The organism is Sphingopyxis sp. H053, from assembly GCF_001468225.1.
Classification (GTDB): domain Bacteria; phylum Pseudomonadota; class Alphaproteobacteria; order Sphingomonadales; family Sphingomonadaceae; genus Sphingopyxis.
The window spans coordinates 1-57,671 of sequence record NZ_LNRU01000013.1; the positions used below are offsets into that span (position 1 = coordinate 1).

The following is a 57,671-nucleotide window of genomic DNA, read 5'->3' on the forward strand; positions in this document are numbered from 1 at the left end:
CAAGCCGTTCGAGCACATCTACCGCCACCACCGCCGATACCGCATCACCGAAGGCGCCGAGGAAATCCAGATGCGAAAGGTCGCCGCCTATCTGTTCGGATATATGGGGCCGCGGCGCGAGACGATCGGGAAACTGTGAACCGGCCCCGCACGCTTTACGACAAGATATGGGATGCGCACGCCGTCGCCGAGGATGACGGCGAGACTTTGCTCTATATCGACCTGCACCTGCTCCACGAGGTGACCTCGCCGCAAGCCTTCGCCGGGCTGGCGGCGGCGGGGCGCGCGGTGCGGCGTCCCGAGCGCGCGCTCGCCTTGTCCGATCATAATGTGCCGACGGCGGGGCAGGCGGCGGGGCCCGGCGGGGTCGCCGATGCCGAAGCGCGCGCGCAGCTCGAAGCGCTGGTCAGCAACACGCGTGATTTCGGGATCGAGAATTTCCCGATGGGCGATCCGCGCGGCGGGATCGTCCATGTCGTCGGGCCCGAACAGGGACGATCGCAGCCGGGGATGACGATCGTCTGCGGCGACAGCCACACGTCGACGCATGGCGCATTCGGGGCGCTGGCGTTCGGGATCGGCACGTCGGAGGTCGAGCATGTGCTGGCGACGCAGACGATCCGCCAGCGCCGGTCGCGCAACATGCGCGTGACGGTCGATGGCGTGCTCGCGCCGCATGTCCATGCCAAGGATCTCGCGCTCCACCTGCTCGGCGTAATCGGCGTCGACGGCGCGGGGGGGCATGTCGTCGAATATGCCGGCGAAGCCGTCCGGGCGCTGTCGATGGAGGCGCGGATGACGCTGTGCAATCTCAGCATCGAAATGGGCGCGCGCGCGGGACTGGTCGCGCCCGATGCGACGACCTTCGCCTATCTGGCGGGTCGGCCCGCGGCGCCGACGGGGAAGGCGTGGGATGCCGCGCGCGCGCGCTGGGCGGCTCTCGCAAGCGATGATGCGGCGTTATTCGACCGCGAAATGCGGGTCGATGCGCGCGATGTCCGGCCGATGGTGAGCTGGGGCACAAACCCGTCGCAGGTTGCCCCGATCGACGGACGCGTTCCCGATCCGGCCGCGCTGACGAACGCCGAAGCGCGCGGCGCAGCGACACGCGCGCTTGCCTATATGGACCTGACGCCGGGCGTGCCGATCGCCGGATTGCGGCTCGACCGCGTGTTTATCGGCAGTTGCACCAACAGCCGGATCGAGGATCTGCGCATCGTGGCGGAAGTCGTGCGCGGCCGCCGCGTCGCGCCGCATGTTCGCGCGATGGTCGTGCCGGGGTCGGGGCTGGTCAAAAGGCAGGCCGAGGAAGAGGGGATCGACCGCGTCCTGCGCGACGCGGGGTTCGACTGGCGCGAGCCCGGCTGCTCGATGTGCGTCGGCATGAACGCCGACCGGCTGCAGCCCGGCGAGCGCTGCGCCGCGACGTCGAACCGCAATTTCGAGAACCGGCAGGGGCGCGGCGGGCGCACCCATTTGATGAGCCCGGCGCTCGCGGCGGCGAGCGCGATTGCGGGCTGCATCGCGGCGCCCGAAGTGCCGCGCTAGGGTGAGACTCTAGAGCGCCGCTTCGAACCGCGCGATCGCATCGGCGTGGCGCAGCGTGCGGGCGATGTCGTCGAGCCCCTCCATCAGGATCCGGCGATCATCGGGATCGATCGCGAAATCGATCGCCTCGCCCGACGCGAGCCGTATCTGCTGTGCATCCAGATCGACCTCGACCGGCGCATATTGGGCGAGCGCGATTTCGTCGCGCAGCCGCGCGCATGTTGCGTCGGGCAGGCGGATCAGCAGCAGGCCATTCTTGCGGGCGTTCCCGGCAAAGATATCGCCGAAGCTTGGCGCAATGACGCAGCGAATGCCGAAATCGGTGAGCGCCCATACCGCATGTTCGCGCGACGATCCGCAGCCGAAATTGCGGTCGGCGACAAGAATCCCGGCTTCGCGGCAGGCGGGCCGGTTGAGGATGAAGTCGCCGCGTTCGCTGCCATCGTCCACGAAGCGCAGCTCGCGGAACAGATGTTTGCCAAGGCCCGTGCGGGTCAGCGACTTCATATATTGCGCAGGGATGATCATGTCGGTGTCGACATTGGCGAGCGGCAGCGGGGCCGCGACCGCTTTCATCCGGGTAAATTTTTGCACATCGCCTCCATTAACTTAGTATTCTAAGTAAATGGGTCGGCCGATCTTGTCCAACATTATCGCGGGGTTGGAAGGGCGATACGGCGCAGGATGGCGATGAAGACAGTTGCCGCGCGAATCTTCGTGTCCTAAGGTTCGCAATCGCGCGGGTCAGCGCCCGGCGCCGGGGACCGCGACAGGGGAGCAGGATTTTGGCAAAGAAACCACAGGATTACCGACATCCCGCCGAATATTATACCGATCCCGAGAACAGCATCGGTTATCTGGCGCGCGTCGTCTTCCGCTCCTTTTCGCGGCTGCTCGAACGCCGCACGCTGACGCACGACGTCTCGGCAGGACAGTGGCGGTTTCTGCGCCAGCTGTGGCGCGAGGACGGCATCACCCAGCGCGAACTCAGCGAACGCGTCGGGATGCGCGAACCGACAACGGTCGTCGCGCTCAAGGGGCTGGAAAAGGCCGGGCTGATCACGCGCAGGAAGACCGCCGACGACCGCCGCAAGACTTTCATCCACCTGACGCCGCATGCGAAAAAGCTCGAACTGATCCTCGCGCCGATGAACGCCGAGATTCACGAGATCGCGACCAAGGGGATGACCGACGAAGAGGTCGAGGTGCTGCAGGGGCTGATGCGCCGCGTCATCGACAATCTTGGCGATGAAACGCGCAAGCTCGCGGTGCTTTCCGACATCAAGGCCTGATCGCTTGCATTTGCCGCGCACCCGGACAATAAGTTAGCATTCTAACTATATTGTCCGGGAGGGAAAATGACCAGCATCGCCGTCATCGTCGGCAGCACCCGCGAGGGATCGTTCAACCGCGCATTGGGCGAGGTCGCCGCGGCCAGTCTCGAAGCGCAGGGCGCAAGCGTGACGCGGGTCGATCTCGCAGCGTTCGACCTGCCGCTCTATTCGGCGGCGCGCGAGGCGAACGATTTTCCGTCCGACGCGCTGAAGCTTAAGGCGCTCTTCACCGCGCAGGACGGCCTGCTCTTCGTCTCCCCCGAATATAATGGCTCGCTCACACCGTTGCTCAAAAACGCAATCGACTGGGCATCGCGCCCGACCGGCGACGAGAGCATGGTCGCGCTGACCGCCTATCGCGGCAAGGTGGCGGCGATCATGTCGGCGTCGATCAGCCCGTTCGGCGGTCTCCGTGGGCTGATGCATTTACGCCAGATATTGTCGACGATCCAGATGCTGGTGATCCCCGAACAGGTGCTGGTGCCGAACGCGCACGCCGCCTTCGCCGAGGATGGCAGCTTGAAGGAGCCGCTGCCGGCGTCGCTGGTCGAAATGACCGCCGGACGGCTGATCGCGGTCGCGAAGGCGCTGTCGGCCTAGGTCCTGACCCTAACGGCGCGGGGCGGCGACAGGGCGGTCGATATTGTCGCCCCAGTCGGCTTCGAGCGCCGCGAGCAGGGCGTCGAACTTGTCCTGTCCCAGCTTGGCCGCGATTTGCGCGGTGAGATCGTCCATCGAGCGCTGCGCGTCCTTGCGCATGCGCGCGCCGAGGTCGGTCAGCGACACGACCATGTGGCGGCGATCGGCGGGATCGACGTCCATTTGCACGATGCCGAGCTTCACCATCTGGTTGATCGTGCTGTGGATCGCCTGCCGCGATATGCCCAGGTTGCGCGCAATGTCCGACGGACGCACGATACCGCTGACGATATTCGTCATCACCATCGACTGCGGGCGGTTGACGTCGGGCCAGCCATGGTCGTGGAGCCGTGCCTGAAGCCCTTCGTCGAGCCAGCAGAAGCGCTGGAAAAGCGCGATGATAAGCTGGTTGGTGCGCATGGACGCTATGATATGCCCCTGTTGCCGGCGGGGTGCCGACGTCAGCAAGCTAGAAGAGCAGGGCGAGCGAAGCAAGGCAGAGCGGCGTTGCAAAGGCAAAATACTTAGCATACTATCTATTGCAACGAGAATGGAGAGAGAGTCGCATGGACGGGTTGATGCAGAATGTGCCGCTGACGGTCGACCGGATCATCGATCATGCGGCGAATTGGCACGGGGCGCGCGAGATCGTGTCGCGCGATGCCGAGGGGCGCGTCACCCGTTCGAGCTGGGCCGACGTTCATGCCGACGCGAAGCGCGTCTCGAACGCGCTGGCGGCCGAAGGGATCAAGCCCGGCGACCGCGTTGCGACGATGGCGTGGAACGGCGCGCGGCACCTTGCCGCCTGGTACGGCGCGGCGGGGATGGGGGCGGTGCTCCACACGCTCAACCCGCGGCTGTTTCCCGAACAGATCGCCTATATCGCGAACCATGCGGGCGACCGGCTGCTGATCGCCGATCCGGCGACCGCGGAGCTGGTCGAGCAATTGCTGCCGCAGGTGCCGTCGATCGAAAAGGTGATCTTTTTCTGCGACCGCGCTTCGTTGCCGCAAACCAGCTTTGCCGCGACCGCCTTCGACGACTGGATCGCCGGGCAGCCTGCCGAATATGTCTGGGGCGGGTTCGACGAAAATGCCGCGTGCGGGCTTTGCTACACCAGCGGCACGACCGGGAATCCCAAGGGCGTGCTCTATTCGCACCGATCGAACTATATCCATGCGCTGATGACCCTGCAGCGCGACGCGCTCGGCTTGTCGGCGCGCGACACGGTGCTGCTCGTCGTGCCGATGTATCACGCCAATGCGTGGGGCGTCGTCTATTCGGCGCCCGCGGTCGGGGCGAAGCTCGTCCTGCCGGGGCAGCGGATGGACGGCGAATCGATCTATAATCTGATCGAGCAGGAGGGCGTCACCTACTCAGCCGCCGTGCCAACAGTGTGGCAGATGTTGCTGCAATATATGCAGGAAAATGGAAAGCGTTTCACGACGCTCGAGCGCGTGACGATCGGCGGCTCGGCGTGCCCCGAATCGATCATCCGCACCTTCCGCGACGATTATGGCGTCGACGTCATCCAGGGCTGGGGCATGACCGAAACCTCGCCGCTCGGCACGGTGTCGGTGCCCAATGCCGCGGTCGCGGCGAAATCCGACGCCGAACAGATGGCGTATAAGCTCAAGCAAGGCCGGTTGCTTTGCGGGCTCGACATGAAGCTCGTCGACGACGCGGGTAACCGTCTGCCGCATGACGGCAAGACGCCGGGGCGGCTGATGGTCAAGGGGCCGACAATTGCGGGCGCCTATTATGGCGGCGAGGGCGGCAACGTGCTCGATGATGAGGGCTTTTTCGACACCGGCGACGTCAGCACGATCGATGGCGAAGGCTATATGCAGATCACCGACCGCGCGAAGGATGTGGTGAAGTCGGGCGGCGAGTGGATCAGTTCGATCGAGATCGAGAATATCGCGATGGGGCATGATGCCGTCGCCAACGCCGCGGTCGTCGGGGTCGCGCATCCGAAATGGGACGAGCGGCCGATCCTGCTGTGCCAGTTGAAGCCGGGCGCCGACGCCTCCGCCGATGATCTCAAATCCTTCCTCGACGGCAAGATCGCCAAATGGTGGATGCCCGACGACGTGCTGTTCGTCGCGGCAATCCCGCTGGGGCCGACGGGCAAGATCGACAAGAAAGCGATCCGCGCGGGACTTGAGGGATACGAGCTGCCTTTTGAAGTCACCCGCTGACCATAACCATAAACAGGAGAGACTATGATGGACCCGAATGGGATCGAAGGACTGGACGCGCAATTTGTCGGGCTGGTGTCGCCAACGGCGCCGCGCATTCAGGCGGGCGGGCACCCGTGTCAGGGCATCTATTGGACCGAGGCGGGCAAGCGGCCGAAGGTCGCGATCATCGCGACCCACTATAATGTCGACTTCGCCGAACATTATATCGCCCCTTATTTCGCGCGGCAGGGTTTCGGCTTCCTCGGCTGGAACACGCGTTATCGCGGGGTCGAGGATCAGTTCCTGCTCGAACATGCGGTGCTCGACATCGGCGTTGGGATGAAGTGGCTGAAAGAAGAGGCCGGGGTCGAGCAGATCGTCATCCTCGGCAATTCGGGCGGCGGATCGCTGATGGGCGCCTATCAGGCCGAAGCGATCGCGCCGACCTTGACCGACCGCTTGCCCTCGGTCGGACAGGATGCGCTGGCGTCGCTGATCAAGGGCGACCTGTATATCAGCTTCAATGCGCATCAGGGGCGCCCTGAAGTGCTCACCGACTGGATGGACGCGTCGGTGATCGACGAAAATGACCCGACGCTGACCGACCCCGAACTCGACCCGTTCAACCCCGACAATGGCCCGCCTTATTCGGACGCTTTCATCGCGAAATATCGCGCCGCGCAGCGCGCGCGCAACCAGCGCATCACCGACTGGGCAAAGGCCGAGCTGAAGCGGCTGAACGATGCCGGTATTCCCGACCGCATTTTCCCGATGTTCCGGTGCTGGGGCGATATCCGCTGCGTCGATCCCGCGATCGACCCGTCGGACCGCAAGCCCAACTGGTGCTATCGCGGCGACCCCGCGATCGCGAACCGCACGCCGAGCATCGGGCGCGCGAACACGATCAAGACGTGGCTCAACATGTGGAGCCTCGAAACCTCGCCGTGTCAGGGGCAGCCGCACCTTGCCAAGCACGACACGCCCGCGCTCGTCGTACAGGGCACCGCCGACACCGGCGTATTCCCGAGCGACGCGCGCAAGATCTTCGATTTCCTCGGCTCGACCGACAAGAAGCTCGAATTGATCCCCGGCGCGCATTACTTCGAGGACTCGATCGAAGAACGGCAGAACGCCGCCGACCTCGTCGGCGCGTGGATCCGGGAGAAGCTGTGACGTGACGGCCGACGCCGACATCATCGACGGATTGCGCAACGCCGGGCTGGTGGGCGAGGGCGATGTCGTCCTCGAACCGCTGACCGGCGGCGTGTCGTGCGACGTATGGAAGGTCGAGACGCCGTCGGGCCCGATCGTCGTCAAACGTCCGCTCGAACAGCTTCGCGTCGCCGCCGAATGGCACGCGCCGATCGAACGCGGCCAGAGCGAAGTGCGCTGGCTGCGGCGCGCACGCGGGGTCGATGCGCATATGGCACCTGAGGTGCTCGCCGAACTGCCCGGCTATGGCTTCGCGATGCGTTTCCTCCCCGATTGCCCGGTGTGGAAGGACGAGCTGATGGCCGGGCGGGTCGATGTTGATTTCGCCGCCGCTGTGGGCCGGGGGGTTGCGGCTGTCCACGCCGCGACAGCGAACAATTCGGCCGACCGCGATGCCTTTCCGAACGACGCGATGTTCCGCGCGCTGCGCGTCGATCCCTTCCTGATCTACGTCGCCGAGCATGACGCCGAGTTGGCGCCGGTCTTGCGCGCGCTTGCCGACGACCTATCGTCGCGCAAGATCGCGCTCGTCCACGGTGACGTCAGCCCCAAGAATATCCTCGTCAGCAGCGACGGTCCGGTGTTTCTCGATGCCGAATGCGCCGTTTATGGCGACCCGGCGTTCGACGTCGCCTTCTGCACAACGCATCTGCTGCTGAAGGCGGTGTGGTCGGGCGATGCCCGGCTGAACGAAGCCGCTGCGGCGCTCGTTGCGGCGTATCGCTCGGCGGTCGATTGGGAGGATGTCGACGGCCTTCTGCTCCGCGCGGGCAAGCTCACCGCGGCGCTGCTTCTCGCGCGCGTCGAGGGCAAGTCGCCCGCACCATATCTCACCGACCCCGAACACAAGCGCGTCGTGCGCGATCAGGCACGGACACTCATTGTCGCGCCGTCGCCGATCGACGTGCTCGTCGCCAACTGGAAAAGGAACCTTGTATGACTTCGCGTATCGCCTCTGTCACCGGCCGCCAGATCTGGGATTCGCGCGGTCGGCCCACCGTTGAGGCCGAAGTCGTGCTGGAATCGGGTGCGGTCGGCAGGGCGATCGCCCCCGCGGGTGCCTCGCGCGGCGCGCATGAAGCGATCGACCTGCGCGACGGCGGTGCAGCGTTCGGCGGCTTTGGCGTCAATCGGGCGGTAGCGGGAATCGGATCGGAGATTGCGGGCGCGATCACGGGCATGGATGCGCGCGATCAGGCCGCCATCGATACGGCGCTCTGCGCGCTCGACAATACGCCCAACAAGGCGCGGCTTGGCGCGAATGCTGTCGTCGCGGTGTCAATGGCGGTGCTCCACGCCGCCGCGGCGGATGCGCGCGAACCGCTGTGGCGCTATCTCGCGGGCGGGCAAAAGGTGCGCGTGCCGCTCCCCGAAATCCAGATTTTCGGCGGCGGCGCGCATGCGGGGCGGCGCACCGACGTGCAGGACTTCATGGTGATGTGCCCGAAGGCGGGTAGCTTCCGCCGCGCGCTCGAAATCACCGACGATGTCTATCGCGCCGCGGGCAAGTTGATGGAGGCCAAGGGTCCGCTCTCGGGGGTTGCCGACGAGGGCGGCTGGTGGCCGAATTTCGCGTCGAACGAGGATGCGCTGGGCACGCTGACCAAGGCGATCGAGGCGAGCGGGCACCGCGCGGGCGAGGATGTGTTCATCTCGCTCGACATCGCGGCGAATGAATTGGGCGATGCCGACGGCTATAATCTCGCGCTCGACGACGGACGCTTGTCGGGCGAGGCGATGGCGGCGCGCATTATCGACTGGGCGAAACGCTATCCGATCCTGTCGATCGAGGATCCGGCGGGGCAGGACGACTGGACGACGATGGCGGCGGTCACCGCGGCGATCGGCGAACGGGTCCAGATCATCGGCGACGATGTGCTCGTCACCAACGCCGCGCGCGTCGAACGCGCGGGCGATGCGGCGGTGTGCAACGCCGCGCTGATCAAGGTCAATCAGGTCGGCACGGTCACCGAGGCGAAGGCGGCGCTCGACGCCGCGACCCGGCGCGGTTGGGGCGCGATCGTCTCGGCGCGCTCGGGCGAGAGCGAGGACGTCACCATCGCGCATCTCGCGACCGGCTGGGACGCCGGGCAATTGAAGGTCGGCAGCTTCACGCGCTCCGAGCGCATGGCGAAGTGGAACGAAATGCTGCGGATCGAGGAAGCGATGGGCGGCGACGCCGAGTTCGCGGGCTTCTCTGCCTTCGCCGGATCGATCGGCCGGGTGGCGGCATGATCGTCCTGCACGCCCGGCCGAGCCCGGGATTCCGTGAGGCCGTCGATGCGATCTTCGGCCCCGGCGTCGTCGTGCATGTCGATGAGGCGGCGCCGCTCGACGAGGTGGCGCCGGAAATCACCGCGCTGCTCCACGTCCTGACGCCCGTAACCCCGGAATTCATCGCCTCGGCGCCGAACCTGAAACTGATCCAGAAACTTGGCGTTGGGGTCAACACGATCGCGCTCGACGCGGCGCGCAGTCATGGCGTCGCGGTGTGCAACATGCCCGGCACCAACAGTCAGGCGGTCGCCGAAATGGCGCTGTCGTTGATGATGGCGGTGCTGCGTCGCACCTGCTTTTTCGATGCGCGCACGCGCGCGGGCGAGGGGTGGACGGCCGACCCGTCCGAACTCGACAGCGTGGGGGAGGTTGCGGGCCGGACAGTCGGGCTGGTGGGTTTCGGCCATTCGGCGCAGCTGCTCGCGCCGGTCTTGGCGGCGCTCGGGGCGAAGGTCGTCTACACCGCGCGCAATCGCCGTGACTGCCCATATGAATATCGTTCTTTCAATGACTTGATCGCCGAAGCCGATATCGTTTCGCTGCATATGCCGCTCACCGACGAGACCCGCGCGAGCGTCGATCCGTTCGCGATGAAGAAGGGCGCGGTGCTTGTGAACACCGCGCGCGGCGAGCTGGTCGATCAGGCGCGGCTGGTCGAGGCGCTGACCTCGGGCCATCTGCGCGGCGCGGGCCTCGATGTTTTCGCCGAAGAACCCCTGCCGCGCGGCAATCCGCTGCTCGGTTTGCCGGGCGTCGTGCTCGCGCCGCATATCGCATGGCTGACGCCCGAAACGCTTGTGCGCAGCCTGACGGTCGCGCACGAAAATTGCCGCCGTCTCGCGGCGGGCGAAACCCTTCTTCATCAGGTGGTCTAATGTCTCTCCCTATTGCTTTGATAACCGGTCAGCTTTTGACCGACGCCGTGTGGCAGCCGTTGCTCGATGCCTGGGGCGATCGCGAGGTGACCGTCGCCGACAACCGCAGCGACGACACGATCGAGGGCTTCGCGCAGCGCCTGCTCGACAATGCGCCGCCGCGGTTCGCGCTGATCGCGCACGCGATGGGCGGCTTCGTCGCTTTTGAGGTGATGCGGCGTGCGCCCGAACGCGTGGCGAAGCTTGCGCTGATCTCGACACTGGCGTCGGCCGACGGCCCGGCGCAGACCGCGCGGCGGCAGGGCTATATCGATCTCGTCGAAAGCGGCCAGTTCGACCAGGTGGTCGAGGAGCGCATCCCGATCCTGTTCCCGGAAGAAAAGCGCAGCGACGCGCGCTTGCTTGGTATCGCGCGGCAGATGGCGGCCGATACCGGCGCCGACACCTTCCTCGCGCAGCAGCGCGCGATCATGGCACGCATCGACAGCCGCCCGCGGCTCGGCGAGATCGCGGTGCCGACCTTGCTGATCTGGGGCGAGAAGGACGGCATCACCAGCCGCGCGCATCATGACGAGATTCTGGGGGCCATCCCGGGGGCGCGGCTCGAAGTTGTGGCAGGGGCAGGGCATTTGCCGACGGTCGAGGCGCCGGAGGTTGTGGTGCCGTTGTTGACCGCGTTCGTGGATCAATAACCTCGTCATTCCCGCGAAAGCGGGAACCCAGTTGCTACGGCAGATCGCTGGGTTCCCGCTTTCGCGGGAATGACGAATGAGTTTTACTTCAACTCCGCCCGCACCAGCGCGGTCCCGTCGACCATCGCCTTGAGCTTCGCTTGGCTATGCTCGCGGCTATGGTATTTCATCCCGCAATCGGGCGCGATCCACAGCCGCTCGGCGTCGACATAGCGCAGCGCCTCGCGGATGCGGCCCGCGACGACCTCGGGCGTTTCGACCTCGGGGATCGACAGGTCGAGCACGCCGTACATGATCGTCTTGGTCGGGAGTTCGGCAAGGATCGCGGGATCGAGCCCGGGCTGCGCCGCCTCGACCGAAATCACGTCGATCGCCGACGCCTCAAGTTCGGCGAGGAAGTCATAGGCCTTGGGCTTCGGCCCCGTCGCGCCCGCGCCATGATGCACCATCGCATAGCCGAAGCAGATGTGGAGCGCGGTCGTGCCGCCGACGCCGTCGAGCGCGCGGTTGATCGCCTCGATCGCATAGCTGTTCGCCTCGGCAGCGCGTGCCTGCAGATAGGGTTCGTCGAGCTGGACGACGTCGACGCCCGCTGCGAACAGATCCTTCACCTCGGCATTGACCGCATCGGCATAGTCCATCGCGAGCGCGCGCGCGTCGGGATAATAGCCATTCTCGGCCTGCTGCGTCATCGTGAACGGGCCGGGCAGGGTGAGCTTCACCGGCTTGGTTGAATGGCGGCGGAGGAAGGCCGCATCCTGCGCCTCGATCGGCGCGACGCGGCGGATCGGGCCCGAAACGAGCGGCACCGGGTTCGCGTTGCCGGTGCGGTCGACCGCGGTGCCATGCTTTTCGCGGTCGATCCCCGAGAGCGCGGTCGCGAGGCGGTTCGAATAGCTTTCGCGGCGCATTTCGCCGTCGCCGACGATGTCGATGCCGAGCTCTTCCTGATCGCGGATCGCCATCAAGGTGGCGGCTTCCTGCGCGTCGGCGAGCCAGGGTTCGGGGACGCGCCACAACGTCTCGGCGCGCACGCGCGGGGGCAGGCTGGCCTTCAGCCGCTCGCGGTCGATCAGCCAGTCAGGCTGGGGGTAGCTTCCGACGATCGTTGTCGGCAGGATGGGGTGGTCGAACAAAGCCATTCCTCTCATTTTTGGGCTGGCCAAACATTTGCTTAGTATTCTATCTAATTCAAGTCGAAACGACGGTTGGGAGAGCAAAATGATCGATCTGGAGGCCATCCGGACGCTGGCGGATATTCCCGCGGCGCAGGCGCGGGCGCGGGGGCAGGCGACTGCAGTGAAATTCGGGGAGCGCGAGACGAGCTTTGCCGCGCTCGACGCGCGCTCGAACCGCGTCGGACATGCGTTGATCGCGTCGGGTATCGCGCCGGGCGACCGCATCTCGGCGCTGACCAAGAACCATGACAGCTGGTATCCGCTCTTCTTTGGCACCGCGCGTGCGCGCGCCTGTTTCGCGCCGATCAACTGCCGCCTCGCGCCGGCCGAGATCGGCTTCATCCTCGGCGACGCCGCACCGAAACTGCTGTTCGTCGGCGAGGATTTCTTCGACTGCGCGCTCGCTGCGGTTGCCGATCTGGCGTCGCCGCCCAAACTGATCGCGCTTTATGGCGAACACCCCGCGTTCGAGCCGTTTGATGCATGGCTCGGCGATGCATCCGACGCCCCGCTCGCCGATCCGCCTGAGCTCACCGACGATGTGCTCCAGCTCTATACGAGTGGGACGACCGGCCTGCCGAAGGGTGTCGTGCTCACCAACGCCAACTACCGCACCTTCCTCGAGGCCGCGACCGAGGTCGACGGCTTTGCTTATGGCGAGGACGAGACGGTGATGATCGTCATGCCGCTGTTCCACGTCGCGGGCACGAACGTCAGCTTTTCGGGGCTCGCGCAGGGCGGGCGGCTTGTGCTCGTCAAGGATTTCACCGCGGCCGACGCGGTGCGCATGATGCGCGAGGAGAAGGTCGCGCACGCCTTCCTCGCGCCCGCGATGATCCAGATGATGCTGCTCCAGCCCGACGCGAACAGTGGCGCCTATCCCGCGCTCAAGTCGATCGCCTATGGTGCGTCGCCGATCGCCGAGGATGTGTTGCGCCGCGCGCGCGGGACCTTCGGCTGCGACTTCGTGCAATTTTACGGCATGACCGAGTCGGCCGGCGGCGGCTCCTATCTTTCGCCGAGCGCGCACGACCTGCCCGGCAAGCTCACCTCGTGCGGCAAGCCCTGGCCCGGCGCCGCGATGGCGATCCTGGGCGGCGATGGCCGCGAGCTCGGCGAGGGCGAGATCGGCGAGATTGCGATCCGTGGCGGCATCGTGATGAAGGAATATTGGAACCGCGTCGCGGCGACCGAAGAGACGCTCGCGGGCGGCTGGCTCCACACCGGCGACGTCGGCTATCGCGACGCCGACGGATTTTACTACGTCCATGACCGGATCAAGGACATGATCGTGTCCGGCGGCGAGAATGTCTATCCGGCTGAGGTCGAGAGCGCGATCATGGGCTGTCCGGGGGTCGCCGACGTCGCGGTGATCGGCGTGCCGGACGACAAATGGGGCGAGAGCGTCAAGGCGCTGATCGTACCAGCCGCGGGCGCGACGCTCGACCCTGCCGATGTCGTTGCCTGGGCGCGTGAACGGATCGCCGCGTATAAAATTCCCAAGAGCGTCGAGTTCATCGAGACCTTGCCGCGCAACCCGTCGGGCAAGGTGCTCCGCCGCGAATTGCGCGCGCCTTATTGGGAAGGGCGCGATCGCGCCGTGGGGTAGCCGGGATGTCGGCTCAGGGTGGTAAACTGCCGCCCCCTTCTTTCGTCATCCCGGACTTGATCCGGGATCCCGCTTTTTGAGGCATCGGCTGGCTTCGACTTCTAGCGGGACCCCGGATCAAGTCCGGGGTGACGATGAAAGAGAGCTCGGCTATGGGTCGCCAACCCGCCAGCCTCCACGCAAAAAAGAACCCGGCCAAAAGGCCGGGTCCAGGAGGAGTTCCCAGTGTACTTTTGGGAATGTCTATTCGGCGGGCACCGGGCTGCGGCCGGTGATGAAGCCTTCGCGCTTCGTGCCGTCGGCCTGCACCGGATCGTGCGCGACGTCGCTTTCGTCGAATTCCTTGGTCCACGCCGCGAACTCGAGGCACACGCCGTCGGGGTCGAAGAAATAGACCGAGCGCACAAAGACGCCGGGGTGAAGCTCGGCCGACGCCTGCATCGGTGAATCGTCGTGGTTGAGCACTGGGGTCACTTCGATGCCCTTGGCGATCAGCCGCTGGTAATAATCGTCGAACTTGTCGGCACGGACGTTGATTGCGATGTGGTTCATCGACCCGTGCGCCGACACGAAGCTGCCCCGCGTTGGCAGTGCCGCGGGGGCGGAGATGCCCGGAACGGCTTCGGGCGCATCGGGGAACCAGAAGAAGGCGAGGCTGTCGCCATTGCCGATATCGAAGAAGAAATGCTGGCCGCGGCCGCCGGGCAGGTCGATCGTCTTGGTCAGCGGCATGCCGAGCGTGTCGCGGTAGAATTCGACCGTCCTTGCCATATCCTTGCACACGAGCGCGAGGTGATTGACCCCGCAGAATTCGAATTCGCTATTTGCTGCAGCCATGATCCGTCTCCTTGTGGTTCAGTTTGCGTTGACGCTGGGGCGGCTTTTGATCCGCTCGTACCAGCGCCCGACATTGGTGAAGGCGGGATCGATCGGTTGGCCGACCGTCGCGCCGAAATCGAGAAAGGCGAAGAGCATGATGTCGGCGAGGCTGAGCGCGTCACCCGCGATGAATTCGCGCCCGGCGATCTGCCCGTCGAGCCATTCGATCCCGTCCTGTGCGGTTGCTTTCAGCCCCGGCGCGGCCTCGGGCAGGCAGCGCAACCGCGACTCGAACAAGGTCAGGCCCTCGGCAAAGCGGAAGCCGTTGGTCAGCGGCTCGCAAATCTTGAGGTCGACGCGGCGCGTCCACATGCGCGTCGTGGCGCGCTCTTCGGGCGTCGATCCGATCAGCGTCGGCTCGGGAAAACGCTCGTCGAGATATTCGCAGATCGCGGTGACTTCGCAGACGAAACTGCCGTCGTCGAGTTCGAGCGCGGGGGTCTGTCCGGCGGGGTTCACATCGACATTATATGGCGCACGCCGGTTCTCGCCGCCGCGCAGGTCGACGCTGACCTCGGCGATCTCGATACCCTTTTCAGCCATGAAAAGCTTCACGACGCGCGGGTTGGGGCCAACGCTGTTATAGAATTTCATCTTACCCTCTCCCCGTCTCTTTATCATCTTGCGGGTTAACCGTCAACTTAGTTGACGATTAACCCGGGGCGCGGCCAACGTACACGATATAGCGTCCCCGTCGTCGACGCCGTAATATAAGCATCGCGCCGATCGGCACCGCCGAACGCGATATTGGTGATCCCGACATCGGGCAGCGGCACGAACTCCGAACCGTCCCCAACGGGGTCGAAAATCGTGATCCCGCCCTCGACCATCGTGCCGACGCAGATACGCCCGCTCTCCTCGATCGCCATGCTGTCGAGCAGACGAAAGGCCGGCGGGGTGCCGACGAACCGGCCAGGCGCCCACGGTGGTGGCGGCGCGAGTTCGCCGGGCGCCGCGATGTCCATCGCCCAGACGCGCGCGGTCATCGTCTCGCTGACGTAGAGCGTCTTGCCGTCGGGGGAGAGGCCGATGCCGTTCGGCCCCATCATGTCGGCGCGCTGGCGGCTGATCTTCGATCCGTCGGCGGCGGCGTAGTAGATCGCGCCATGGTCGCGGCCGGTGTCGCGCACCTGGCCATGATCGGTGAACCAGAAACCCCCCTCCTCGTCGAAGACGATATCGTTCGGCCCCTTGAGCCGCTCGCCCTCGAAGCCGTCGTAAAGCGTCGTCACTGCGCCGGTGGTCAGGTCGACGCGCTGGATCGACCCGCACGCCTCGGCATGCGCGGCGTGACCGGGGAACAGCAGGCCGCCCGCCTCGATCCATTCGAAGCCGCCATTGTTGCACACATAGGCCGCGCCGTCGGGCCCGATCGCGAGGCCGTTCGGACCGCCGTCAAGTTCGGCAACAACCGACAGGCTGCCATCGGGCAGGACGCGCGTCAGCGTGCCGCGCGCGATCTCGACGAGCAGCACCGAGCCGTCGGCGATCGGCACCGGGCCTTCGGGAAAGCGCAGCCCGGTCGCGACGACTTGAGGCGGGCCGTAACCACTCATCCGTTGGCTGGGCGCGGGGCGCTGAGAAAGTCGGCGGCGTTGAAGCCTTCGGGCGCCGCGACCTCGACGATCGGGTCCTCGCGCGCGTCATATTCCATGCGCAGCGCGCGGGTGATCACCGCATGCATGTCATAGAGGCAGGTGATGTAGGTGAACTCGAAAATCTGCTCGTCGTTCCAGAAGGTCTTGAGCTTGTCGAAGACTTCTAGCGGCACCCGTCCACTCGCCTGTGCAAGGCAGTCGGCATAGGCGAGCACGGCGCGCTCCTGCTCGTCATAGCAATCGGCAACCTGCCAGTGCGCGATGGCGGCAATCTTCTCCTCGCTGACGCCAAGACCGCGGAGCGACTTGCAATGCTGCGAAAAGACGAACTGGCTGCCCTTCACCCAGCCCGCGCGCGTCTGCCCGAGCTCGCGCAGCACCGGATCGATCGTGCGCGCCGGGTTGCGATAGACGGCGAAACCCTTGACCGCATGTTCGAAGATATCGGGCGACAGCGCGAAGACCGTCCACCAGTCGCCGGGCGTGCCGGTCGCGGTGCCGGGCTCGGCAACAGGGTCGCGCTCGCCGAACAGGCGGTTGTAATAGGCGAGGACGGTCTCGTCGGTGACTTCCGACCGGGGAACCTGACGCAGGACGGGCATTGGGAGTCTCCTCAGGCGTTCGCGAATTTGCGGAATTCGACAACATGCGCGCTGTCGAAATATTCGTCGAGGCGCGTGATCTTGCCACCCTCGACCTGGCAGATGATCGCGCAGGGCAGGCGGACCGCGCCATCGTCGTGGACGCGCTTGCCTTTCAGCACATGCTGCTGGACGAAGCCGCCGGGGAAGGTGGTCAGCCGGCGCTCGGCATATTCGCGGTCCTTGATCCGTGCGACCATGCCGGTCAGTGTCTGCGCGGTCTGCGCCGGGGTGACGATCAGCTCGTCGGTGTTGTGCCAGATTTCGGCGTCAGGCGTGAAGCTGTTCTGCATCGTCTCGATGTCGCCCGCCTCGATCGCGTCGAAAAAGCGCTGCGCCATTGCGCGAATATCGTTCTCTTCGGCCATGTCTCTCTCCTTATGCTTTGGCGCCGAACATGCGGCCGCCGTTGGCGGCGATCAGCCCGTCGATATCGTCACCCCGGTACGCCGGATCGGCCGAGGGGCCGAAGGACGCCAGCATATCCTGCGTCACCAGCTCGGCCATCGCCTTCCATTCGGGGTGGGTGAAGATCCAATAGTCGCCGGCTTCGATCGCCTCGACGACGCGCGCGCCGATCTTTTCGGGCGACATGCCGCCCGCGAGCACGCCCTGCATCGCCTGGCTCGTCGCCGCAGCCTTGCCGACCTCGACCTCGACGGGGCGCAGGTCGCGCGTCGTCTCGACAATCCGCGTCGCCGACATGCCGGGCATCAACACAGAGATATCGACGCAGGTTTCGGCGAGTTCGTTGCGCAGCGCCATCGCGATGCCGAGCGTGGCATATTTGGAGCTGATGTACGCAACCGAGATCGGCGGCGGCACGATCGCGACCATCGATGCGGTGAGGATGAGATGGTTCGGCTCACCCGACGCCTTCATGTCGCCGAGGAAGGTGCGACAGGCATAAAGATGCGCGTGCGCGTTGACCGCATAGTTCCAGCGCCAGACGTCGGTGTCATATTGCTCGAACGGCCCCGATCCGCCGCCGACCCCGGCGTTGCTGAACAGGATGCGCACCGGGCCGAATTCACGCGCCTGTTCGCCCGCGGCCGCCCAGCTGTCCTCGCTGGTGACGTCGAGCTGGAGGCCGAGGGCGTTCGCGCCTTCGGCGCGCAGGGTTTCGGCCGCACCATCGGCGCCCGCGCCGTCGATATCGGCGAGGATGACAGATGCGCCTTTGGCCGCCAGCGCCCTGGCGGTGGCAAGCCCAATTCCGCTCGCGCCGCCGGTGATGAAGGCGGTCTTCCCCGCGACATCGGTCATTCGGCGAAATCCTTCTCGAGATAACGCGTCATACGGAACTGCGCGATCCCCGCCGCGGCGGCGAAGGGCATCAGCGCCATCAACGCCCATCTGAGGCTGCCGTCGCCAAAATCGGGTTTCAGGCTATCGCTGACGATCCCGGCGAACAGCGGACCGAGCCCGAGGCCGATGATGTTGAACATCAGCATCAGCACCGCGGCGGCGGTCGCGCGGCTGCGCGGCGGCGTGAGATTCTGCACCAGCGCGAGCGCGGGCGCGACATAGGCGGTGCACGCCGCCATCGGGATCAGCATCAGCGCGAGTGAGAGCTGCCAGCTGTCGACGAGCAGCGCGGCAATGAAGGTCGGGATCAACACGGCGGTCGCGAGCGCCGGAATGGTGCCATAGGCGCGCGCGGACACCTTCGCGCGGTGACTGACCAGCCAGCCGCCACCGAGGATGCCGATGCCGAAGGTGATGCCCGCCGCCGGGCCGAAATAGGTCGCCATGGCATCGAGCGGCATTTTCTGCGTCCGCATCAGGAAGGCCGGAATCCAGTTGAGCATGCCATAGCTGGTAAAGGCGGCGAGGCCGCTCCCGATCATCACCATACGGAGCGACGGGCGGCGCCAGAACATCGCAAGGCTCTGCGAAAAAGGCAGGGCTTCGTCGGCCGCCTTTTGCACGTCCATCTGTCCGCGCGCGGGTTCGCGGACAAGCCAGATCAGGATCGGCGCGACAATGACGCCGACGATGCCGATCAGGATGAAGGCGTTGCGCCATCCGATGTTCGCGGCGGCCCAGGCACCGAAGGTCGCGCCCACAAAGACGCCGAACGGGCCGTTGAGCGTGAAGATACCGATCGCGAGCGGGCGCTGCGCCGGCGGATAATAGTCGGCGATGACCGACAGCGACGGCGCGGTGCCGCCGGCTTCGCCCGCACCGACGCCGAAGCGCATCAGTGCGAGCTGCCAGAAATTCGATGCAAAGCCGCACGCGGCGGTAAACCCGCTCCACACGACGCACGCAATGCCGATCAGCTTCACGCGGTTCCAGCGGTCGGCGATCATCGCGACGGGGACGCCCATCGCGGCGTAGAAAAGCGCGAAGGCAAGGCCGGTGAGCAGCCCGAACTGCGTATCGCTGAAATCCATTTCGGCGCGGATCGGTTCGACGAGCACCGACAGAAGCTGGCGGTCGACGAAGTTGATCGTGCCGACCACGAACAGCATGGTTAGCGCGACGTTGCGGCGCACGGCAAGGCCGCGGTCGGGCGCTATGGCGCCTCCATCGAGGGCAGTCGCCTCTGTCATCACACTCTCCAAAAACGCACGAGTCTTCTCGTTCCAAAAATACTTAGGTATTTAAGTTTATCTGTCAATGTGCTTTACGGTAACGACAAAGTCGACGGGAGAGAAGAGATGGATATCAACGGCAAAACCGCCATTGTGACGGGCTCGGCGGGCGGAATCGGCCGCGCGACCGCGGTGATGCTGGCCAGCCGCGGCGCGGCGGAGATCGCGCTGGTCGATGTCAACGAAGCGGGGCTCGCCGAGACCGCGCGGCTGGTCGAGGCGGCGGGGGCGCGGGCGAGCACCCACGCACTCGACCTGTCGGACATTCCCGCGACCGAAGCCTGGTTCCGTGCGCATGGCGACGTCGACATTCTGCACAACAATGCCGGGGTGGTATCGGGCCTGCCGCAATTTCCCGACGTCGATGCCGCGCGCATCCGCTGGATCATCGACGTCAACATCACCTCGCTCGTCGCGGCGACGCAGATTGCGGTGCAGGCGATGCGCCAGCGCGGCGGCGGGGTGATCGTCAACACCGTGTCGACGGTGGCGCTTGGCACCGGATTCTATGACGCGATGTATGCGACAACCAAAGCGGCGGTGATGATGTTCACGCGCTGCTGCGCGCCGTTGAAGGACGAATGCAATGTCCGCGTCGCGGGCATGTTGCCGGGGCTGGTCGATACGCCGATCCTCGACACTACGGGGGCGGGCGGCAAGTCCGAATGGATGAAGACGGTGCTCGCGAATAACGAGGCATGCCGGCCCGAGGATATTGCGGGCGGCGTCATGGCGCTGATCGAGGACGACAGCCTCGCGGGCGGTGATTGGGTTGCGGTGCGTCGGCTCGGCGGCAAGGTCGAATATCAATGGGGGCATGCCGACACCGTATAACCACCCTTCGTCATTCCCGCGAAAGCGGGAACCCAGCGAGCAGCCGTTGCTACTGGGTTCCCGCTTTCGCGGGAATGACGAGATAAGACGTGCTCACCGCGTCGGCGCTTCCAGCATATTCTTGCCGAACAGGTTCGACCATTGCTCCTCGGTCAGCACCGGGCGCGCGCTCGACAGGTTCGCGGCATTCTTGACGTCGGTCCCCGCCATCACCGCGGGCCGCTCGCCGATGCGGGCGAACCAGTCGGCGACCGCGGGATAATCGTCGAGCGTCAGCCCGATCGCCCGGATCGCGCGCGTCCACGGCCAGGCGGCAATGTCGGCGATCGAATATTCCTCGGCGAGATAGTCGGCCTCGCTCAGCCGGCCGTTGAGGACGTGGAGCAGGCGCAGCGTTTCGTTGCGATAGCGTTCGACCGGATAGGTCTGCCCTTCGGGCGCATAGCGGATGAAATGATGCGCCTGTCCCTGCATCGGGCCGAAGCTTGCCATTTGCCACATCAACCATTGCTGCGCCTGCGATCGGCGGCGCGGGCTTTCGGGAAGCAATTGCCCGCTCTTTTCGGCGAGATACAGCAGGATCGCGCCGCTCTCGAACACCGGCAAAGGCGCCCCACCGCCGATGGGCTCGTGGTCGACGATCGCGGGCAGGCGGCCGTTGGGATTGATGCGCCGATATTCGGGGGTAAGATGATCACCCTCGAGCATGTTCATCGCGAGCAGTTGGTGCGGCAGCCCGACCTCTTCGAGCATGATCGACACTTTGTGGCCGTTCGGCGTGGGCGTGAAATAGACGTCGATCATCGCGCGGTTCACCCCTTCACACAGGTCACGACCGCGATCGCCGCTTCCCTGTCGAGGAAAGCTTCGATCGCGGCCGATCCCTGGGACATCATATTCGAACCTAGAACTTGATCCCGGCCTCGACCGAAATGTTGCGCGTGGGTTCGAGATAGAGGATCGCGCGCGGCGCCGCGGTGATCGGTGACGGCAGGTTGAATGCGCTGCCGACCGTCTTTTCGTTGGTCAGATTCTTGCCGACGAGCGCGACGTGCCAGCGGTCGTCCTGATCGGCGAGCTGGACGCGAAGGTCGAGCTTCACATAGCCGTTCTGGACGCCGAAGATCGGGCTCTGGTTGTCCGAGTTGAAATATTTCGACCGCGCCGACGCGACGCCGGTGATGTCGAACTTCAGATCGCTCGACAGGTCGAAGCGCGCGTGCGCTGTTACGCTTCCCGTATATTTCGACGAATAGGCAACAGGGTAACCGGCCAGGTTATTGTTCGCGACGTGGTTCGGTTGCGTCCGATCGGTCTGTGCGGGATTGCAAACCGACAACGGCTGGCTGGCGAGGCAGGCCGCGCCGGGATAGTTGTCATATTTGATATCGGAATAGGCGGCCGACGCGCTGATGTCGAAATTGGGGGTCGGAAAGATGCTGAGCGATCCTTCGAGGCCCTTCGACGTTGCCGCGGCGGCATTGCCGGTCAGGTAGCTCGAGATTGCGGGCTGATACACCGAAACCTGCAGGTCCTTGAACTTGGTGTGATAGGCCGAGAGGTTCGCGACGACCTTGCCGTCAAACAGCGTCGATTTGATGCCCGCCTCGAAATTCTCCGACTGTTCGGGTTCGAAGGTGAAGGTCGCGCTGGTCGTGCCGAGCGTGTTCGACACGAAGCCACCCGATTTCGAGCCGCGGCCCCACGTCGCATAGACCATGATGCGCGGCGCAATGTCATATTGCAGCGTCACCGACGGGTCGACATTGCCTTCGCTGATCGAACCCGTGGCGCTCGAGATCGGGCGCAGCGCGAAGGGGCCATAGACGAGCCGCGAGGCGAAATCGCCGTCCTTCTTGGTGTGGCTGTAACGCAGGCTGCCGATCGCGCGGAACGCATCGCTGATGTTAAATGTCGCCTGGCCAAAGACCGACCAGGATTCGGCTTTCTGCCGGAAGAGGCTGTCGATGCGGCCGAAATAGTTGAGCGCCGCGATGTTGAAGCCCTGAAATTGCTCCAGCGTGTAATCGGACTTGTCGTAATAGGCGCCCGCGATGAATTCGAAGGTCTTGCCCGTCGGCGACAGGATGCGGATTTCCTGCGAAATCTGGTCGAAGCGTTCGGGGAAGGCATTGTACACCGAATTGGGAACAACGGCGCCGCCGCTGTTCGGGATCGTCTGGTCGAAGCCGTTGACGATCTTCGACTTGAACCAGCTGTAGCCGGTGACCGAAGTCAGCGTGAAGTCGCCGAGCGCGAGGTTGCCGACGCCCGAGATCATCACCGACTTGTTGTTGTTCCCCTCGTCGCCGAGTGCCGAGCGATCGAGGTAACGCGTGGTCTGCGGATCCTGGCCGCTGGTCAGGGGGCTCGACACGGTGATGCCGCCGATGACTTCGCGGTTTCCATACTCGACCTTCGCGGTGTAATCGAAATTGTTCGACGGTTCCCACTTCACGGTCAGGCGCAGCAGCTGCGACTTGATTTCGGGATCGTCGTGATCGGTCGCGCGGTTATAGATATAGCCGTCCTGGTTGACGATCTTGTACGCGAAGCGCGCGCCGAGCGTGTCGCTGATCGGCCCCGACAGATAGCCCGAGAAATCGGTGCCCTTGTGGTCGAAGTTGTAAAGGCCGGTGATTGCGCCTTCGAAATCCTTCGTCGGACCCGCCGACACGACGCTGACCGCACCCGCGGCGGTGTTCTTGCCGAACAGCGCGCCCTGCGGCCCGCGCAGCACCTCGACGCGCGCGAGGTCGAAGAAGGGAGCCTGCGCCTGGCGGTTGCGGCCGGCATAGATGCCGTCGACATAGAGCGAGACCGACTGGTCGAAAGCGAAGTTCGCCGGCGGCGAACCGAAGCCGCGGATATAGATGACGTCGTTGCCCGCGGTCGACTGAACGAAGACGTTCGGCGTGTAGTTCATCACCGCCTTGATATCGCTGGTGTTGAACTCGGCGAGCTTGGCGCCGCTCACGACTTCCATCGAAATCGGCACGTTTTGCAGATTCTGTTCGCGCTTTTGGGCGGTGACGATGATTTCGTTTGCGTTGCTGTCGTCGACGTCCGCCGTGTCGGCGGGGGCTGCCTGCGCCATCGCCGGTGCGGCATTGGCTAGCATCGCGATCGCCGCCACGCCGGACAGCAGGAACTGGTTATGCGCCTTCATCTTCACCCTCCCATAGAGCTTATCGTCGCGGTCCCGGAAAGCCTTCCGATCCGTCAATCTGATTGACCCTTAGTATACTAATGGTTTTATGCTTGTCCATAGGCAGGAAGAGGATTCGCATTATGAACGAAGAAAATACGCAGACCGCCCCGATCGCACTCGCTACGCGCCATCTGTGCACCGTCGAGTTCGAGGTGGGGGGCGGAATCATCGGCATTGGCGTGTCGCCGTTCGGCGACCAACGGCTCGGCTATATCAGCGGCGGCCGATTTTTCGGTCTGCGAATCAATGGTATAGTTTTACCCGGCGGCGGGAACTGGTCGCGCAGCGGGCGGCTTGGCGACGATGCTTCGGTCGGTACCTTCGATGCCCGCGCGGTGTGGCAGACCGATGACGGTGAGCTCATTTACCTCAGCTACACCGGGCGCAACATCATTCCCGACGATGTGCGCGCGACCTTCATCGATCCCGCTGTCCCCGACGCCGACCCGTCGCGATACTATCTGCGAATCGCGCCGGTGTTCGAAACCGCGAGCGCCAAATATGGCTGGCTGAACGGCGTGCTCGCGGTCGGCGTCGGCGAACGCACCGATTTCGGGGTACGCCATGTGATCCACGAGATACTCTGAAATGATCGACCTCCATTATTCGGCGACCCCGAACGGGCAGAAGATCGCGATCATGCTCGAGGAAATCGGCGAACCCTACCGCGTCATTCCCTATGACATTTTCGACGGCGACCAGCTGACCGCCGAGTTCGGGCGCATCAACCCGAACCACAAATTGCCCGCGATCGTCGATCAGGATCCGGCAGGCGGAGGCGACCCGATCACCGTGTTCGAGTCGGGCGCGATCCTGCAATATCTCGCCGAGAAAAGCGGGCGCTTCCTGCCCGCGTCGGGCGCGGCGCGCGCGGCAACCCTGTCATGGCTGACCTGGCAGGTCGCGGGCCTCGGACCGATGGGCGGGCAGGCGAGTCATTTCCTGCGCTATGCGTCCGCGGGGGAGGACTATGCGGTCGAACGCTACACGAAGGAAGTGAAGCGCCTCCTCACCGTGCTCGAAAAGCGGCTGGAGAAGAGCGCCTATGTCGCGGGCGACGATTATACGATCGCCGACATGGCGATCTGGCCGGGTCGCGCTTCCGCATTCGTGATGGGCATGGACCTCGACGAATGGCCCGCGATGCATGGCTGGTTCGAACGGATCCGCGGACGCCCGGCGGTGGCGCGTGCGATGGCGCGCGAGGATCTGAAAGCACCGGCCAAATATGTCGGCCGCCACCAAAAGCTCGACGACAAGGAATGGTCGAACATGTTCGGCGACGCGAACCATTCGGCGGTGAAGGGGGATTGAAGTCGAGGGATCTGTCGAGCGTCTGCTTTCGACCGCTAGTTGCCGCTCCACCTCTTACTTCGTCATTCCCGCTTTCCCGGGGACACCGATGTTATAACTCGCTGGAAATAGCTATCTGAACCTTTAGGGCCTCCCGGAATTGGCAGCTTTGCGGCCAAGATCGGTCCACCCATTATCCGGCCCTCAGCGCGGCTTCTAATGGCCTCAGCCACCGCAGATAGGCATGCGATCGGTCTTGCTCGTGATGAATGGGCGCCCGAACCTGCTGGGCACTCGGCGTGTAAATGGCACGCGAATTTTCTTCGGGTCTGAGGCAGGAGGACGCAAAAGGAAGTCGCAGAAAGCCAAGCAGGGCGCGTATCTCCCGCTCTGTGTTCGATACAAGCCGCGCATGATCGAGGCGGTACAAGCTGCCGGGTGCCAGACCCTGCATCATTTCCATCATCCCAAGATAATGGCGATAATATCGGCCGAGATCTTCCAGCGTGTTCGGAAAGTCGGTGTGGCGGTTGAAATAGGTCGTGTAGGCCGAAAAGCAGCAGGCCAGCGGGGCGCGCCGCACGTCGATAATTCGCGCGCCCGGCAGGATCCGGCGAATGAGTGCGACAAGGCGCCAGTTGGCCGGCATTTTGTCGGTGAAATAGGACCGATCGGTGCGGCGATAGCACCCCGCTCTCGTCAGATAATCCGTGCCGAGCTGCGCTGCTTCGGCGTGCGTCAATGTCTGCAGGCGGCGGACAAAGGCATCGGGCGAATCGAAGGCACCGATCGAGGCGGCGACTTCGGGCAATGCGAACAATTCGCCGGCGCCCTCGACTTCGGGATGGCTGGCGAGGATTTGTTCGACGAGCGTGGATCCCGAGCGCGGCATGCCCACGATGAAAATTGCGCTATCCGCTTGTGGGGAATGATGGGTCGCTGCCGCGAACAAGGACGGTCGCAATCTGCGGTGGGCCTCGACGAACGCCGCGAGCCCAGCTCTGTCATAGGGAACGAGGGTGTCGCGGAGAGCGTTGGCTTCGGTGAATTTCTCGAACGACCTTTCGAACGCACCGTGCGCGCCGTGGGCACGGCCAAGCGCGAACAGAAGCTGGATCTTGTGATGGGGGTCGCGCACGAGGACGAGGGCCTTCTCCATCGCTGCGACATCGGTGTCGCCAAGCATGGCGGGCAAAGTGGCAAGCCCCAGCCACGCGGGGCCGAAATCGGGCGCGAGCTCGACCGTCTGGCGAAAGACGGCCGCAGCCTCGCTCACGTCGCCAACGGCGGCGAGGTCGCTGCCGAAATTCGCCCACAGGAGCGGCACGCCCGGAGCGGCAGCGACCAGCGCCCGGTGGACGTCGAGCGCGTCCGCCGCACGGCGCTCGCCCGATAATATGCCGGCCTTTATCGATAGCGGCCAGATCTTCGACGGCTGACGGTCTATCTCGCGGTCGAGATGGGCCAGCGCTTCGTCGGCACGACCGGCGCCGCAGAGGAAGGAGGCGAGCGCGGCGTGCGCCTGGGCCGCGTCGGGTTGCGCGGCGACCGCCATGCGCAGGGCCCGTTCGTCGGGCGGGGGGGCGGATTCTGCGTTCATCGACGGAATGTGGGTCAACATCGTGCCGCGTGTCTAGAGACGGGCTTGCGGTCTGTGCAAGTTTCTCGGGCCGGGCGAAGGTTCCGAAAAGGAGCGGCACGATGTTACCCCGGCCGTAGTTTCCCGTATCGACACCGTGACTTGCCCGCATTTACTCGTGCCTGGTAACCATTTGATAATAATTCGCTCTGTAGTCGATCACTCGTGTCATCTTCCGGCCGTGCCGGGAGGCTGGCCTGGCCTTCCGCAGGGATATGTTCCCGCGCGCGGGAGGTCGGTGGCGGCATAGGGCGGGAGTTTGCATTGCAGGCGCCAGACACACCGTAAAGGAACGCGAGGCCCGTTTTTTGCGAGCAGCGCAGCAACTGCCGAGGGAACATATGATCAGGGACGGAGCATTTCTTTCCATACTCTCCGCGCCCGACCTCGCGATCTTTGCATCCCGCCCCGAATGGCCATCGGCCTTCACCAACAGACAATCCATCTTCCGTGACCCGCTCACGACCCCCGAACCGTGCCCGAAGGAAATATCATGACTATCGACAGCGTGTCTGCCGCCCATACCCGCAAGACGCAGCCGCTGTCGCGCCGCCTGTTGTGCGGAGCCTCGCTGGCGGCGGTGCTCGCGTGCGCGCCGCTGTCCGCGCGCGCCGAGGACCGGTACTGGGATGCCAACGGCACCGCGGTCGGTTCGGGCGGCACCGGCACCTGGAACCTTGCCAACCTCAACTGGAGCCCCAATGGCGACGGGGTCAGCGGCCCCTTTGTCGAACCGTGGAACAATGACGATATCGACAATGCGATCTTCGGTGGCACCACGGGCACGGTGACCGTCGGCGTGCCGGTGACGGTCGGCAACATCACCTTCAGTTCGGCGGGCTATGTGTTGAGCGGCAGCACGATTACGCTCGGCGGTGCCAATTCGACGATCACGACAGCGACCGGGAACGCCACGATCAACTCGGTCGTGGCGGGATCGAACGGATTGATCAAGGCTGGCAACGGCGGCTTGATTCTCGGCGGCGTGAACAGCTTTACCGGCGATATCAATATCAATGCTGGCAGCCTTTATGCGCTGACCGACAGCGCACTGGGCGCGGCGGGCAACAATATCTTTACCGCAGGCGGGATCACCACGCGCCTGTCCATCAGCGGCGCAAGCACCGCGCGCACGGTCACCATTGGCAATGGCGGCAATGTGATCCTCGAAGGCACGGCCGCAGGCGCGGCGCGGATCAGGGGCAACGGGTCGGTGCAACTCGCCGCGAGCGGCGTCACGATGAGCAACGACCTCAGCGACTATACCGGCCGCACCCTGTTCCAGGGCTGCAACGGCACCTGCTCGGCGCGTTTCACCTCGATCGGCAATCTTGGCGAAGCAAGCTCGCTCGGCGCGCCGGTGACGGTCGCTGACGGCACGATCATTTTCAACCAGTCCAGCCAGTATAGCGACAGCATCATCTACCTTGGCGATGGCGACAGTTCGAACCGCAACTGGGACATAAACGGCAATGGTGCGCTGATTCGAAATCAGGGAACCGGGACGCTCGAGATCACGGGCGACGTTGATATTTCGGCCAACGGGACCTTTTTCGCGGACACGGCCGACGTGCGCCTGGTCGGCGTGCTCAGCGGCGGAAGCTTCGGATTCAACGCTTCCGCCGGACGCAATATTACGCTTGGCAACGCAAATATCTTTACCGGTCAGGCAACGCTTGTCGGCGATATCAGCGTTGGTAAGCTGGCCGATATCGGCAGCGCCAGCTCGCTCGGCGCGGGCACGACGATCGGCCTTGCCAACGGGACGCTGATCTATGGCGGCACCGGCGACACGAGCAACCGCGAATGGTTGATCAGCGGTGCGGCCAACGCGATCCGCAACGACGGCACCGGCGCGCTCAACCTGTCGGGTGCGCTCGTCTTCAATCCATCGAACCCCAATCCCGATGCGCTGACATTCGGCGGCAGCTTTGCGGGGACCAATTTCTTCTCGGGGGCGATGTCGGGCAACGGCAACATCGTCGCCGACAGCGCCGGAACGTGGGTGCTCGGCGGCGCGAATGTCCAGCGCGGCACGGTGACGGTGACCAATGGCACGCTGCGCGCGGGTGCCGCCGGGGCGTTTGGCAACGCGACGGGGTTCATCGTCAACGGCGGTACGCTCGACCTCGGCGGTTTCGACCTCGTCGCGCCGTCGCTGACCGGCGGCGGCGGAACGGTCGCGCTCGGGGGCTCGACGCTGACGGTCAATGCCGCGACGGCGCAGAGCTTCGGCGGCGTTATCGCGGGCAGCGGCGGGCTGATCAAGGCCGGTGCCGGGACGCTGACGCTGACCGGCGCGAACAGCTACGCCGGTGCGACGACCGTCGCCGGCGGCAGGCTCGCGCTCGACTTCGCAGGGGCGGGCACGCCCGTGTCGAATATCCTGTCGTCGGTATCGCATCTGGTGCTGTCGGGCGGGGCGCTCGATGTGCTGGGCGCGGCGGGCGTGCTCAATAGTCAGACGTTCAACGGCCTGACGGTGAGCGCGGGCAGCAACACGGTGCGCGGTATCGACGGCGTCGCGGGCATGGTGACCGTCAATCTCGGCGCGATCAATCGCACCGGCGGGCTCGTCAATTTCGTGCTGCCCGGCGCGGGTGCGATCATGACGACCAATCTCGACGGCGTGCTCGGCGGCTGGGCGACGGTCAATGGATCGGATTATGCCAAGGTCGCGGGCGGCAACATTGTCGCCTTTGACGCCACCGACTATACCGACGAGGATAATGCCGGAAATTGGGCGACCGGCCAGATCATCAGCGACAGCGCCGGAGCGGCCAACTCGCCTTATTTCGGAACGGTCGGCGGCGACGTCTATCTCGCGGGCCTGCGTTATTCGGCCGCGGCGGGATCGACCGTCACGATCGGCGCGGGCAACATATTGGGCGTTGACGGCACGATCATCATCGCGCCCGCTGTCGGCACGGCGAACCAGACGATCTCCGGCGGTCAGCTGACCAGCGGCGTCGCGGGCGGGGCGCTTGGCATCCAGCATAATGGCGGCGGTATCTTTACCGTCGCATCGGTAATCGTCGACGGCGGCGGCATAACCTCTTTCGCGAAGGGGGGAGCCGGACGCGTCGTGCTGTCGGGGACGAACAGCTACACCGGCGCGACGACGCTGACCGGCGGCGTCCTGCAGGTTTCGAGCATCGCGAACGGCGGCGTGGCCTCCAGCATCGGCGCGTCCTCGGCGGCTTCGTCCAACCTCGTGATCGAGGGCGGAACGCTGGAATATACCGGCGGCACCACCAGCAGCGATCGCGGCTTCACATTGGTCAATGGCGGCATCTCGCGGACGGTCGACGTGACGCAGGCAGGCGCCAACCTGACCTTCTCGGGCCTTGTGACAAGTTCCGACGACGCGGGCTTGACGAAAGCGGGTGCGGGCACGCTGACGCTTGCCAATGCGGCGAACGATTATGTCGGGGTCACGACGGTCGCGGGCGGTACGCTCGCGGTGGACACGCTGACGAACGGCGGCGTCGCGAGCGGCATCGGCGCGGCGAGCAATGCCTCGGCGAACATCGTCCTCAATACCGACGGCCGGCTGCGCTATACCGGCGGCACCGTCACGACCGATCGCGGCTTCACGCTCGCGCTCGGCAACGGACGCATCGACGTCGAGCAGGCGGCGACGACGCTGACGATCAGCGGCGTTGCGACGGGATCGGGCAATAATTTCATCAAGGACGGCGCGGGTACGCTCGTGCTTGGCGGCACCAACACCTACACCGGCGATACGATCGTGACCGCGGGGACGCTGCGCGCGGGTTCGGCGCGCGCCTTCGGTCCCGGCGGGCATTATATGACCGTCAACGCGGGCGCGACGCTCGACCTCGGCGGCTATGACGTCAATATCGCGGCGATTATCGGCGGTGGCCTGGTCGATCTTGGCGGGCGAACGCTGACGACGGCAGGCGGTCCTGGCTTTTTTAACGGGCGCATCACCGGCACCGGCGGCTTCACGCGCGGCGGCGGCAGCTATACGCAGACGATCAGCGGCTGCAACAACGACTATACCGGCGTCACGACGATCAGCAGCGGGCTGGCGATCGATTGCATCGCCAATGGCGGACAGGCGAGCGCGATAGGTGCGTCGTCCTCGGCATCGTCGAATCTGGTGCTTGCCGGTGGGACGCTGGCTTATACAGGCGTCAGCGCATCGACCGATCGCGGTTTCGCGATGACCGGCAATGGCGCGATCAACGTCGTCGATCCCGGCACCGTGCTGGAATTTTCCGGGGATGTCACGGGCGGCGGGCAGCTGGCCAAGACCGGCGCCGGGACGTTGCTGTTGTCGGGAACGAACAGCTCGACCGGCAATCTGCGCATTATCAATGGCGCGGTTCGCGCCGGATCGACCACCGCTTTGGGCACTGGCCCGATAACGCTCGATAACACCGCCGACGTCCTGCTCGACCTCGACGGCTATGACAACAATGTTCGCTATCTGATCGGCGGCGGCCCGCTGGGCGGCAACATCGCCCTTGGCGGAGCGACACTGACGATCAATACGGGCGGCAGCGGCGCCGCCGTTTACGGCGGTGCGATTGCAGGAAGCGGCGGCCTGGTCATGAACGGCGCCAGCTATCAGCAACTGTCGGGTTGTTCGAACAGCTATGGCGGCACGACGGTCATCAACGCGGGCACGCTCGCGGTCGCCTGTCTTGAGGATGGCGGCGCGAACAGTTCGATCGGTTCGTCCTCCTCGGCAGCGAGCAATCTTGTGCTCGGCGGAGGCACGCTGCAATATGTCGGCACCGGCGGCGCCACCAACCGCCAGTTCACGCTCGGCGCTTCGGCATCGAGCAAGCTCGACGCGTCGGGCACCGGCGCGATCGCCTTTACCCATGCCGGGCCGCTGACTTTCGCCAGCGCCAATGCGGCGCAGACGCTGACGCTGGGCGGCACGAACGCGGCGAACAATATCCTTGCCGCGCAGGTCACCAACAACGGCATCGGCGTCACCCGCCTGACCAAGACCGACGCGGGCACCTGGATCCTGACCAACGCAGGCAGCAGCTATACGGGCATCACGACGATCAGCGGCGGCGTCCTTGGCGTCGACAAGCTAGCCGACGGCGGTATCGCGAGCAGCATCGGCGCCTCGTCGGCGGCCGCGGCGAACCTTGTCATCGGCAACGGATCGACGCTGCGCTACACGGGCGCGGGCGATAGCACGAACCGTCTGTTCACCCTGTCGTCGGGCGTCACCTTCATCGAATCGTCGGGCACCGGCGCGATCGTCTTTACCGATACCGGGCCGGTGACGCTGGCGAACATCAACCAGGCGCGCACGATCGCGCTGGGCGGCACCAACGCGGGCAACAATACGCTGGCAGGCTCGATCGGCAATGCCGGCAGCGGCGTCACGACGCTCGCCAAGAACGATAGCGGCAACTGGGTGCTCACCGGCAACCACAGCTATACCGGGTCGACCAACGTCAACGGCGGCACGTTGTTCATCGGCGGCGGCGGCACGACGGGGTCGATCGCCAGCGCGATCGTCAATAATTTCGGCACGCTCGGCTTCAACCGCAGCGACCTGCTTGCCTATGGCGGGCAGATCGGTGGCACCGGATCGGTGCGTCAGGTGGGGAGCGGCACGACCGTGCTCACCGGCACCAACCTCTACACCGGCGGCACGACGATCGACGCGGGCACGCTCCAGCTCGGCGACGGCGGCACGACGGGCAGCATCGTCGGCGACGTTGTCGACAATGGCTTGCTGATATTCAATCGCTCGAACCTCCTCACCTTTGCCGGGACCATTTCGGGCAGCGGGGCGGTGCGGCAAATCGGCAGCGGCACCACGGTGCTGAGCGGTATCAACGGCTATGCCGGTGGGACGTCGATCCTTGGCGGTACATTGCAGGTGTCCGCCGACGCCAATCTGGGCTTAGCGGCGGGCGCGCTCGACTTTTCGGGTGGCACGCTGCGCACGACCGCGTCCTTCGCGAGCGCGCGGAACGCGAGCCTGACCGGCGCGGGCACCATATCGACCGATGCCGCGACGATTTTCTCGCTCGGCGGCGTGATTTCGGGCGCGGGCGGGCTGACCAAATCGGGCACGGGCATTTTGACGCTGAGCGGAAGCAACAGCTATGCCGGTGCGACGAACGTGAATGCCGGAACATTGCTGGTCAATGGCGATCAGTCGGCGGCGACGGGCCTTTTGACCGTCGCTTCGGGGGCGATGCTGGGCGGCAGCGGCAGGATCGGCGGCAGCGTCAATGTGCTGAACGGCGGCATCCTGGCGCCGGGCAACAGCCCAGGCACGCTCAACATCGATGGCAATCTGGCGCTGGCAGATGGTTCGGTCCTGAACTTCGAATTCGGCCAGGCCGATGTCGCGGGCGGCCCGCTCAACGATCTGGTCAACGTCGGCGGCAATCTGACGCTCGACGGGACGATCAACGTCAATGTGTCGGCCGGGGGCAACTTCGGCGGCGGCCTCTATCGCGTGTTCAACTATGGCGGCGTGCTTGCCGACAATGGGCTGACGCTGGGTTCGATGCCGGCCGGGAGCAATGTCACCGTCCAGACCTCGGTCACGGGTCAGGTCAATCTGATCAACAGCGAGGGTCTGGCGCTCAGCTTCTGGGACGGCGCGGCCGGACCCAAGTTCGACAATGCGGTCAACGGCGGCAATGGCAGCTGGCATCTGGGCGGCGCCGACAATAATTGGACGGGCGCCGACGGCAGCATCAACGCGGCCTATGCCGACGGCACCTTTGCGATTTTCGCGGGCGCGCCCGGCACGGTCACGGTCGACAACAGCGGCGGCGCGGTCAACGCGGCGGGAATGCAGTTTGCGACGGGCGGTTATCTGATCAACGGCGGACCGCTGACGCTGGTCGGCCCCGATTCGGTGGTGCGCGTGGGTGATGGCACCGCGGCGGGCGCGGGCTTCACCGCGACGATCGCAGCGACCCTCTCCGGGGCGAGCCAGCTGGTCAAGAGCGATTCGGGCACGCTGATCCTCAGCGGCGCCAACAGCTACACCGGCGGCACCGCGATCAACGGCGGCACGCTGCAGATCGCGAGCAACGCCAATCTGGGTATCGCGAGCGGGGGCATCAGCTTCGACGGCGGCACACTCAACACGACGGCGACCTTCACCTCCAATCGTAATATCGCCCTCGCGGGGGTCGGCACGGTCAACGCGAACGGCGGCACGCTCTGGACGGCGACGGGCACTGTGACGGGCGCCGGATCGCTCACCAAGACCGGTGCCGGAACACTCATCTTGACAGGCGACGCGACGCACACCGGCGGGACCACGATCACCCAGGGCACGTTGCAGATTGGCAATACCGGTACGACCGGTTCAATCGCGGGCGACATACTCAACAACGGCTTCCTCACCTTCAACCGCACCGCCAATTACGCCTTTGGCGGCGTGATCAGCGGTTCGGGTTCGGTCGTGCAGAACCAGGGCGTTCTGAGCCTCACCGGCAACAGCAGCTATGGCGGCAGCACCGGGGTCAACTTCAGCCAGCTTCGCATCGTCGCGGGCAACACGGTCTCGTCGGGCGGCGATTTGGGCGTCAGCCAGGGCGGGCTGACGGTTTCGGGCGCCGGTTCGACGTTCGAAGCCGGCTCGATCACTGCGCAGTCGGGTGTCGCGACCGCGACGATCGACGTCGCCGATGGCGGGGTCCTGAGAGCGACGACGGGCGGGCTGACCCTTCGCAAACCGAGTCCCGCCGGGAGCGCGGCGGCCAATCTGAATGTCACCGGTGCGAGCTCGCTGGTCGATCTGGCGGGCGGTATTGCCGCGAGCAACACCCAGACCGCATCGACATCGAATATCACGATCAGCGGCGGCGGCACCGTGCGATCGGGCTTGTCGAACATCATCGGCGCGGCCGCCGGAAACACGACGGCTTCGACGGTCACGATCACCGGGGACGGATCCAACTGGACGAGTAGCGGCTCGCTGTTGATGACCGGCGGCGATTTCACGGTGGTTCAGGGGGGCGCCGCGCGCTTTGCATCGGCGACCTTCGGCACGGCACCCCAGGGTGCGACCCTGCTGGTTTCGGGCGCGGGCTCCAGCTTTGCGACGACCGGCGACCTCGTCATCGGCAGCGGAACCGGCACTGGCGCGCTTACGGTGACCGACGGCGCAGAGCTGACCGCGGGCGGCGTTCTGACGATCGCGCAGGATGCAGGGTCGACCGGAACCCTCACCATCGGCGACGGCGGCGTGGCGCGGGTCGGCGGTGGAACGCTCGCGATGGGGCCCGGCAATGCGGTGCTCTATATCGGCGACTTCCAATCGCTTCCGGTGGGCAAGCGCGCGGGTGTCCTGGATGCGGCGGAGCTTAGCTTCGCAGCGGCCACCAACATGGTCAATTTCAATCACATCGACACTGATTATGTTTTTGCGACGCGGATGTCGGGCGCGGGCGAGATTATTTCCAGCCGAGGCACGACGATCCTGACCGCCGACAATGCCCATTCGGGCCAGACCCATATCAATGGCGGCATGATTATCGTCAACGGCAACCAGTCGGCGGCGACCGGGCGGATCAGCGTCATGGCGGGCGGCGCGCTGGGCGGCCGCGGTGTGATCGGCGGCGCAGTGGAGGTCTTTGGCCGGATCGCGCCCGGCGATCTCGGCGCGGCGCCGGGAACGCTGACGATCAATGGCGACCTCTTCACCTCCTTCAGCGCCAATCTGGATTATAGCTTCGGGCAGGCCAATGTCGTCGGCGGTGCGTATAACGATCTGATCAATGTCGGCGGCAATCTGACGCTCGACGGCACACTCAACGTCGCGGTGACTCCGGGCGGCAGCTTCGACCCCGGCGTCTATCGCGTCATCAATTACGCCGGGGCGCTGACCAACAACGGGCTGGATGTCGATCCCGCATATTTCGTCCAGACCTCGGTCGCGAACCAGGTCAATCTGGTCAACACGACGGGCCTGACCATGCGGTTCTGGGACGGTGTCGCGGGGGCGAAGAACGACAATATGATCACGGGCGGCGACGGCCTGTGGCAGGCCAGCACCGGCAACGACAATTGGACCGAATTTGATGGCTCCGCCAACGCGCCCTTCACCGACGCGGCGTTTGCGGTCTTCTCCGGCCTTTCCGGCACGGTGACCGTCGATGCGTCGCTCGGCACCGTCACGGCTTCGGGGATGCAGTTCGCAAGCGACGGTTACGTCATCGATGGCGACCCCATCATCCTGACCGGGGTGCAATCGGTGATCCGCGTCGGTGACGGCACCACTGCCGGGGCGGGCTATACCGCGACGATCGACAGCGTGCTTGCCGGTGCCTCGCAGCTGGTGAAAAGCGATCTCGGCACCTTGGTCCTGACCGGCGTCAACACCTATAGCGGCGGCACCGCGATCAACGTCGGCACGCTCCAGATCTCGGCAGACAGCAACCTCGGCGACCCGGGGGGCGGACTCAGCTTCGACGGCGGCACGCTCCATAGCACCGCGGATATGACTTCGGGCCGCGCTGTCGATCTTATCAGCACGGGCAGGTTCCTCACCGACGCGGGCACGACGCTGACGATGAACGGCGCATTCTCGGGCAGCGGCGGCCTTGTGAAGACCGGGGCGGGCACGCTTGCCCTGCGCGGCAGCAGCGGTTTCGCCGGGAATACCACAGTTGATGGCGGGCGGTTGTCGATCACCGACGGCGGCCGCGTTTCAAATTACCGGGGCTACATCGGCAACGCGGCCGGCGAGACGGGCCAAGTTATCGTCTCTGGACCGGGGTCGAGCTGGACCAACGCCAACCATATCTATGTCGGCTACAGCGGCTCCGGCCAGTTGACGATCGAGAACGGGGCTACGGTTTCGAACGCCAACGGGAACATCGGGGTCGATGCGGGCAGCACCGGCATCGTCACCGTCTCCGGAGCAGGATCGACCTGGACCAGTTCCGACAATCTTCAAGTGGGTGTCGGCGGCGAGGGGTCGCTGACCGTCAATGCGGGTGCGAAGGTGATCAACCTGTTCGGCTCTTTCGCCGTCGGGGACGACGCCGGTTCCCGCGGTTCGGTCATCGCATCCGGCGCGGGTTCCACCATTGCGGCGCGAGCAATGTTCGTCGGCAATTACGGCAATGGCGAGCTGACCATCGCGAATGGCGCGCAAGTCGTCTCGAGCGACCTCTCCGCGATCGGGGATGTCGCGGGTAGCCAGGGCGTCATCAATATCGGGGCCGCGGCCGGACAAGGCCCGGCGGCGGCGGGCGCGCTGGACACTCCCATGCTGATTTTCGGCGAGGGCGATGGCACATTGGTCTTCAACCACAGCGATACCGGTTATCTGTTCTCGGCTGGGCTGGGCAGTCAGGGTGCGGGCACACACGCAATCCAGCATCTTGCCGGCACGACGATATTGAACGGCGACGGCTCCGCTTTCACCGGAACCACGGCCGTTTCGGGCGGCACCCTGCTCGTCGGCGATCAGAGCGGCGCTGGCAGCCTCGGCGGTGCGGTTAACGTTGCGCTCGGCGGTACGCTCGGCGGGGCGGGCACGATCGGCGGCAATGTCGCGATAGCCGACGGCGGCGCATTGGCGGCTGGCGTGAACGGGGCCGGCACCTTGACGATCAACGGCGGCCTTTCGCTCGCCGGCGGTTCGCTCCTGAATTACGAATTCGGGCAGGCCGATGTCGCTGGCGGCGCGCTCAACGATCTCGTCAATGTCGGCGGCGACCTGACGCTTGACGGGACGATCAATGTGACGGTCCCGGCGGGGGGCAGCTTCGGCCCGGGCATCTATCGCGTTTTCAACTATGACGGCACGCTGATCGACAACGGGTTGACGCTTGGGACGATCCCCGGCGGCGCCGGCGGCGTTTCGGTCCAGACCGGGATCGCGGGTCAGGTGAACCTCGTCAATTCGCAGGGACTGGCGCTCAGCTTCTGGGACGGCGCGGCCGGACCCAAGCATGATGGCGCCCTCAACGGCGGCGATGGCGTGTGGCGCGTCGCGGGCGCCCTCAATAACTGGACCGACGCGAACGGCTCGATCAACGCCGATTATGCACAGGACAGCTTCGCGGTCTTCGCGGCTGCGCCGGGCACCGTCACGATCGACAACAGCGGCGGCAATGTCCTCGCTTCGGGCATGCAGTTCGCGAGCGACGGCTATGTCGTGACCGGCGACACGCTGACGCTGACCGGCGCGCAGGCAATCGTGCAGGTCGGCGACGGCAGCGTGGCAGGCGCAGGCTATACCGCGACGATCGATGCGGAGATCGCGGGCACGGCGCAACTCCTCAAGACCGATGCGGGCACGCTCGTTCTGACTGGCGCCAACAGCTACACAGGCGGAACGCTGATCAACGGCGGCACCGTCCGGATCGGCAGCGATGCCAATCTGGGCGACGCGAACGGCGGGCTGTCGATCGGCGGCGGAGCGCTCCACACCACCGCCGACATCGTCTCGGGCCGAACCGTCACGCTGGTCGGCGATGGCGCGTTCAGCAGTGATGCCGGAACGACGCTGACGCTGACCGGTCCGGTCGGCGGCTCGGGCGGTATCACCAAGGCGGGCGCGGGCACGCTGGCGCTCGGCGGCAGCGGGTCTTTCACGGGCACGATGACCGTCGAAGCGGGCACGCTGTTCGTCAACGGCGACTATTCCGCCGCGACGGGCGCGACCCGTGTCGCCGCGGGCGCGACGCTCGGCGGCACGGGGACGATCGGCGGCAATGTCGACTTCGCCAGCGGGGCCACGCTGGCGCCAGGCGCGGGCGGACCGGGCACGCTGATCGTGGCCGGCAATCTGTCGCTCGCGGCGGGGACCCAGCTCGATTTCGAATTCGGTCAGGCGGGTGTCGCGGGCGGCGCGCTCAACGATCTCGTCAACGTCGGTGGCAACCTTGTCCTCGACGGTGTGCTCAATGTCGGCGTCCCGGCGGGCGGCGCGTTCGACGTCGGCATCTATCGCATGTTCAACTATGGCGGCACGCTGACGAACAATGGCGTCACCTTCGGCACCATGCCGACGGGTGCTAACGCCGCCATCCAGACCTCGGTCGCGGGGCAGGTCAATCTGGTCAATTCGGGCGGCCTCACGCTGAACTTCTGGGATGGCGCGGCCGGACCGAAGGTCGATGGCGTGATCAATGGCGGCGACGGCGTGTGGCAGAGCAGCGCCGGCAACAGCAACTGGACCGACGCGACGGGCAATCTCGGCGCGCCCTATGCTGACGGCGCCTTTGCGGTCTTCGGCGGCACGGCGGGCACGGTCACGATCGACAACGCATTGGGCGCCGTGTCGGTGACCGGCATGCAGTTTGCGACGAACGGCTATGTCATCGCCGGCGGCGCCGTCGCGCTCGACGGTGCGCAGGCGACGATCCGCGTCGGCGACGGCAGCACGGCGGGCGCGGGCTTCACGGCAACGATCAATTCGGCGCTCACCGGCACCGCGCAGCTGGTCAAGACCGACGCGGGGACGCTCGTCCTCGGCGGCACAAACAGCTACACGGGCGGCACACAGATCGTCGGCGGCACGCTCCGCATTTCGAGCGACGCCAATCTCGGCGCAGCGAGCGGCGACGTGACGCTCGATGGCGGCGCGCTCGAGGCGAGCGCGAACCTCGCCAGCGCGCGCGGCATCGTCCTTGCCGGCGGCGGCACGATCAGGGCCGCGGCCGACACGGTCTTTACCTACAACGGCCTCTTCTCGGGCACGGGCGGGCTGACCAAAAATGGTGCGGGCACGCTGCTCGTCACCGCCGACAGCAGCGGATTCGGCGGCAGCACGACCGTCGCCGGCGGCACGCTGGCCGTGCAGGGAAGCCTCGGCGGCGCTGTCAGCGTCGGCGCGGCGGGCCGGCTCGAAGGCGCCGGCCGCGTCGGCAGCCTTGTCAACGCGGGCGTCGTCGCACCGGGCAGCAGCATCGGATCGCTGACCGTCTCGGGCGACTATGCCGGCAATGGCGGGGTGCTCGAGATCGAGGCGGAGCTTGGCGGCGATGCATCGCTCGCCGACCGTCTGATCGTGAACGGCGCCACGTCGGGCAATACGCGGGTCACGGTGATCAACCGCGGCGGCATCGGCGACCAGACGGTCGAGGGGATCAAGATCGTCGATGTCGCGGGCGCATCGAACGGTAGCTTCACGCTCGAAGGCGACTATCTGTTCGACGGCGAGCAGGCGGTGGTCGTCGGCGCCTATGGCTATCGCCTCTACAAAAATGGCGTTTCGACGCCGCAGGACGGCGACTGGTATCTGCGCTCCGCGCTGCTCGCCGGCGAGAACCCGCAGGGCCCGCTCTATCAGCCGGGTGTCCCCGTCTACGAAGCCTATGTCGGGGCGCTGCAGTCGCTGAACCGCCTGCCGACCTTGCAGCAGCGCGTCGGTAACCGGTCGTGGGCGGCCTCGCCGATCGCCGGTGCGGGCCTCTGGGGGCGGTTCGAATCCGAGCGCCAGCGTCCCGACGCCTTGGTGTCGACCAGCGGCGCCGACCGCAAGGTCGACCAGTGGCAGGCGCAGCTCGGGCTCGATTCGGTGCTGGCACAGCGCAGCGACGGCGCGGCGCTCGTCGGCGGTCTGACCGCGCACTACGGCAAGGCGGACAGCGCCGTGACGTCGATCTTCGGCGACGGCACGATCGACACGCAGGGCTATGGCGTCGGCGCAACGATGACCTGGTACGGGCCGAAGGGCTTCTATGTCGATGGGCAGGTCAAGCTCAGCTGGTTCGACAGCGACCTCGAATCGAACATCCTCGGATCGCTTGCTCGCGGCAACAAGGGCGACGGGCAGGCGTTCAGCCTCGAACTCGGCAAGCAGACGCAGCTCGGCCGCAACCTCAGCATCACGCCGCAGGTCCAGATGAGCTATGCCAAGGTCGATTTCGACCGTTTCGCCGACCCGGCCGAAGCCGCGGTTTCGGCTGCGAAGGGCGAAAGCCTGAAGACGCGCTGGGGCTTGGCGATCGATCACCAAACGAGCTGGAAGGGCCGGTCGGGCGATACGCGCCGTACGCGCCTCTACAGCGTCGTCAACCTCAGCTACGAATGGCTCGACGGCGCCGAGGCCGACGTATCGGGAACACCGGTTGCCAACCGCGACCACCGCCTGTCGGGCGAACTCGGTCTCGGCGGCAGCTATAGCTGGGGCGACGACCGCTTCACCCTGTACACCGAAGTATCGGGCGATACGGCGATCGCCGACTTCGGTGCGGGCTACAACGTCAAGGGCACCGCGGGCTTCCGGGTGCGGTTCTAAGTTGCGGTCGTTGGACTCTCGAGAGAGCGGACGCCCCGGACCTCCCGGAGCGTCCGCTCTTCGCCGTTGAGGGCCAGAGGCGGACCGTCTCCAAGCGGCCAAGTTTAGCGTTAGAATATGCTGACTTTGGACGAAGCGGAAAGGCCGGAACCTGCCTTGGTCGACAGACGTTTAGTTCGTATCCAGAGCGTGACGGGGTGCGGGTCCAACCGGGGTCGCTGAGTTCGCGTCGTGGATGAGGGCCGAAGGTGGACGCACAGACGATACTCGTCGTCGAGGACGAGTTCCTGATCAGATTTATGCTGGCGGATTCGCTGCGGGACGTCGGATATCAAGTTCTGGAAGCTGCGGACGGCGATGAGGGGTTCGACATTCTGAGTTCCGGGAAGGTCGTCGATCTCATTGTCACCGATGTCCGCATGCCCGGCGAAGTCGATGGGATGGAACTGACACGCCGCTCCAAATTGCTGGCGCCCGGTCGCCCCGTCATCGTCTGCTCGGCTCACCTGTTCAAATCCGAATCCTATCCGGCCGATGAATTTCTTGCGAAACCCTACAGTATGGCCGAGCTCGCCGATGCAATCGCACGGTGGATTGGAGACCCATGGCAGAAGAGCTCCCAGACCCACAGTGCCTGATCGTCGCCGACGCTGACGTCTTGATACGCAACGCGCTCGCCGAGTATCTTCGGCACTGCGGATACAAGGTCTTCGAGGCGGCGACGTCCGACGAGGTGATCATGGCGCTTGAGGAAGGCGCGGTGAAGATCGACGCGCTGTTGGCCGACGCCGAGCTGTCAGGAAAATTCAATGCGTTCGAGTTACGGATCTGGGTCAGGGACCATTATCCCGATGTCGAGATTGTTCTTGCCGGGAATGTCGATTCGGCCGCGAAGGCTGCAGGCCACCTATGCGATGAGGGTCCGCATTTCCAAAGGCCCTATGATCCGGAAAGCGTCGCAGCTCACATCAAGCGCCTCCTAGCTGCAACTAGGCGCGAGACCCCCTAGCTCGTTTGGAAACTTTCGGAAGCAAGAGGCCGAGCGCCGTCAAAGCGTGTCAGCGAAGCGCCCAGCGGAGAATCTGGATATCTGGCCTGCTGCTGGAACTCGCTTCAAATGACCCGAACGCTCGGCGGTGAAGGCCCCGCGCGTTCTTGAAGCACGACGCCGAAGGTTGGGGCTGGCACCTCGACCAAGGTGCCGCTAGGTCATCGGAATGACCCACAACGAGCGCCCGACATCCGCGCTTCGCGCTTTCCTGGCTAGCGGAGCAGCGGGCGGTATCATCCTGATGGCGGCCGCTGCGCTCGCGATGATCGTCGCCAATTCGGCGCTGGGTGGTCTCTACCACGATATGCTCCACACGCCGATAAGTCCCGCGCTGACCGAGAAGCTAGGTCCGATGACCGCGCATCTTTGGATTAACGATGGCCTGATGGCGATTTTCTTCCTTTTCGTCGGGCTGGAGATCAAGCGTGAGTTGGTCGATGGTCGCCTGTCGACCTGGCAGCAGCGCCGCTTGCCCGTGGTCGCGGCGATTGCCGGAATGGCGGTTCCCGCCGCTGTCTATTTGCTGTTCGCCGGCAGCGAACCAGCGCTTGTAAACGGCTGGGCGATTCCGGCTGCGACAGACATCGCCTTTGCGATCGGCGTGCTTGCGCTGCTCGGAAGACGCGCGCCCACGTCGCTCAAGCTTTTTCTGGTTACCGTGGCGATCGTCGATGACATGGGCGCGGTCGCGATCATTGCTCTCTTCTATACTGCGGGCCTCGCTATTCCCGCGCTCGTTGCCGCTGCCGTCATTCTCGCCGCGATGTTCGCGCTCAACCGGCTTGGCGTGCGGTCGCTGCCGATTTATCTGATCGGCTTCGCCTTGCTCTGGTACGCGGTGCTGCTTTCGGGCGTTCATGCGACCATCGCCGGTGTACTCGCCGCTTTCGCCGTACCGATTATCCATACGCCGGGAAACCCCGACTCGCCCGATTCGCCGCTCCACAAGCTCGAGCATGCGCTCGACGCGCCGGTGGCTTATTTCATTGTCCCGCTGTTCGGTTTCGCCAATGCCGGGGTTGCACTCGCCGGGATCTCCATCGACGAGATACTGGCTCCAATGCCCGTGGGCATTGCCGCAGGACTTTTCCTTGGCAAGCAGCTGGGAATTTTCGGGGCTGTTTGGCTTGCGGTCAAATCTGGTTTTGCCGCCAAACCGCGCGGCGCGACATGGCTCCAGATTTATGCCGTTGCCGTGATCTGCGGCATCGGTTTCACGATGAGCCTGTTCATCGGCGGCCTCGCTTTTGCGGACCCCGAGTTGGTCGAAGAAGCCAAGCTGGGCACCCTTGCGGGTTCGATTCTGGCCGCGCTGACCGGCTATGTCCTGCTTCGCTTCGCCCCGCCGCATCCCGGCCAAACGCGCCAGGAAGTAGCGCAAGCGGAGGAGATTGCAAACGATGGCGATGTTGAAAGAATCTGCGCTGATCGGGGGCAGTAGCAATCTCTCCGTTATCGCGAGTTCCAGCGTCGGCGAGTTGCCGGGTTGGGACCTTTGCCCCGCTTAATCCAAAACGTTCACGCGGTGTGGCTTGCTTTAATCCCGTCGATCGGTTCGCGTCCTGATCCTGATAGTACAGGGCACTGGCTTCTCGGCCTTTGCGGCGACCTGTTCACAGGTGCCGATAGCCTCGCGATTGTCGCGGCGCATTTCGGCCGCCTCGGCGATGGCCTGCCACGCCTCCGGGCTATCGGCCTGCATGATGCGGACTCCGGCTTCCCAAAGGCTCGGCTCGCCAACCGTTCGCCGTGCGATGCGTTCTGGCCAGTGCCAGTTCTCAGGCATGGCGCGAGCGACAATACCGGGCAGGAGTGACCAGAGTAGGCACCCGGCAAAGATTCCGCCACTCACGCCCCACCACATTTGCTGGCGCTGCTGCTCCCGTGTGCGGGCGTTGCCGATGATCTGGTGCAGCGCTTGTACTGCGCTTGCCTGACTCTGCTGGACTTTCTGGACGCTGGCCCTGTCGGTCTCGCGGGCTTTTTGTGCCGCTGCGGTCATACGCGCGCCCATATTCTCAGGGGTCATGTCCAGCGCGGGCGCATCTTCGATCGCCTTCAACCGCTTGTCGATGTCGGCGAGCTTGGCGTTCGTCTTTTCCAGCGTCGGATTATAGTCGGGGACCTCGATGTCGAACCGCTCGGCTGCCATATGCTCGACCGCGCGAGCCATGAGCGCGATGCGCCCGTCCAGTCCCGCCACCCGATCACCAAGCCGGGCGAACGCTTCGGCCGCTGTTTCGTCGCGGGATTCCGACTTATGCGCGCTGACCGGCAATTTCTGGCCTTCCATCTATCTTCTCCTGACTAATGGCCGATGCCCATGCCGCGCCCAAGGTCGCGGACGTGATCGACGGGGATGGAGTTCGCGAGGTCGCGCGACAGGCTGCGGCCCATGTCGCGGGCGATCTCCAGGCCAAGCTCGCGGCTGCGCCCGCCGAGCACCGATTCAAGCTGGGCGTCGCGTTCGAGGCTTTTCGCCATGCCCGACATGGTCTGCGTGACGCGCTTCGCGCCCCGCAAATCGCCATCGCGCACCAGGTTTTCGCGCTGGCGTTGCAACTGCTGCCAGCCTTCGACGAAGCGGTCGGCGCGGCTATAAGGATCGATGCGGATTTCCGCTTCCTTGCTCATTGCTTGCAGCGCGGTTTGGCTGCGCCCCTCCGCCGCCTCGCGGACAAGCTCCGGCTGGCGTTCGAAGGCTGCACCAAGATCGGCGCTCGCATGGGGCCGGATCGCGTCGAGCGCATCCTTGGCCCGGTCTAGCGCCACGCGCTGGTGCGGCATCGGATCGAAGCCCTGCGCACGGGTCTGGTGCACCGCGTCGACCGCCCGTGCATAGCGTTCCACCGCTCCGCGAAGACCGCCAGCGCGCATCGGCTGCACCTCGCGGGCGAGCTGGTCGCTCCGTTCCGGCTGGTGTGACCGCGGTGCTGGCCGGAACCCATCGAACATGCCCCGGCCGCGCTCCGGCTCGGCCTTGGGCCGGAAATTGTCGAAGATGCCGCGTACCTTCTCCGGCACGGCCTTGACGATTTTGGCGACGCGTTCGCCCAAGCCGATGCCGCGCCGCTCGGCAAAAGTGCGAGTGGGGTCGGCGCGCGCATAATCGCTCGCCATATCCTTGGGCCGTTCACGCGACAGGGTGCGGACAAGCCGCGACTGATGCCTGAAGTCGTCGCGGCCATAATGGAGCGCCAGGCCGTCACGGTGGCGCGACATGGCGACATAGGTGCCGTGGCGGTCCATGCCGGGGGTCGCGAGCACATGCGTCTTATCGACGGTCATGCCCTGCGCTTTGTGGATCGTGGCGGCATAGCCATGATCGAGGTCGCGATAATCTTTGATGTCGAACGCGACCGACCGGCCATCATCGGTGCGCACCGCCATGCGCTGCTCATTAACCTGCTCGATGGTGCCGAGCGTGCCGTTCTTCACATCAAGGCTGCGCTCATTGCGCAAGAATATGATGCGGTCGCCGGACGCAAAATCTCGATCGCCGCGCTCGACCTTGAGGCGCACGTCGTCACCGAGATCGCCCGCCGCGCGCATCCGGCCACGTCCGGCATCATTCAACTCGCGCACCTCGTCGTTGGTGTGGGTCAGGATGATCCGGCTCGCGCTATTATCCATCTTCCGGTCGCGGTCCCAATGCTCTATCAGCTCCTCGCGCGCCGCCTCTCTCGTTTCGGCAGCGTGCACCATTCCCCTTTCATCATAGGCCCGGATTGCATCGCCCGTGCGTCCCGTTGCCAACTCGCGCGTGGAATCCTGCTGCCAGTTCTCACGCTGTCGCCGGACCTCGGTGATCTCGACACCGCCGTTCCGTTCATGGATCGACCGGAATGCCGCACCCGCCTCGATCGCCTGCAACTGCTGCGGGTCGCCGACCAGCACGACCTTTGCGCCGGCGTCGGCTGCGTGGCCAAGCACGCGCTCGATCTGCCGCGTGCCAACCATACCGGCTTCGTCGATGACGAGAACGTCGCGCGATGTGAGCAGGTCTCGGCCCTGCGACCAGCCATGTTCGAGGCTGGCGATGGTGCGCGAGGCGATGCCGGAGCCATTCTCCAGCCCCTCTGCCGCGATTCCCGACAGCGCGGCGCCGCGCACCTCCAGCCCGGCGCTTTTCCAAGCTTCGCGTGCGACCCCGAGCATCGCGCTCTTGCCGGTCCCGGCATAGCCGACGACAACGCTCAAATCGCGCTCGCTCGTCACATGCTCGAATGCACCGCGCTGCTCGCCAGATAGCACAAGGCCGGTTGCTTCCGCGCGCGCTAGCGCGCCCTCCCGGTCAGCGTCCGACACCCGATGACGCTCGCGTTCCGCCATGATCTCGGCGGCACGTTGCAACCGCTGCTCGGTTTCGATCATGTCGCGACTGGTGAAGCGATCCTCGCCGCGCCCGTCCTGACCGAGTTCGATGAGGTCGGGCGATGCGCGCACCGCACCCATCACCGCATCGAACTGTTCGCGTCCGTCGCTGTGGCGGTGCGCGAATATGGCAAGGTCTCGGTTCGTGAACGTCGCCTGATGGTGAGTGATCGCATCGAGCGCGACGCGAGGCTCCGCGATAATCCGCTCGCCATTGCGCTGCGCGACCGCGCGGTGATCCTCGATCCGTTCGACTTCGAGGCCGCGGTCCCCCATGCTCGATGCGGCGGGGCCGATCTTGTATTGCGGTTCAAGTGCAATCCCCTGCGCTTCGAGACTGCGATGATCGATCCGCGCATCGATGTCGAGTTCGGCCAGGCGCTGGTTCACATGATCGGCCCAGCGCTCGCGCCACTGCTCTACAAGCTCCGTGCGATTCCACTCGCGAACCTTGGCGCCGAAGCCCGCTTCGCCATCGTCGCCCACGACGATTTCGCGCATCGTCAGCATGACGTGCGCGTGCGGCTTCGCGATGCCGTCGGCGCCGATGTCCCAATGGACATTAAGATCGGCGATCATGCCTCGATCGACGTACTCGGCTTGCACAAAATCCTGCGCCAACTCGATGCCCTGCGCCTGGTTCATCTCGCGCGGGATCGCGAACTCGACCTCGCGGGCAAGCTGCGCGTCCTTCCGTTTCTCGAACGCCTCAACGTCATTCCACAATCGCTCGCGGTCGTGCCATTCGTCGGGGGCGTTGTCGGGCAACAGCACTTCGCTGTGTACGACACCCGATTTGTTGGAGAAGTCATGCGCGCGATCGAGGCGCTGGTCGTGCAACCGGTCGGCCGAACGATAGGCGGCAGCGGCTACGGCGCTCCGTCCGACGGCGCGGCTGATGACTTTGACCGAGAGGTGGAAGATTGCCATGACGGCAATCCATCTACACTTCAAAAGCCACGTCGGCACGACGTATAAGCGCGCCCTCCTCGAATAAATTCTCGGCAGGGACTAGGCGGTGTCAGATTGTCCCGGCGACTCTACTGCGTTCGCGCCGCGCTTCTTCTATCATGGCTCCATCGTCACTCAAATGGAGACTTACGATGCGCAAGCCGCGGGATTTTGATTCGGAGCTGAGGGCGCTCGCCGACAAGGCGAAGCTGCTCAAGGAACGCCGCGTTCGCCAGCTCGGCGAACTCGTCATTGCGAGCGGCGCCGATGCGCTCGAAGCCGACATACTCGCGGGCGCGCTGCTCGGTGCCGCTGCCATTAAAGATGCGAGCGTGAAGGAGGAGTGGCGCAAGACGGGCGCGGCCTTCTTTCAGCGAGCGGAGCGCAAACCTGCGCCGCGATCTGAACAACAGCGGGAAAGCACTCTACCGCTCGACGACGGCGCGGCATCGCGTTGAAGCACGAAAGGCGCGAGGCGACATGCGCGAATGGGTGGTCAAGCGCCGCGAGCGCACGAAACAACTCATCGAACTCGGCGGGCTCGTCGTGAAGGCCGGACTCGTCGATCTCACCGACGACGATCGGGCGACGCTCTATGGCGCGTTCCTCGCCGTTGCTGCGATATTGGACGGCGAGGAACGCGACCAAATCATTGCGCTTTGGCGACGCAAAGGCAAGCGGGCGTTCGAGACCGAGCAGGAGACCGCCCGCGATAAACGTCCTTCACCGGTCGCGGCACGAGGACAAGGTGATGGTCGATAACGAAAGGCAGACGATGTTCACCGTGGGGCAGCACGCATTGCTGACGGCCGACTTCAGGGCGTCGGGCATCGATCCGGACGAGTTCGGTTTCACCGATCAGCTTGGCTTTCTGGCACGCGAAAGCAACGACCCCGCCTATCTCGCCAGATATGCGCAATGGGTTCTGACGCGGCCGATGTCTTCGGGCTATGAGGCGCATGTCCGGGTGACGGTGCCGAAGCTCGCCTATTTGCTCAGCGCCGCCTTCGCTGCCCAGGATGCACACGGCCGCTGCATCGCCGCCTGTTCGATGATGACGCGAATGCTTGACCTCCTACATGTCTGGAGTTTCGGCCTGTTCGGATCGGTCGTCATCGAAGCTCCCGATCGGGGCCTCAGGCGAACGATGCAGACGATCGCTTTCAAGCGCGATCCTGACCTCGATGCCGCTGCCGGTCATGCGTGGGTCTGCGCGCCGCCCTTTCTTCTTGTCGATACCACTTTGGCGCTTCAACGCTGGGACTCGGCGATCCTGCCGCTCGTTCCGGACGTCATTTTGGCCGACGCAGCGGCCCCGCGAGTCCATGCGCGCGTCGAGGATTGTGTCGATGATCGGGTGAGAGACTTGTTCGCCGAGACCGAAGGCTGGCACGACCCTTATTTGCATCATCGCCTCGACCCGAGCCTGAGGGGATTCCATCAAACATTTCCGGCGCGCGATGTCATAACGCCAAAGCTGCACATGCGTTTCGTTCCGGTCCTGATCCGGCAACCTTGCGAAACGCTGGCGGAGATCGAAGTGAAGCGCGGCGGGCCGTCCGGGGCGACAATCTGGAACAGTATCGTGGCACCGGCCTTCGGCATGGTCCCCTGCCATATGGGCGGCGATGAACGCGGCCAATACTCCGGCAGAAGCGTTGCCCGATCGCGACCAGGCTGCCATAGGCGCGCCATGACGCAGATATTGGCAGATACCGTTCTTCGGGTGATCGAACGCGCGCCGCAATGGATACGGCGTGACCTCGACAGCAAGGATGCGATCGTGCGCATCCGCGCCGAGGAATCGCTCGCGGCGATGATCGCCGATGCGCTGGACAGCCAAGCTGTCGGAGGCTGAAGGTTATTTCTTGAAGAGGGAGACGGTCTTCTTCTTGCGACCGCCGCCGCGGCCCTTGGTGCCGAGGCCGATTTCCTTCGCGAGCGCGCGGCGCTTCTCGGTATAGTTCGGTGCAACCATCGGATAATCTTTGGGCAGGTTCCATTTGGCGCGATAGTCGTCGGACGTCATGTTGTAATGCGTCATCAAGTGGCGCCGAAGCATCTTCATCTTCTTGCCATCTTCGAGACAGACGATGTAGTCGGGCTTCACCGACGAACGGATCGACACCGCCGGTTCCTGTTTGACTTCGGTTCCCGCAGTCGCGCCTAGTCCGGCTAGCGCATCGTGTACAGAACGAATGACCAGCGAAATATCCGATATGGCAACACTGTTGTTGCTCACATGCGCCGCAACAATATCGGCCGTCAGCGTGACGAGCGTTTCCTGATCTTCCATATCTGCTCTCCATCGGCGCAGTGCAATTTTATTGATTTGTGACATGCACGCAGTTTGTCCCCGCTTCAAGAGCGGGGCAGCAATCATGCGTTTGGCACCTAACCATAAAGGGCGGACCGGATCACTTCCCATCGCCATTCGAACGACAGGCGTTTCACCATAAGCTTGAAGCAAATGCGCGAGGCCAGCGATGGATAGTCCGCGCCAAGGATCGCATATTCTGCCTGCGCGCGGCGACGTTCGACATCGGCGCGGCCAATGCCGAGCCTCCGGCCGATTTCTTCATAGGACCGGCCATAATGATGGAAGAATATCCAGACGTGCCGGGTGAGTTCGGGTTGTTCGACCAGCCGCACCGGAATCTGCACCGTGTCGGCGATCTCGTCTCCATCGGCTTCGGCCGCCGTCATCGGTCGTTCCTCCGGCAAGGGCCGCCGCCGCCGGCGAAAATCCGCATATCCATGCGGGTAACGATGATCGGAAACCATGCGGTCGGCCAGCCATTCGTCGAACGGCTGCCAGCCAGAGCAGCGGAGTGCGTCGTTGACGCGCAACAGGCGGTCGCGCCGACGCCGGCACCACGGTCCGACGAAGCGCCATTGATCGACCGCAGCGACACCGGCGCGGCGCGATCGCACAACTGCCTTGCGTAGCAGTGCCGATAACTGCGCGACGAGGAACGCAGTTGCCGCTTCCTCATCGGCTGCGATGTCGGCAATTGGATCGGGCCACGCAATGTTGTTCGGATAGCCGCTTTCGGCGAAAGCAGCCGCGATCGTTTGCCGGTAGTCGCGCTGCAACCGCGCTTGCAAGGCGGCGGTCGCTGACCCGATGCCAGGCACTGGGTCCGTATAGCAGACATGCGCCCGAACGATCGCGCGCGCATCGGCGAGGCAGGTGTGGATGATGTCGCGATTGACCCCAAGCTCTCCCGCCATCTCGCCGATCTCGACGCCGTAGAAATTGTGGAGCAGGAACAGCGCGCGCGAAAGCGCGGGCAGGCTCAGTATCGCGTTGCGGCGGCGTTCGTCGTGACCGGTCATGATCAGCGCCTCACCATTGCGCCGCGATGGCCGCGCGACACAGCGCGAGCCCACGCATCATATGGTAATCGACGGTCTGGATGCAGACGCCAAGCTCGGCGGCGATTTGTTTGTAGGTCAAGCGATGGACGCGGTGCATCACGAACACGCGCCGGGTCTTGGGCGGCATCGCGCGAACGGTGCGCCGATAGAGGCGCTGCAAGTCGATTGCCTCGATCCGGCGCGTCTGCTCGGGTGGCGCCGGCGGGATGCGGTCCTCGTCGAGCGGAAAGAAGATAGGGCATCCCCGTTGCTTCCGGCGCACGCGGTCGATCAGCAGGTTGCGGGTGATCCGCGACAGATAGGCTTGCGGATTGTCGAGGCGTTCGAGCGCCCCGCTACCGAGCAGCCGCGCGAATGCCTCCTGCGCCAGATCGGGCGCCTCGTCGGGACCGACGCGCCGTCGCAGCTTGCGCAGCAGGCGCTGATGTTCGGCGCGATAGACGGCATTGAATACCGCGATCTCCAGAGGCGCGGTCACGGCCGCGCATCCCGCTCACGTCGGCGCGCGCCACCGGGACGCGAATGCCCGGTCACGTCACGGATGCGATCGAGCAAGGCGCGCAGGATGGGACGAACAGCGTCAAGGGTGAACCCGCCATCGTCGGGTCGCGGCTGGTCGAACTGGTGCGCATGACCCCATTTCCAATAGGGCGAGAGAACCGCCGCAAGGCGCGCCATGTCGGGGCAGTGATGCACGAAGCCCGTCGCATTGGCGTAGGCCAGTCCCTTCGCGATATCGAGCCGGACATGCCGGGCATTCCATCGGTCCGAAAAGCCGACGTCGAGCAGATGCGAGGTCAGCGCGAGCTGGGCGACGATGCCCGACTGATAAAGCATCTCGTCGCGCCGATCGTAGAAACCCCGGTCCAGCGATTCGAAAAAGGTTTCGGCATTGTGGTAGCGGAAGCGGCTTAAACTCCGCCGCTCCCTGGTCCGGACGAGCGCGGCCGGTTCATGGTCATACTGATCGTGAAGCAGCGTCAGCGCATGATCCCAGGGCGGGAGGATCGCCGATGTAGCAACCGGCGCAACGGTCAGCCCGCGCAGCAATGCGCGTCGAGACGTGCCACCCGTCGAATCGGCCAAAGGATATTCATGCTCTGCCATTGCCATGCCTCCATCCGTTGCGCCCTCCGGACCGCCGGGTGCAGTGTGAAGGATTATCCGATATCGCTTATAAGGCCAGCAGTGGCTATTTATCAATAACCGATATCTGTTAGTGAAGTTGCGATTGAAAGGGCATCATGGCCGGTTACGACGCTTCCATGGGAAGACCGCCGCTTGGAGTGAAAACGACCGTCATTCGCCTGCCGGAAGGGCTGGGAGAGCGGATTGACGATCTGATCGGCCCCAATCGGCGCGCCAAGTTCATCCGAGAAATCGTGGAACGCGAAGTCGAGCGGCTGGAACTTGAGCGCGAGAAGAAGGCCGGTGGGTCGTTTCCGGCCTGACGGAATATCCACAAACTATGGTCTTGCGCCGCCGGTCGGCTAGGCGCGCACCATCATTCCGCATGTGACCCCAGAATGCCCGGCGCTTTCGCGCCGGGCGAAAATTTGGAGGAACGGGCGTAGCCGTTCCTCCAACGATGATAGCGAAAGCCGATCAGGCCGCTTGGCGCATCTCCGGCTCTTCCTCGATCTGTGCCGGGGTCAGAAGCGGGGCGATGCGCGCGCTCCGCTCGACGCAGCCGATACCGCCACGATCCCTGTAGCCCGAAGGCGGGAAGGCGAAGTATTTGGGAAGCCAGCCCTCCACTTTCGCCCGGCCATTGCTGCCCGTGAGGCAATCGACAAGAATGCCGCGCTGCACCTTGGCCGTGGTGTCTGCATTGGCCTCGGCAACATCATCACCCGCAACCTCGGCAACGATGGCGGTGAGCAATTGCTTGTCGCGGATCAGGTCGGGCAACACCGTGTCATCCTGCCAGCAAGCGCGCATGTCGGTGCCGAGCAACCGGCCTAGCATGTCGATCTCGGCGCTGGCGACGGCAAGCGTCTCGCCCATGACCACGGGAAGGATGCTCATCACCGCCTCGTCGGACAGCGCAGCCAAGCGGACGAACAGCCCCGCAACACCATGTTCGCCATCATAGCCGCCGGTCACCGTCGGCGTTTCAGCGTCGAAACCGAGCAGTGCGAGCACCTCGCGTCGCTTCGTGTCGAACGCCGCTTCGCTTTGCGAAACCTCGACGCTCTCGGCAATCGCATCGCTGGCTGCGCGCTGCTTCTCGACATCGACCCGCCACAGCGGCGAACCGACGATGGCATGGGCGACGATCATGCGAAGCGCGATGCCCGGTTCGGACAACAGCGAGGCACGAACTGCGACATGGCGATGGAGGTCAATATAGTTGCCGAGTGCTGCACTGACCTCGGGCCGCGCCGGCTTGGCGGCATCGGAACCCATTTCACCCTTGGCCCGCCGCCGCGCCTCCTTGTTGGTGATATAACCTTCGTGGAAGGCAACCTCGCCGCGATGGCTGACGGTCACGAAGATTTTGCCGCCCTTCTTCTTCGGGCAGCGTTCATACTCCCAGCGATCGAAGTAGGCGCCGCGCTCCATGACGACGTCATCGGACCAGCCGGTGTCGTGATAGAAGCTGACCTGCTTCTCGACCTCGGCCATCTGCGCGGTCCAGAAAACTTCGCTATCGGCAAAATAGCGGTCCTCATCATACAAGTCAGAGACAATCTCGCCGGGGTAACCCGCGAGGTCGAACATCGCTACCTTGGTCGCAATCGCGCTGCCGCCGAACAGCCATGCTTTGAGCTGGCTCCCTGTAGGCGCGCGCTTCTCCGGACAATCGACGAGCGCCAGCCAGTCACGCTGCTGCGTCTTCGATGCGAGGGTCAGGTGCCTCATGGTGACGACATCGACCTTCTCGGTCCGATACATGGTGCGGATGCGAGGTAGCAGGTTGCCGATCGCGAGCGTCCGCTTGACCTGCAATGAGGTGAGGCCGAAGGTCAGCTCGATATCTTCGATGCTCCGGCCTTCGCGAACAAGTCGGGTGAAAGCTTCGCAGCGATTGATCTCGTCGGGGTCGAGGCGGGCGATATTCTCGATCAGCGAAGCTTCCAAGGCCGCCGCATCATCACCGGCTTCCATGACCGCGCAGGGCAGCGGGTCCATACCATCCTGCTCTCCGGCGATGGTAAGGGCTGCATGATAGCGCCGTTTGCCCGCAACGATCTCATAGGTGCCTTCCGCACCGCTCGGCCTGACGATCAGCGGCACGAGGATGCCTCGCGCCCGGACCGACGGCAGGATATTGGTAAGGTCCGGCTTCTTCGTGACCCCGCGCATGTTGGCGGGCGAAACCGAAAGATGTGCGATGTCGATATGCTTGAGTTCCATGATCTCTCTCCTTTGCTCTTCAACCACCGCAGCCCCGGCTGAGCGGGGTGGGCGTCGAGAGCGACCGGAGAGGCCCGCCATCAAGGCAGGGCGCACCCGAAGGGTCGGAACAAGGTGGAGAACCCCGCAGGGGTTGCGCCCTGCCGGGCGGGCCTCAGAGGAGAGCGACGACCACCTCGCACGGCCGGAGGCCCACGCCAGCGCGCAAAGCGCGATGACCTTCGGGCCGGGGCCATGCTCCGGCCCCTCGCGTCAGTCGATCGTCACGGCTTCAGCCGACGAGACGGCGCAGAGCGGCGGCTCGGTGGAGCGAAGCGGAATAGAGCACGACCGCCGCAGGCGGGACGCAAAGCTCGACGTATCGGCACCGGAATACGCCTGATCGGCACTGAAATGCCTCCCCCATTGCACGCGTCGGGCAAGGTGAGGCAGCCTGGCGCATAGCGGGCAGACCACCGGACAGGAGGTATGCGAGATATGCGAACGGAAATCGCAAGCCGATCGTTGATCCACGCCTCCGTCACGAGACGATGCGGTTCGTTCCAATGCTTTCCTATTGCCGCTTGTTGGCGCCGCGAGCCGCCGATTGGGCGACATTGTTCTCTAACGCCTGTTTTTGCACCCTATGGTGCGATGGTACGGAGATGCAGCGAAAAGGCACTTGCAAGACGGACGTCTATCATTGCAACCTGCCGCCAGGGAGCGTCGTCAACCATTAGGTGTTGGAGGTAATCCCGTGTCCGCTCCCGAAAGAATCGTCCGTCTCAAGACCGTACTCGACCGCACCGGGCTTTCGCGCTCGACCATCTACCGCAAGATGGCCGAGGGCACCTTCCCGCCGCAGTTGAAGATCGGCGTCCACGGCGCCGGCTGGCATGAATCGGCCATCGATCGCTGGATCGCCAACCCCGCCGCCTATCGCCCGGACAATGACAATGACGTGGAGCGCGGCGATGCACGAGGATGATCCGCTGCCGAAGGGGCACATTGCCCCCGCCAATGACAATGCGCCCTTGCTTCGCTCGGCCAAGGTCGATGCCGCGCTGACACGCATCGCCGAAGCGATCGGGCGGCATGTCGCCCGCGAGCACATCCGGGCGCGGAAAGCGGCCAACGACAATGAGCCGGGCGGCAGAAACCCGAGCCCCCTAAAGCGTTGACGCTAGGGGCTCCGGGCGCGACACTGTCTTATCGGTTGTGCGGGGCCTTGTGTTTCCGCCTTTCCAGAAGGACGATGCCATGATCCGCGCCGCGCTCTACGCCCGCTATTCCTCCGACCAGCAAAGCTCGGCGTCGATCGCCGACCAGCAGCGCATCTGTCGCGAGCGCGCGGAGCGGGAGAGGTGGCAACTCGTCGGCAGCTATGAGGATGCCGCCATCTCGGGCGCGAGCATGATCCTGCGGCCCGGTATTCAGTCGCTGCTCGCCGATGCGCAGGCTGGGAAGTTCGATATTGTCGTCGCCGAGGCGCTTGACCGCGTGTCGCGCGATCAGGCCGATGTCGCGACGCTCTTCAAGCATCTCCAGTTCGCGCGCGTGCCGCTCGTGACGCTCGCCGAAGGCGAGATTTCAGAGCTGCATGTCGGGCTCAAGGGCACGATGAACGCGCTGTTCCTCAAAGACCTCGCGAAGAAGACGCATCGCGGTCTGCGCGGGCGCGTCGAGAAAGGCTTCTCCGCAGGCGCGGTCGGCTATGGCTACCGCATGGTCCGGCGTCTCACCAGCGAGGGCGAACTGGTGCGAGGAGAACGCGAGATCGATCCCGTCGAAGCGCTCGTCATCGAACGCATCTTCACCGAGTTCGCAGCGGGGAAGAGTCCGGGCGCGATTGCTCGCGACCTTAATGCCGATGGCGTCACAGGCCCGGCAGGAAAGCCATGGCGCGACACGAGCATCCGCGGTGACGTGCGCCGGGGAACAGGCATTCTCAACAACGAGCTTTATGTCGGCGTGCGCGCTTGGAACCACAAGCATAGCGTCAAGGACCCGAGCACGGGCAAGGAGGTCATGCGCCTCAATCCCGAATCCGAATGGCTGAGGAATGCGGTGCCCGAGCTGCGCATCGTAAGCGATGATCTGTGGCAGGCCGCGAAGCGCCAGCAACAAGCGCTGGCCGAACGCTATACGGCGGTCAAGGAAGCCGCGCAGTCTCGAAGTGCGCAGGGTCTGCGGCGTCCGGCCTATCTGCTCTCGGGATTGCTGGAATGCGGCGTCTGTGGTGAGACCTATGCAATCGTCGTCGGCGATCGATACGGCTGTGTCGGGCATCATCGCCGGGGCTCGTGCACCAATAACCGGACGATCCGCCGCGAGGACCTCGAAAGCCGCGCGCTCGCGGGTATCGCCGAGAGGCTGGTATCGGCCGACAAGATCGAGGCCGCGGTTGCTGCCTATGCTGCATATATCAACCGCCAGAACCGTGAGCGACGCATTCAGGCCGATGCCGACCGGCGCGGGCTGGCCCGGATCGAGCGGGCGGTCGCGGGGATCATGGTGGCGATCGAGGACGGGCTGTATCAGCCCGCCATGAAGGCGCGCATGGCCGAGCTCGATCGCGAGAAAGCCGAAATCACCGCGCGGCTTGCCGAGGCGCCCGCCGATGTTCCCGACGTGCATCCCGGCATCGCCGAAATCTACAAGCGCAAGGTCGCGGCGCTGACCGACACGCTCGCAGACCCGAACACGCGGCTTGACGCTTCAAGCGACATTCGTTCGCTAGTCGGCAAAATCGTGCTGCATCCCGGCGGGAAGCGCGGCGAGGTCCACGCCACGCTTCACGGCTCGCTCATGGGCATTCTTGACTTCGTGAACGACAACCCGCAGCCCCGCGCCACCCGAGTTATAACAAAGGCGTCCCCGGGTTCGCGGGGATGACGAAAATGGGATGGCAACTTCCCACCCCAAAGCCGACAATCGCTCTTCTGCTTCGCAGCCCGCCTCAGCGTTTGGCGTGCTGGCGGTCGCCCCACAGGATCGCGCGGTGCTCGTCGGTGAAGCCCGTCAGCCCGCCCTCGATCGTCTCGGCGCGTGCGACGCCGACCGTCATCCCTTCGGCGACCGCCGGGCGTTCGAGCATCGCGGCGCCCCAGCGATCGACATTGGGGAAGCGCCCGGCCTTTTCGATGAGCTGGCGACGCAGATAGGGCAGGGTCGCCATGTCGGCGATGCTATAGTCGTCGCCGGCAAGCCACGCGGCCTCGCCGAGACGCTTGTCGATCACCATCATCAGCCGGTCGACCTCGCGGCTGTAGCGCGCGATCGCATATTCGTGTCGATCCTTGGCATAGTGCGTGAAATGCGCTTCCTGCCCGAACATCGGGCCGACCCCCGACACCTGGAACATCAGCCATTGCCAGCAGATCGCGCGCCCCGCCGGATCGGTCGGCATGAAGCGCCCGGTCTTTTCGGCGAGATAGAGCAGGATCGCGCCGGTTTCCCACAACACAAACCGCGCGCCGCCGGGCCCCTCTTCATCGACGATCACCGGCGTCTTGTTGTTCGGGTTGAGCGCGAGGAACTCGGGCGTCAACTGATCGCCCGCAAGAATGTCGATATATTCGAGCCGCCATTCGAGCCCCATTTCGAGGAGCGCGATCGCGATCTTGCGCGCATTGGGGGTCGGGCCACCATAGAGCGTGATCATCGCGTCAGGCCTCCCGTCCAAGCCAGCGTTTCAGTACGTCGGCGCTATCCTGTCCGACCGTCAGCGGGGCAGGGCGGCGAACGCTGCCCGGCGTCGCTGACAATTTGGGAAACACCCCCTGCATCGTGACCTCGCCGAACTCGTCGTCGGCGACCGTCACCAGCGCATCGCGCGCGGCGAAATGCGGGTCAGCCATCATGTCCTCGGCATCGAAGACGCGACCCGCGGGAACCCCCGCTTCGACCATCTTCGCTTCGAGTTCGGCGATCGTCAGCGTGCTCGTCCATTCACCGATCAGCACGTCGAGCTCCTCCTGCCGCACCCCGCGCGCGCGATGCGTCGCATAACGCGCGTCGCTCGCGAGTTCGGGGCGCCCCATTGCGGCGGCCAGGCGCGCGAAGACGCCGTCCTGATTGGCACCGATCAGATATTCGCCGTC

General features: G+C 64.8%; 47 protein-coding genes (1 of these 47 running past the window's edge). 25 read left to right on the forward strand and 22 right to left on the reverse strand.

Annotated elements, in window-relative coordinates; translation table 11 throughout:
* Positions 1–139 (forward strand): acyl-CoA dehydrogenase family protein (locus ATE70_RS24965; RefSeq protein WP_331458525.1); only part of this gene is annotated, 139 nt, incomplete at its 5' end.
* Complete coding sequence (leuC, locus tag ATE70_RS20385; RefSeq protein ID WP_058539404.1) at positions 136–1,548, forward strand: 3-isopropylmalate dehydratase large subunit; 1,413 nt, start codon at positions 136–138, stop codon at positions 1,546–1,548. The genes ATE70_RS24965 and leuC, both read left to right, overlap by 4 nt.
* Before the next feature lie 9 nt (positions 1,549–1,557).
* Here leuC and leuD read toward each other — a convergent pair whose 3' ends face one another.
* Complete coding sequence (gene leuD, locus ATE70_RS20390; RefSeq protein ID WP_058539405.1) at positions 1,558–2,142, reverse strand: 3-isopropylmalate dehydratase small subunit; 585 nt, start codon at positions 2,140–2,142, stop codon at positions 1,558–1,560.
* 191 nt (positions 2,143–2,333) lie between these two features.
* Between leuD and ATE70_RS20395 the strand changes: the two genes are divergently transcribed.
* A complete protein-coding gene (locus ATE70_RS20395) occupies positions 2,334–2,840 on the forward strand; it encodes a MarR family winged helix-turn-helix transcriptional regulator (RefSeq protein ID WP_056373752.1) in 507 nt (168 codons plus the stop codon).
* Positions 2,841–2,906: 66 nt separating this feature from the next.
* A complete protein-coding gene (locus ATE70_RS20400) occupies positions 2,907–3,482 on the forward strand; it encodes an NADPH-dependent FMN reductase (RefSeq protein ID WP_058539406.1) in 576 nt (191 codons plus the stop codon).
* 9 nt (positions 3,483–3,491) lie between these two features.
* On the opposite strand, the gene ATE70_RS20405 is transcribed toward ATE70_RS20400, so the two are convergent.
* Entirely contained in the window at positions 3,492–3,941 is a 450-nt protein-coding gene (locus ATE70_RS20405; RefSeq protein WP_058539407.1) for a MarR family winged helix-turn-helix transcriptional regulator, read from the reverse strand.
* A 146-nt stretch (positions 3,942–4,087) separates the two neighbouring features.
* Between ATE70_RS20405 and ATE70_RS20410 the strand changes: the two genes are divergently transcribed.
* Genes ATE70_RS20410 through ATE70_RS20435 form a run of 6 tightly spaced genes read left to right on the forward strand, consistent with a single transcriptional unit; the run spans position 4,088 to position 10,760 of the window.
* A complete protein-coding gene (locus ATE70_RS20410; protein ID WP_058539408.1) occupies positions 4,088–5,722 on the forward strand; it encodes a long-chain-fatty-acid--CoA ligase in 1,635 nt (544 codons plus the stop codon).
* 24 nt (positions 5,723–5,746) lie between these two features.
* A complete protein-coding gene (locus ATE70_RS20415) occupies positions 5,747–6,877 on the forward strand; it encodes an alpha/beta hydrolase (RefSeq protein WP_058539409.1) in 1,131 nt (376 codons plus the stop codon).
* Between the two features lies 1 nt (position 6,878).
* Entirely contained in the window at positions 6,879–7,856 is a 978-nt protein-coding gene (locus ATE70_RS20420; RefSeq protein ID WP_058539410.1) for an aminoglycoside phosphotransferase family protein, read from the forward strand.
* Entirely contained in the window at positions 7,853–9,151 is a 1,299-nt protein-coding gene (gene eno, locus ATE70_RS20425) for a phosphopyruvate hydratase (RefSeq protein ID WP_058539411.1), read from the forward strand. The genes ATE70_RS20420 and eno overlap by 4 nt, the downstream gene beginning before the upstream one ends.
* Positions 9,148–10,068 carry an NAD(P)-dependent oxidoreductase gene (locus ATE70_RS20430; protein ID WP_058539412.1) on the forward strand — a complete coding sequence of 307 codons (921 nt, stop codon included), beginning with the start codon at positions 9,148–9,150 and terminating at the stop codon, positions 10,066–10,068. The genes eno and ATE70_RS20430 overlap by 4 nt, the downstream gene beginning before the upstream one ends.
* A gap of 35 nt (positions 10,069–10,103) precedes the next feature.
* A complete protein-coding gene (locus ATE70_RS20435) occupies positions 10,104–10,760 on the forward strand; it encodes an alpha/beta fold hydrolase (RefSeq protein WP_058539413.1) in 657 nt (218 codons plus the stop codon).
* An 83-nt stretch (positions 10,761–10,843) separates the two neighbouring features.
* On the opposite strand, the gene ATE70_RS20440 is transcribed toward ATE70_RS20435, so the two are convergent.
* Positions 10,844–12,001: a 5-methyltetrahydropteroyltriglutamate--homocysteine methyltransferase gene (locus ATE70_RS20440; RefSeq protein WP_405053445.1), complete on the reverse strand. Its 1,158-nt coding sequence runs from the start codon at positions 11,999–12,001 to the stop codon at positions 10,844–10,846.
* On the opposite strand from ATE70_RS20440, the gene ATE70_RS20445 reads away from it, so the two are divergent.
* Positions 11,982–13,547: a long-chain-fatty-acid--CoA ligase gene (locus ATE70_RS20445; RefSeq protein WP_058539415.1), complete on the forward strand. Its 1,566-nt coding sequence runs from the start codon at positions 11,982–11,984 to the stop codon at positions 13,545–13,547. The genes ATE70_RS20440 and ATE70_RS20445 overlap by 20 nt on opposite strands.
* A 243-nt stretch (positions 13,548–13,790) precedes the next feature.
* Here ATE70_RS20445 and ATE70_RS20450 read toward each other — a convergent pair whose 3' ends face one another.
* From ATE70_RS20450 to ATE70_RS20480, 7 genes are read right to left on the reverse strand one after another with little or no spacing between them, the layout of a single operon-like run.
* Positions 13,791–14,384: a VOC family protein gene (locus ATE70_RS20450; RefSeq protein ID WP_058539416.1), complete on the reverse strand. Its 594-nt coding sequence runs from the start codon at positions 14,382–14,384 to the stop codon at positions 13,791–13,793.
* 18 nt (positions 14,385–14,402) lie between these two features.
* Complete coding sequence (locus ATE70_RS20455) at positions 14,403–15,020, reverse strand: glutathione S-transferase family protein (RefSeq protein ID WP_058539417.1); 618 nt, start codon at positions 15,018–15,020, stop codon at positions 14,403–14,405.
* A gap of 47 nt (positions 15,021–15,067) precedes the next feature.
* Positions 15,068–15,982, reverse strand: coding sequence for an SMP-30/gluconolactonase/LRE family protein (locus tag ATE70_RS20460; protein ID WP_058539418.1), 915 nt, complete (start codon positions 15,980–15,982; stop codon positions 15,068–15,070).
* Positions 15,979–16,626, reverse strand: coding sequence for a carboxymuconolactone decarboxylase family protein (locus ATE70_RS20465; RefSeq protein WP_058539419.1), 648 nt, complete (start codon positions 16,624–16,626; stop codon positions 15,979–15,981). Before ATE70_RS20465 ends, ATE70_RS20460 begins: the two co-directional genes overlap by 4 nt.
* A gap of 11 nt (positions 16,627–16,637) precedes the next feature.
* Positions 16,638–17,033, reverse strand: a complete 396-nt coding sequence (locus ATE70_RS20470; RefSeq protein WP_058539420.1) for a nuclear transport factor 2 family protein — start codon at positions 17,031–17,033, stop codon at positions 16,638–16,640.
* A gap of 10 nt (positions 17,034–17,043) precedes the next feature.
* A complete protein-coding gene (locus ATE70_RS20475; protein WP_058539421.1) occupies positions 17,044–17,931 on the reverse strand; it encodes an SDR family NAD(P)-dependent oxidoreductase in 888 nt (295 codons plus the stop codon).
* The gene (locus ATE70_RS20480; RefSeq protein WP_058539422.1) at positions 17,928–19,223 is read right to left on the reverse strand and encodes a spinster family MFS transporter; all 1,296 of its coding nucleotides are present in this window, start codon (positions 19,221–19,223) and stop codon (positions 17,928–17,930) included. The genes ATE70_RS20475 and ATE70_RS20480 overlap by 4 nt, the downstream gene beginning before the upstream one ends.
* Positions 19,224–19,331: 108 nt before the next feature.
* Between ATE70_RS20480 and ATE70_RS20485 the strand changes: the two genes are divergently transcribed.
* Complete coding sequence (locus ATE70_RS20485; RefSeq protein ID WP_058539423.1) at positions 19,332–20,099, forward strand: SDR family NAD(P)-dependent oxidoreductase; 768 nt, start codon at positions 19,332–19,334, stop codon at positions 20,097–20,099.
* Positions 20,100–20,192: 93 nt separating this feature from the next.
* Here the strand turns inward: ATE70_RS20485 and ATE70_RS20490 are convergent, their stop codons facing one another.
* The gene (locus ATE70_RS20490) at positions 20,193–20,903 is read right to left on the reverse strand and encodes a glutathione binding-like protein (RefSeq protein WP_058539489.1); all 711 of its coding nucleotides are present in this window, start codon (positions 20,901–20,903) and stop codon (positions 20,193–20,195) included.
* A 100-nt stretch (positions 20,904–21,003) separates the two neighbouring features.
* The gene (locus ATE70_RS20495; RefSeq protein ID WP_058539424.1) at positions 21,004–23,268 is read right to left on the reverse strand and encodes a TonB-dependent receptor; all 2,265 of its coding nucleotides are present in this window, start codon (positions 23,266–23,268) and stop codon (positions 21,004–21,006) included.
* Positions 23,269–23,390: 122 nt separating this feature from the next.
* Between ATE70_RS20495 and ATE70_RS20500 the strand changes: the two genes are divergently transcribed.
* Positions 23,391–23,897: a DUF3237 domain-containing protein gene (locus ATE70_RS20500; RefSeq protein WP_058539425.1), complete on the forward strand. Its 507-nt coding sequence runs from the start codon at positions 23,391–23,393 to the stop codon at positions 23,895–23,897.
* A gap of 1 nt (position 23,898) precedes the next feature.
* Positions 23,899–24,624, forward strand: coding sequence for a glutathione binding-like protein (locus tag ATE70_RS20505; RefSeq protein ID WP_058539426.1), 726 nt, complete (start codon positions 23,899–23,901; stop codon positions 24,622–24,624).
* A gap of 172 nt (positions 24,625–24,796) precedes the next feature.
* On the opposite strand, the gene ATE70_RS20510 is transcribed toward ATE70_RS20505, so the two are convergent.
* Complete coding sequence (locus ATE70_RS20510; RefSeq protein WP_197411525.1) at positions 24,797–26,203, reverse strand: tetratricopeptide repeat-containing sulfotransferase family protein; 1,407 nt, start codon at positions 26,201–26,203, stop codon at positions 24,797–24,799.
* Between the two features lie 532 nt (positions 26,204–26,735).
* On the opposite strand from ATE70_RS20510, the gene ATE70_RS24970 reads away from it, so the two are divergent.
* The 4 genes from ATE70_RS24970 (at position 26,736) to nhaA (ending at position 42,964) form a co-directional block, all read left to right on the forward strand.
* The gene (locus ATE70_RS24970) at positions 26,736–40,472 is read left to right on the forward strand and encodes an autotransporter-associated beta strand repeat-containing protein (protein ID WP_058539428.1); all 13,737 of its coding nucleotides are present in this window, start codon (positions 26,736–26,738) and stop codon (positions 40,470–40,472) included.
* Positions 40,473–40,720: 248 nt separating this feature from the next.
* Positions 40,721–41,110 (forward strand): response regulator, encoded by a 390-nt coding sequence (locus ATE70_RS20520; RefSeq protein WP_058539429.1) that lies wholly within the window; start codon positions 40,721–40,723, stop codon positions 41,108–41,110.
* Positions 41,077–41,481 carry a response regulator gene (locus tag ATE70_RS20525; protein WP_058539430.1) on the forward strand — a complete coding sequence of 135 codons (405 nt, stop codon included), beginning with the start codon at positions 41,077–41,079 and terminating at the stop codon, positions 41,479–41,481. Before ATE70_RS20520 ends, ATE70_RS20525 begins: the two co-directional genes overlap by 34 nt.
* 208 nt (positions 41,482–41,689) lie before the next feature.
* A complete protein-coding gene (gene nhaA, locus ATE70_RS20530) occupies positions 41,690–42,964 on the forward strand; it encodes a Na+/H+ antiporter NhaA (protein ID WP_058539431.1) in 1,275 nt (424 codons plus the stop codon).
* A gap of 96 nt (positions 42,965–43,060) precedes the next feature.
* Here nhaA and ATE70_RS20535 read toward each other — a convergent pair whose 3' ends face one another.
* Together ATE70_RS20535 and traA are read right to left on the reverse strand one after the other, a co-directional pair.
* Positions 43,061–43,816, reverse strand: a complete 756-nt coding sequence (locus ATE70_RS20535; protein ID WP_058539432.1) for a DUF6118 family protein — start codon at positions 43,814–43,816, stop codon at positions 43,061–43,063.
* A 14-nt stretch (positions 43,817–43,830) separates the two neighbouring features.
* Positions 43,831–46,827 carry a Ti-type conjugative transfer relaxase TraA gene (gene traA, locus ATE70_RS20540; protein ID WP_058539433.1) on the reverse strand — a complete coding sequence of 999 codons (2,997 nt, stop codon included), beginning with the start codon at positions 46,825–46,827 and terminating at the stop codon, positions 43,831–43,833.
* 173 nt (positions 46,828–47,000) lie between these two features.
* Between traA and ATE70_RS20545 the strand changes: the two genes are divergently transcribed.
* The 3 genes from ATE70_RS20545 (at position 47,001) to ATE70_RS20555 (ending at position 48,706) form a co-directional block, all read left to right on the forward strand.
* Complete coding sequence (locus ATE70_RS20545; protein ID WP_058539434.1) at positions 47,001–47,306, forward strand: conjugal transfer protein TraD; 306 nt, start codon at positions 47,001–47,003, stop codon at positions 47,304–47,306.
* A gap of 22 nt (positions 47,307–47,328) precedes the next feature.
* The gene (locus ATE70_RS20550; protein WP_058539435.1) at positions 47,329–47,610 is read left to right on the forward strand and encodes a conjugal transfer protein TraD; all 282 of its coding nucleotides are present in this window, start codon (positions 47,329–47,331) and stop codon (positions 47,608–47,610) included.
* Positions 47,611–47,821: 211 nt separating this feature from the next.
* Positions 47,822–48,706 (forward strand): hypothetical protein, encoded by an 885-nt coding sequence (locus ATE70_RS20555; RefSeq protein WP_156419739.1) that lies wholly within the window; start codon positions 47,822–47,824, stop codon positions 48,704–48,706.
* A gap of 3 nt (positions 48,707–48,709) precedes the next feature.
* Here ATE70_RS20555 and ATE70_RS20560 read toward each other — a convergent pair whose 3' ends face one another.
* From ATE70_RS20560 to ATE70_RS20575, 4 genes are all read right to left on the reverse strand, one after another.
* Positions 48,710–49,144, reverse strand: coding sequence for a MucR family transcriptional regulator (locus ATE70_RS20560; RefSeq protein WP_058539437.1), 435 nt, complete (start codon positions 49,142–49,144; stop codon positions 48,710–48,712).
* Positions 49,145–49,242: 98 nt separating this feature from the next.
* The gene (locus tag ATE70_RS20565; RefSeq protein ID WP_058539438.1) at positions 49,243–50,187 is read right to left on the reverse strand and encodes a hypothetical protein; all 945 of its coding nucleotides are present in this window, start codon (positions 50,185–50,187) and stop codon (positions 49,243–49,245) included.
* A gap of 10 nt (positions 50,188–50,197) precedes the next feature.
* Entirely contained in the window at positions 50,198–50,707 is a 510-nt protein-coding gene (locus ATE70_RS20570) for a sigma-70 family RNA polymerase sigma factor (RefSeq protein ID WP_156420172.1), read from the reverse strand.
* Positions 50,704–51,336, reverse strand: a complete 633-nt coding sequence (locus ATE70_RS20575) for a hypothetical protein (protein ID WP_058539439.1) — start codon at positions 51,334–51,336, stop codon at positions 50,704–50,706. Before ATE70_RS20575 ends, ATE70_RS20570 begins: the two co-directional genes overlap by 4 nt.
* Positions 51,337–51,473: 137 nt before the next feature.
* On the opposite strand from ATE70_RS20575, the gene ATE70_RS20580 reads away from it, so the two are divergent.
* Positions 51,474–51,680, forward strand: coding sequence for a hypothetical protein (locus ATE70_RS20580; protein ID WP_197411526.1), 207 nt, complete (start codon positions 51,474–51,476; stop codon positions 51,678–51,680).
* A gap of 154 nt (positions 51,681–51,834) precedes the next feature.
* On the opposite strand, the gene ATE70_RS20585 is transcribed toward ATE70_RS20580, so the two are convergent.
* Positions 51,835–53,589 carry a ParB/RepB/Spo0J family partition protein gene (locus ATE70_RS20585; protein ID WP_058539440.1) on the reverse strand — a complete coding sequence of 585 codons (1,755 nt, stop codon included), beginning with the start codon at positions 53,587–53,589 and terminating at the stop codon, positions 51,835–51,837.
* Between the two features lie 736 nt (positions 53,590–54,325).
* Between ATE70_RS20585 and ATE70_RS20595 the strand changes: the two genes are divergently transcribed.
* The 3 genes from ATE70_RS20595 (at position 54,326) to ATE70_RS20605 (ending at position 56,463) form a co-directional block, all read left to right on the forward strand.
* Entirely contained in the window at positions 54,326–54,556 is a 231-nt protein-coding gene (locus ATE70_RS20595; RefSeq protein WP_058539442.1) for a helix-turn-helix transcriptional regulator, read from the forward strand.
* The gene (locus tag ATE70_RS20600) at positions 54,543–54,749 is read left to right on the forward strand and encodes a hypothetical protein (RefSeq protein WP_058539443.1); all 207 of its coding nucleotides are present in this window, start codon (positions 54,543–54,545) and stop codon (positions 54,747–54,749) included. Before ATE70_RS20595 ends, ATE70_RS20600 begins: the two co-directional genes overlap by 14 nt.
* Before the next feature lie 79 nt (positions 54,750–54,828).
* Positions 54,829–56,463, forward strand: a complete 1,635-nt coding sequence (locus tag ATE70_RS20605) for a recombinase family protein (RefSeq protein ID WP_058539492.1) — start codon at positions 54,829–54,831, stop codon at positions 56,461–56,463.
* Between the two features lie 64 nt (positions 56,464–56,527).
* Here the strand turns inward: ATE70_RS20605 and ATE70_RS20610 are convergent, their stop codons facing one another.
* Entirely contained in the window at positions 56,528–57,232 is a 705-nt protein-coding gene (locus ATE70_RS20610; protein WP_058539444.1) for a glutathione S-transferase family protein, read from the reverse strand.
* Positions 57,233–57,236: 4 nt separating this feature from the next.
* Positions 57,237–57,671, reverse strand: partial view of a CaiB/BaiF CoA transferase family protein gene (locus ATE70_RS20615; protein ID WP_058539445.1) — the final stretch only. The gene runs 729 nt beyond the window's last position; only the last 435 of its 1,164 coding nucleotides appear in the window; its start codon lies off the right edge, out of view; it ends in the stop codon at positions 57,237–57,239.

Bases quoted from the DNA above. Each gene is read 5' to 3' on its own strand.
- ATE70_RS20400 (WP_058539406.1), top strand. From the start codon at position 2,907: ATGACCAGCATCGCCGTCATCGTCGGCAGCACCCGCGAGGGATCGTTC.
- ATE70_RS20405 (WP_058539407.1), bottom strand. From the start codon at position 3,941: ATGCGCACCAACCAGCTTATCATCGCGCTTTTCCAGCGCTTCTGCTGG.
- ATE70_RS20410 (WP_058539408.1), top strand. From the start codon at position 4,088: ATGGACGGGTTGATGCAGAATGTGCCGCTGACGGTCGACCGGATCATC.
- ATE70_RS20415 (WP_058539409.1), top strand. From the start codon at position 5,747: ATGATGGACCCGAATGGGATCGAAGGACTGGACGCGCAATTTGTCGGG.
- eno (WP_058539411.1), top strand. From the start codon at position 7,853: ATGACTTCGCGTATCGCCTCTGTCACCGGCCGCCAGATCTGGGATTCG.
- ATE70_RS20430 (WP_058539412.1), top strand. From the start codon at position 9,148: ATGATCGTCCTGCACGCCCGGCCGAGCCCGGGATTCCGTGAGGCCGTC.
- ATE70_RS20445 (WP_058539415.1), top strand. From the start codon at position 11,982: ATGATCGATCTGGAGGCCATCCGGACGCTGGCGGATATTCCCGCGGCG.
- ATE70_RS20440 (WP_405053445.1), bottom strand. From the start codon at position 12,001: ATGGCCTCCAGATCGATCATTTTGCTCTCCCAACCGTCGTTTCGACTT.
- ATE70_RS20450 (WP_058539416.1), bottom strand. From the start codon at position 14,384: ATGGCTGCAGCAAATAGCGAATTCGAATTCTGCGGGGTCAATCACCTC.
- ATE70_RS20455 (WP_058539417.1), bottom strand. From the start codon at position 15,020: ATGAAATTCTATAACAGCGTTGGCCCCAACCCGCGCGTCGTGAAGCTT.
- ATE70_RS20460 (WP_058539418.1), bottom strand. From the start codon at position 15,982: ATGAGTGGTTACGGCCCGCCTCAAGTCGTCGCGACCGGGCTGCGCTTT.
- ATE70_RS20465 (WP_058539419.1), bottom strand. From the start codon at position 16,626: ATGCCCGTCCTGCGTCAGGTTCCCCGGTCGGAAGTCACCGACGAGACC.
- ATE70_RS20470 (WP_058539420.1), bottom strand. From the start codon at position 17,033: ATGGCCGAAGAGAACGATATTCGCGCAATGGCGCAGCGCTTTTTCGAC.
- ATE70_RS20475 (WP_058539421.1), bottom strand. From the start codon at position 17,931: ATGACCGATGTCGCGGGGAAGACCGCCTTCATCACCGGCGGCGCGAGC.
- ATE70_RS20480 (WP_058539422.1), bottom strand. From the start codon at position 19,223: ATGACAGAGGCGACTGCCCTCGATGGAGGCGCCATAGCGCCCGACCGC.
- ATE70_RS20485 (WP_058539423.1), top strand. From the start codon at position 19,332: ATGGATATCAACGGCAAAACCGCCATTGTGACGGGCTCGGCGGGCGGA.
- ATE70_RS20490 (WP_058539489.1), bottom strand. From the start codon at position 20,903: ATGATCGACGTCTATTTCACGCCCACGCCGAACGGCCACAAAGTGTCG.
- ATE70_RS20495 (WP_058539424.1), bottom strand. From the start codon at position 23,268: ATGAAGGCGCATAACCAGTTCCTGCTGTCCGGCGTGGCGGCGATCGCG.
- ATE70_RS20500 (WP_058539425.1), top strand. From the start codon at position 23,391: ATGAACGAAGAAAATACGCAGACCGCCCCGATCGCACTCGCTACGCGC.
- ATE70_RS20505 (WP_058539426.1), top strand. From the start codon at position 23,899: ATGATCGACCTCCATTATTCGGCGACCCCGAACGGGCAGAAGATCGCG.
- ATE70_RS20510 (WP_197411525.1), bottom strand. From the start codon at position 26,203: ATGAACGCAGAATCCGCCCCCCCGCCCGACGAACGGGCCCTGCGCATG.
- ATE70_RS24970 (WP_058539428.1), top strand. From the start codon at position 26,736: ATGACTATCGACAGCGTGTCTGCCGCCCATACCCGCAAGACGCAGCCG.
- ATE70_RS20525 (WP_058539430.1), top strand. From the start codon at position 41,077: ATGGCAGAAGAGCTCCCAGACCCACAGTGCCTGATCGTCGCCGACGCT.
- nhaA (WP_058539431.1), top strand. From the start codon at position 41,690: ATGACCCACAACGAGCGCCCGACATCCGCGCTTCGCGCTTTCCTGGCT.
- ATE70_RS20535 (WP_058539432.1), bottom strand. From the start codon at position 43,816: ATGGAAGGCCAGAAATTGCCGGTCAGCGCGCATAAGTCGGAATCCCGC.
- traA (WP_058539433.1), bottom strand. From the start codon at position 46,827: ATGGCAATCTTCCACCTCTCGGTCAAAGTCATCAGCCGCGCCGTCGGA.
- ATE70_RS20545 (WP_058539434.1), top strand. From the start codon at position 47,001: ATGCGCAAGCCGCGGGATTTTGATTCGGAGCTGAGGGCGCTCGCCGAC.
- ATE70_RS20550 (WP_058539435.1), top strand. From the start codon at position 47,329: ATGCGCGAATGGGTGGTCAAGCGCCGCGAGCGCACGAAACAACTCATC.
- ATE70_RS20560 (WP_058539437.1), bottom strand. From the start codon at position 49,144: ATGGAAGATCAGGAAACGCTCGTCACGCTGACGGCCGATATTGTTGCG.
- ATE70_RS20565 (WP_058539438.1), bottom strand. From the start codon at position 50,187: ATGACCGGTCACGACGAACGCCGCCGCAACGCGATACTGAGCCTGCCC.
- ATE70_RS20575 (WP_058539439.1), bottom strand. From the start codon at position 51,336: ATGGCAGAGCATGAATATCCTTTGGCCGATTCGACGGGTGGCACGTCT.
- ATE70_RS20580 (WP_197411526.1), top strand. From the start codon at position 51,474: ATGGCCGGTTACGACGCTTCCATGGGAAGACCGCCGCTTGGAGTGAAA.
- ATE70_RS20585 (WP_058539440.1), bottom strand. From the start codon at position 53,589: ATGGAACTCAAGCATATCGACATCGCACATCTTTCGGTTTCGCCCGCC.
- ATE70_RS20600 (WP_058539443.1), top strand. From the start codon at position 54,543: ATGCACGAGGATGATCCGCTGCCGAAGGGGCACATTGCCCCCGCCAAT.
- ATE70_RS20605 (WP_058539492.1), top strand. From the start codon at position 54,829: ATGATCCGCGCCGCGCTCTACGCCCGCTATTCCTCCGACCAGCAAAGC.
- ATE70_RS20610 (WP_058539444.1), bottom strand. From the start codon at position 57,232: ATGATCACGCTCTATGGTGGCCCGACCCCCAATGCGCGCAAGATCGCG.